56 protein-coding genes (2 of these 56 cut by a window edge) are annotated in these 55,221 nt (G+C 65.1%); 28 read left to right on the top strand and 28 right to left on the bottom strand.

Going from position 1 to position 55,221, the window contains the following annotated elements; all coding sequences use genetic code 11:
* The 6 genes in view from KVF90_RS02120 to KVF90_RS02095 are tightly spaced (at most 33 nt apart) and all read right to left on the bottom strand, a layout consistent with a single transcriptional unit that may run on beyond the window.
* Positions 1 to 1,122 carry the 5' portion of a CaiB/BaiF CoA transferase family protein gene (locus KVF90_RS02120; protein ID WP_264394619.1) on the bottom strand. 51 nt of this gene lie to the left of the window's left edge, so 1,122 of the gene's 1,173 nt are visible here — the first part of the coding sequence; its start codon is at positions 1,120 to 1,122; its stop codon lies off the left edge, out of view.
* A 2-nt stretch (positions 1,123 to 1,124) separates the two neighbouring features.
* Positions 1,125 to 2,009, bottom strand: coding sequence for an alpha/beta hydrolase (locus KVF90_RS02115; RefSeq protein ID WP_264393204.1), 885 nt, complete (start codon positions 2,007 to 2,009; stop codon positions 1,125 to 1,127).
* Entirely contained in the window at positions 2,009 to 2,665 is a 657-nt protein-coding gene (locus KVF90_RS02110) for a CoA transferase subunit B (RefSeq protein WP_264393203.1), read from the bottom strand. The genes KVF90_RS02115 and KVF90_RS02110 overlap by 1 nt, the downstream gene beginning before the upstream one ends.
* A 33-nt stretch (positions 2,666 to 2,698) precedes the next feature.
* The gene (locus KVF90_RS02105) at positions 2,699 to 3,328 is read right to left on the bottom strand and encodes a hypothetical protein (protein WP_264393202.1); all 630 of its coding nucleotides are present in this window, start codon (positions 3,326 to 3,328) and stop codon (positions 2,699 to 2,701) included.
* 4 nt (positions 3,329 to 3,332) lie between these two features.
* On the bottom strand, positions 3,333 to 4,361 hold the full coding sequence (locus KVF90_RS02100; protein WP_264393201.1) for a hypothetical protein: 1,029 nt from the start codon (positions 4,359 to 4,361) through the stop codon (positions 3,333 to 3,335).
* Positions 4,361 to 5,083, bottom strand: a complete 723-nt coding sequence (locus tag KVF90_RS02095) for a CoA transferase subunit A (protein WP_264393200.1) — start codon at positions 5,081 to 5,083, stop codon at positions 4,361 to 4,363. Before KVF90_RS02095 ends, KVF90_RS02100 begins: the two co-directional genes overlap by 1 nt.
* A gap of 518 nt (positions 5,084 to 5,601) precedes the next feature.
* On the opposite strand from KVF90_RS02095, the gene KVF90_RS02090 reads away from it, so the two are divergent.
* The gene (locus tag KVF90_RS02090; RefSeq protein WP_264393199.1) at positions 5,602 to 7,908 is read left to right on the top strand and encodes a CDC48 family AAA ATPase; all 2,307 of its coding nucleotides are present in this window, start codon (positions 5,602 to 5,604) and stop codon (positions 7,906 to 7,908) included.
* Between the two features lie 189 nt (positions 7,909 to 8,097).
* Here KVF90_RS02090 and polA read toward each other — a convergent pair whose 3' ends face one another.
* The gene (gene polA / locus KVF90_RS02085) at positions 8,098 to 10,959 is read right to left on the bottom strand and encodes a DNA polymerase I (RefSeq protein WP_264393198.1); all 2,862 of its coding nucleotides are present in this window, start codon (positions 10,957 to 10,959) and stop codon (positions 8,098 to 8,100) included.
* A 225-nt stretch (positions 10,960 to 11,184) separates the two neighbouring features.
* Between polA and KVF90_RS02080 the strand changes: the two genes are divergently transcribed.
* Positions 11,185 to 11,472 (top strand): hypothetical protein, encoded by a 288-nt coding sequence (locus tag KVF90_RS02080; RefSeq protein WP_264393197.1) that lies wholly within the window; start codon positions 11,185 to 11,187, stop codon positions 11,470 to 11,472.
* Positions 11,473 to 11,575: 103 nt separating this feature from the next.
* On the opposite strand, the gene KVF90_RS02075 is transcribed toward KVF90_RS02080, so the two are convergent.
* Positions 11,576 to 12,607 (bottom strand): serine hydrolase, encoded by a 1,032-nt coding sequence (locus KVF90_RS02075; RefSeq protein WP_264393196.1) that lies wholly within the window; start codon positions 12,605 to 12,607, stop codon positions 11,576 to 11,578.
* A gap of 280 nt (positions 12,608 to 12,887) precedes the next feature.
* Here KVF90_RS02075 and KVF90_RS02070 point away from each other — a divergent pair, with 280 nt between their 5' ends.
* The 8 genes from KVF90_RS02070 to KVF90_RS02035 all read left to right on the top strand — a co-directional run bounded on the left by KVF90_RS02070 (position 12,888) and on the right by KVF90_RS02035 (position 20,197).
* Positions 12,888 to 15,206, top strand: a complete 2,319-nt coding sequence (locus tag KVF90_RS02070) for a DUF305 domain-containing protein (RefSeq protein WP_264393195.1) — start codon at positions 12,888 to 12,890, stop codon at positions 15,204 to 15,206.
* A gap of 133 nt (positions 15,207 to 15,339) precedes the next feature.
* Entirely contained in the window at positions 15,340 to 15,765 is a 426-nt protein-coding gene (locus tag KVF90_RS02065) for a hypothetical protein (protein WP_264393194.1), read from the top strand.
* Between the two features lie 164 nt (positions 15,766 to 15,929).
* A complete protein-coding gene (locus KVF90_RS02060; protein ID WP_264393193.1) occupies positions 15,930 to 16,319 on the top strand; it encodes a hypothetical protein in 390 nt (129 codons plus the stop codon).
* 390 nt (positions 16,320 to 16,709) lie between these two features.
* Positions 16,710 to 17,108, top strand: coding sequence for a hypothetical protein (locus KVF90_RS02055; RefSeq protein WP_264393192.1), 399 nt, complete (start codon positions 16,710 to 16,712; stop codon positions 17,106 to 17,108).
* 181 nt (positions 17,109 to 17,289) lie between these two features.
* Positions 17,290 to 18,225: a ribose-phosphate pyrophosphokinase gene (locus tag KVF90_RS02050; protein WP_264393191.1), complete on the top strand. Its 936-nt coding sequence runs from the start codon at positions 17,290 to 17,292 to the stop codon at positions 18,223 to 18,225.
* 118 nt (positions 18,226 to 18,343) lie between these two features.
* Positions 18,344 to 18,691 carry a ribose-phosphate pyrophosphokinase gene (locus KVF90_RS02045; protein WP_264393190.1) on the top strand — a complete coding sequence of 116 codons (348 nt, stop codon included), beginning with the start codon at positions 18,344 to 18,346 and terminating at the stop codon, positions 18,689 to 18,691.
* Positions 18,688 to 19,458, top strand: a complete 771-nt coding sequence (gene hisN / locus KVF90_RS02040; protein ID WP_264393189.1) for a histidinol-phosphatase — start codon at positions 18,688 to 18,690, stop codon at positions 19,456 to 19,458. Before KVF90_RS02045 ends, hisN begins: the two co-directional genes overlap by 4 nt.
* A gap of 148 nt (positions 19,459 to 19,606) precedes the next feature.
* Positions 19,607 to 20,197: a porin family protein gene (locus tag KVF90_RS02035; protein WP_264393188.1), complete on the top strand. Its 591-nt coding sequence runs from the start codon at positions 19,607 to 19,609 to the stop codon at positions 20,195 to 20,197.
* Positions 20,198 to 20,255: 58 nt separating this feature from the next.
* Here KVF90_RS02035 and KVF90_RS02030 read toward each other — a convergent pair whose 3' ends face one another.
* Positions 20,256 to 20,909 carry a class I SAM-dependent methyltransferase gene (locus tag KVF90_RS02030; protein WP_264393187.1) on the bottom strand — a complete coding sequence of 218 codons (654 nt, stop codon included), beginning with the start codon at positions 20,907 to 20,909 and terminating at the stop codon, positions 20,256 to 20,258.
* Positions 20,910 to 21,131: 222 nt separating this feature from the next.
* Here KVF90_RS02030 and rpmI point away from each other — a divergent pair, with 222 nt between their 5' ends.
* The 11 genes from rpmI (at position 21,132) to KVF90_RS01975 (ending at position 32,105) form a co-directional block, all read left to right on the top strand.
* Positions 21,132 to 21,335 carry a 50S ribosomal protein L35 gene (gene rpmI / locus KVF90_RS02025; protein ID WP_026092007.1) on the top strand — a complete coding sequence of 68 codons (204 nt, stop codon included), beginning with the start codon at positions 21,132 to 21,134 and terminating at the stop codon, positions 21,333 to 21,335.
* 47 nt (positions 21,336 to 21,382) lie between these two features.
* Entirely contained in the window at positions 21,383 to 21,742 is a 360-nt protein-coding gene (gene rplT / locus KVF90_RS02020; RefSeq protein ID WP_264393186.1) for a 50S ribosomal protein L20, read from the top strand.
* Positions 21,743 to 21,873: 131 nt separating this feature from the next.
* On the top strand, positions 21,874 to 22,800 hold the full coding sequence (locus KVF90_RS02015) for a helix-turn-helix domain-containing protein (RefSeq protein WP_264393185.1): 927 nt from the start codon (positions 21,874 to 21,876) through the stop codon (positions 22,798 to 22,800).
* A 90-nt stretch (positions 22,801 to 22,890) separates the two neighbouring features.
* A complete protein-coding gene (pheS, locus tag KVF90_RS02010) occupies positions 22,891 to 23,991 on the top strand; it encodes a phenylalanine--tRNA ligase subunit alpha (protein WP_264393184.1) in 1,101 nt (366 codons plus the stop codon).
* Positions 23,988 to 26,378, top strand: coding sequence for a phenylalanine--tRNA ligase subunit beta (gene pheT, locus KVF90_RS02005; protein WP_264393183.1), 2,391 nt, complete (start codon positions 23,988 to 23,990; stop codon positions 26,376 to 26,378). Before pheS ends, pheT begins: the two co-directional genes overlap by 4 nt.
* A complete protein-coding gene (locus KVF90_RS02000; RefSeq protein ID WP_264393182.1) occupies positions 26,375 to 27,124 on the top strand; it encodes an SDR family NAD(P)-dependent oxidoreductase in 750 nt (249 codons plus the stop codon). Before pheT ends, KVF90_RS02000 begins: the two co-directional genes overlap by 4 nt.
* Positions 27,121 to 28,641 (top strand): peptide chain release factor 3, encoded by a 1,521-nt coding sequence (locus KVF90_RS01995; protein WP_264393181.1) that lies wholly within the window; start codon positions 27,121 to 27,123, stop codon positions 28,639 to 28,641. The genes KVF90_RS02000 and KVF90_RS01995 overlap by 4 nt, the downstream gene beginning before the upstream one ends.
* A gap of 38 nt (positions 28,642 to 28,679) precedes the next feature.
* Positions 28,680 to 29,549, top strand: a complete 870-nt coding sequence (locus tag KVF90_RS01990; protein WP_264393180.1) for an alpha/beta fold hydrolase — start codon at positions 28,680 to 28,682, stop codon at positions 29,547 to 29,549.
* Positions 29,550 to 29,571: 22 nt separating this feature from the next.
* Entirely contained in the window at positions 29,572 to 30,141 is a 570-nt protein-coding gene (locus KVF90_RS01985; RefSeq protein ID WP_264393179.1) for a pyridoxamine 5'-phosphate oxidase family protein, read from the top strand.
* A 178-nt stretch (positions 30,142 to 30,319) separates the two neighbouring features.
* Positions 30,320 to 30,658: a P-II family nitrogen regulator gene (locus tag KVF90_RS01980; RefSeq protein WP_264393178.1), complete on the top strand. Its 339-nt coding sequence runs from the start codon at positions 30,320 to 30,322 to the stop codon at positions 30,656 to 30,658.
* A 13-nt stretch (positions 30,659 to 30,671) separates the two neighbouring features.
* Positions 30,672 to 32,105 carry an ammonium transporter gene (locus tag KVF90_RS01975; RefSeq protein ID WP_264393177.1) on the top strand — a complete coding sequence of 478 codons (1,434 nt, stop codon included), beginning with the start codon at positions 30,672 to 30,674 and terminating at the stop codon, positions 32,103 to 32,105.
* 332 nt (positions 32,106 to 32,437) lie between these two features.
* Here the strand turns inward: KVF90_RS01975 and KVF90_RS01970 are convergent, their stop codons facing one another.
* From KVF90_RS01970 to KVF90_RS01955, 4 genes are read right to left on the bottom strand one after another with little or no spacing between them, the layout of a single operon-like run.
* The gene (locus KVF90_RS01970) at positions 32,438 to 34,027 is read right to left on the bottom strand and encodes a GMC family oxidoreductase (RefSeq protein WP_264393176.1); all 1,590 of its coding nucleotides are present in this window, start codon (positions 34,025 to 34,027) and stop codon (positions 32,438 to 32,440) included.
* Positions 34,028 to 34,051: 24 nt separating this feature from the next.
* Positions 34,052 to 35,014, bottom strand: coding sequence for a sterol desaturase family protein (locus tag KVF90_RS01965; RefSeq protein ID WP_264393175.1), 963 nt, complete (start codon positions 35,012 to 35,014; stop codon positions 34,052 to 34,054).
* Positions 35,007 to 35,435 carry a hypothetical protein gene (locus KVF90_RS01960; RefSeq protein WP_264393174.1) on the bottom strand — a complete coding sequence of 143 codons (429 nt, stop codon included), beginning with the start codon at positions 35,433 to 35,435 and terminating at the stop codon, positions 35,007 to 35,009. The genes KVF90_RS01965 and KVF90_RS01960 overlap by 8 nt, the downstream gene beginning before the upstream one ends.
* A gap of 13 nt (positions 35,436 to 35,448) precedes the next feature.
* Positions 35,449 to 35,880 (bottom strand): TIGR01244 family sulfur transferase, encoded by a 432-nt coding sequence (locus KVF90_RS01955; RefSeq protein ID WP_264393173.1) that lies wholly within the window; start codon positions 35,878 to 35,880, stop codon positions 35,449 to 35,451.
* Positions 35,881 to 36,139: 259 nt separating this feature from the next.
* On the opposite strand from KVF90_RS01955, the gene KVF90_RS17365 reads away from it, so the two are divergent.
* The 7 genes from KVF90_RS17365 (at position 36,140) to KVF90_RS01915 (ending at position 43,019) form a co-directional block, all read left to right on the top strand.
* On the top strand, positions 36,140 to 36,916 hold the full coding sequence (locus KVF90_RS17365) for a cold-shock protein (protein WP_319641045.1): 777 nt from the start codon (positions 36,140 to 36,142) through the stop codon (positions 36,914 to 36,916).
* A gap of 132 nt (positions 36,917 to 37,048) precedes the next feature.
* On the top strand, positions 37,049 to 38,248 hold the full coding sequence (locus tag KVF90_RS01940) for an aspartate aminotransferase family protein (RefSeq protein ID WP_264393172.1): 1,200 nt from the start codon (positions 37,049 to 37,051) through the stop codon (positions 38,246 to 38,248).
* On the top strand, positions 38,245 to 39,207 hold the full coding sequence (argF, locus tag KVF90_RS01935; protein ID WP_264393171.1) for an ornithine carbamoyltransferase: 963 nt from the start codon (positions 38,245 to 38,247) through the stop codon (positions 39,205 to 39,207). Before KVF90_RS01940 ends, argF begins: the two co-directional genes overlap by 4 nt.
* Before the next feature lie 54 nt (positions 39,208 to 39,261).
* Entirely contained in the window at positions 39,262 to 40,161 is a 900-nt protein-coding gene (locus KVF90_RS01930; protein ID WP_264393170.1) for an Hsp33 family molecular chaperone HslO, read from the top strand.
* Positions 40,162 to 40,246: 85 nt separating this feature from the next.
* A complete protein-coding gene (locus KVF90_RS01925) occupies positions 40,247 to 40,666 on the top strand; it encodes a DUF3617 domain-containing protein (protein WP_264393169.1) in 420 nt (139 codons plus the stop codon).
* Positions 40,667 to 40,713: 47 nt separating this feature from the next.
* Positions 40,714 to 41,412: a 7-cyano-7-deazaguanine synthase QueC gene (queC, locus tag KVF90_RS01920; protein ID WP_264393168.1), complete on the top strand. Its 699-nt coding sequence runs from the start codon at positions 40,714 to 40,716 to the stop codon at positions 41,410 to 41,412.
* Between the two features lie 50 nt (positions 41,413 to 41,462).
* Positions 41,463 to 43,019: a spinster family MFS transporter gene (locus KVF90_RS01915; RefSeq protein WP_264393167.1), complete on the top strand. Its 1,557-nt coding sequence runs from the start codon at positions 41,463 to 41,465 to the stop codon at positions 43,017 to 43,019.
* Between the two features lie 316 nt (positions 43,020 to 43,335).
* Here KVF90_RS01915 and KVF90_RS01910 read toward each other — a convergent pair whose 3' ends face one another.
* From KVF90_RS01910 to KVF90_RS01840, 15 genes are all read right to left on the bottom strand, one after another.
* Complete coding sequence (locus tag KVF90_RS01910; RefSeq protein WP_264393166.1) at positions 43,336 to 44,481, bottom strand: OmpA family protein; 1,146 nt, start codon at positions 44,479 to 44,481, stop codon at positions 43,336 to 43,338.
* Between the two features lie 169 nt (positions 44,482 to 44,650).
* On the bottom strand, positions 44,651 to 45,115 hold the full coding sequence (locus KVF90_RS01905) for a DUF2793 domain-containing protein (protein ID WP_264393165.1): 465 nt from the start codon (positions 45,113 to 45,115) through the stop codon (positions 44,651 to 44,653).
* A 16-nt stretch (positions 45,116 to 45,131) separates the two neighbouring features.
* Positions 45,132 to 47,315: a phage tail protein gene (locus tag KVF90_RS01900; RefSeq protein WP_264393164.1), complete on the bottom strand. Its 2,184-nt coding sequence runs from the start codon at positions 47,313 to 47,315 to the stop codon at positions 45,132 to 45,134.
* Positions 47,316 to 47,319: 4 nt separating this feature from the next.
* Positions 47,320 to 47,739 (bottom strand): C40 family peptidase, encoded by a 420-nt coding sequence (locus tag KVF90_RS01895; protein ID WP_264393163.1) that lies wholly within the window; start codon positions 47,737 to 47,739, stop codon positions 47,320 to 47,322.
* Positions 47,736 to 48,545, bottom strand: coding sequence for a DUF2163 domain-containing protein (locus KVF90_RS01890; RefSeq protein WP_264393162.1), 810 nt, complete (start codon positions 48,543 to 48,545; stop codon positions 47,736 to 47,738). Before KVF90_RS01890 ends, KVF90_RS01895 begins: the two co-directional genes overlap by 4 nt.
* Entirely contained in the window at positions 48,545 to 50,869 is a 2,325-nt protein-coding gene (locus KVF90_RS01885; protein ID WP_264393161.1) for a DUF2460 domain-containing protein, read from the bottom strand. Before KVF90_RS01885 ends, KVF90_RS01890 begins: the two co-directional genes overlap by 1 nt.
* Positions 50,870 to 50,884: 15 nt before the next feature.
* Positions 50,885 to 51,475: a tail tape measure protein gene (locus KVF90_RS01880; protein ID WP_264393160.1), complete on the bottom strand. Its 591-nt coding sequence runs from the start codon at positions 51,473 to 51,475 to the stop codon at positions 50,885 to 50,887.
* On the bottom strand, positions 51,468 to 51,668 hold the full coding sequence (locus KVF90_RS01875; RefSeq protein WP_264393159.1) for a phage tail assembly chaperone: 201 nt from the start codon (positions 51,666 to 51,668) through the stop codon (positions 51,468 to 51,470). The genes KVF90_RS01880 and KVF90_RS01875 overlap by 8 nt, the downstream gene beginning before the upstream one ends.
* Positions 51,665 to 51,979 carry a gene transfer agent family protein gene (locus tag KVF90_RS01870; RefSeq protein WP_264393158.1) on the bottom strand — a complete coding sequence of 105 codons (315 nt, stop codon included), beginning with the start codon at positions 51,977 to 51,979 and terminating at the stop codon, positions 51,665 to 51,667. The genes KVF90_RS01875 and KVF90_RS01870 overlap by 4 nt, the downstream gene beginning before the upstream one ends.
* A complete protein-coding gene (locus KVF90_RS01865) occupies positions 51,976 to 52,383 on the bottom strand; it encodes a phage tail protein (protein WP_264393157.1) in 408 nt (135 codons plus the stop codon). The genes KVF90_RS01870 and KVF90_RS01865 overlap by 4 nt, the downstream gene beginning before the upstream one ends.
* Positions 52,384 to 52,395: 12 nt before the next feature.
* Positions 52,396 to 52,785, bottom strand: a complete 390-nt coding sequence (locus tag KVF90_RS01860; protein WP_264393156.1) for a DUF3168 domain-containing protein — start codon at positions 52,783 to 52,785, stop codon at positions 52,396 to 52,398.
* Positions 52,775 to 52,954: a hypothetical protein gene (locus tag KVF90_RS01855; protein ID WP_264393155.1), complete on the bottom strand. Its 180-nt coding sequence runs from the start codon at positions 52,952 to 52,954 to the stop codon at positions 52,775 to 52,777. The genes KVF90_RS01860 and KVF90_RS01855 overlap by 11 nt, the downstream gene beginning before the upstream one ends.
* Entirely contained in the window at positions 52,951 to 53,496 is a 546-nt protein-coding gene (locus KVF90_RS01850) for a head-tail connector protein (protein WP_264393154.1), read from the bottom strand. Before KVF90_RS01850 ends, KVF90_RS01855 begins: the two co-directional genes overlap by 4 nt.
* 134 nt (positions 53,497 to 53,630) lie before the next feature.
* On the bottom strand, positions 53,631 to 54,791 hold the full coding sequence (locus tag KVF90_RS01845; protein ID WP_264393153.1) for a phage major capsid protein: 1,161 nt from the start codon (positions 54,789 to 54,791) through the stop codon (positions 53,631 to 53,633).
* A gap of 79 nt (positions 54,792 to 54,870) precedes the next feature.
* On the bottom strand, positions 54,871 to 55,221 hold the 3' portion of the coding sequence (locus KVF90_RS01840) for an HK97 family phage prohead protease (protein ID WP_264393152.1). It continues 60 nt past the right edge of the window; only the last 351 of its 411 coding nucleotides appear in the window; its start codon lies off the right edge, out of view — the gene reads right to left on this strand; its stop codon occupies positions 54,871 to 54,873.

Below are 55,221 nucleotides of genomic sequence, written 5' to 3'. Positions count from 1 at the left end.
GAGTTCGGCGTCGGAGAAAGTGAAGGGGCTGCGCACCCCGGCCATCCCGCCGAGCTCGACCCGCATCCCGCGCGCGATCACCTGCGGGTCGGCAAAGACTTCGTCCAACCGGTTGATCGGTCCGGCGGGGACACCTGCCGCATGGCAGGCATCGAGCAGGCCCTGCTTGGTCCAGCCCGCTGTCGCCGCCGCAATCTCGGCATCAAGCGCCCGGGCATTCGCTGTCCGATCACCATTGGCGAGAAAGCGTGGATCGTCACACAGTTCGCTCCGCCCGAGCACCGCCATCAGCTTGTGGAACAACCCGTCATTGGCCGGCGCGAGGATCACGTGACCATCGGTCACCGCAAACACACCGTAGGGCGCGACCTGTGCGTGGGCATTGCCCATGCGCGGCGGGTTCTCGCCTGTGGTGAAGAGATAGGTCGCCTGATTGGCGAGCAGCCCGACCGAGCAATCGAGCAGGCTCATATCGACCTGCTGGCCGAGTCCCTGCCTTGGGCCGGTCCGCGCCCGCATCAACAGCGCAGCCTGAACGCCGTTCGCCGCCCAGACGCCGGTGGCAAGGTCGCTGATCGAGATGCCCATCTTGACCGGATGCCCCTCCGGTTCGCCGGTCAGCGACATCAGACCGCTCATCCCCTGCGCCACGAAGTCATACCCTGCCTCGTGGGCGCGCGGTCCGGTCTGGCCGAAACCGGTGATCGAGCAATAGACAAGGGCGGGGTTCGCGGCCGAGAGGCTGGCGTAATCGAGCCCGAATTTGGCGAGGCTGCCAGTCTTGAAGTTCTCGATCACGACATCGGCGTCACCGCACAGCGCGCGCACCCGCGCGAGATCATCCGCATCACCAAAGTCGGCAATGATCGAGCGCTTGCCGCGGTTGCAGGCGTGATAATAGGCGGCTTCGCGGTGGACGGTGCCGTTGGCATCGGTGCGCTCGACCCAGGGCGGCCCCCACAGCCGGGTGCCGTCGCCTTCCGGGCTCTCGACCTTGATCACATCCGCGCCGAGGTCCGCGAGAATCTGCCCGCAGAACGGCCCCGCCAGAACGCGGGCGAGTTCGACGACCTTGAGGCCCGCCAACGGGGCATTGGGGTTGCGGGGTTCGGGGAGCCACATGGTCATTCGCCCAGATGCTTTCTGAGGAAGGACACGCTGTCGGCAAGCACCGGCCCCTTGCCGCGGAACGGCACCGAGATCGCCATGACCACCTCCTCGTGATCAAGCGGGCCGTAGTTCCTGACCTCGACCGGCGCACCCAGTTCCCGCAGCTTCGCGCCGAGGTTGTTGGCGTTCCTCGGGCGCACCGTCTCGTCGCCGTCCGATGTGACGAGCAGCAGTGGCGGCGCATCCTTGCGCGCAAACGCAATCGGCTGCGTCTCTTCCGGGCGCGGCCATTGGCTGAAGGCTGCAACCGAACGCGGGCTGTCGAAAGGATAGAAGTCATAGGGGCCGGACAGGCCAACCGCCGCCTTGACGTTGGCTGGATCGGCACCCGCTGCCGTCAGCCGCTTCGCGTCCAGCGCCAGCATCACCGCCTGATAGGCTCCTGCCGAGTGACCCATGAAGGCAACCCGCGCCGGATCGCCGCCGTGCTTGGCGATGTTGTCCTGCACCCATGCGACAGCCTCGGTCCCGTCATCGAGGAAGGCGGGGAAGTGAACCTCGGGCACCTTGCGGTAGTCCGGGATGACCACAAGGAATCCCTCGCGTGCCAGCGCTCTCCCGGCAAAGGCGTAGGCGGCACGGTCGCCCTTGGCCCAGCCACCGCCGTACCAGAAGATCACCACCGGCAGCTGACCCTTGGCCTTGGCATCAGGGGCCCAGATGTCCAGCGTTTGGCCGTGGCTCCCGAAAGCCACACCCTCCGCCACCAGCCGCGCGCCCGCACTACCGCCTGCCATCCGGTCGTAATAGGAGAGCAGTCGCGGCGGCGAGGTGAAGGCGAGGATGCTGCCGATCATGACAAGCAGCAGGGCAAGGCCGAGCGCAATTCCACGCCTCATCAGACGACGTAATGCGCGGTGGTGGTCGCTGCGATATCGGCCTCCGTCACGCCCGGTGCCATCTCGATCAACCGGAACGGCGAGGCGTGATCGGTCCGCGCAAACACCGCAAGGTTGGTTATGACCATGTCGACCACCCCTGCTCCGGTCAGCGGCAGGGTGCAGGCCGGGATGAACTTGGGCGCGCCGTCCTTGGACGTGTGATCCATCACCACGATGATTTTCTTCACTCCGGCGACAAGATCCATCGCGCCGCCCATGCCCTTGATCATCTTGCCCGGGATCATCCAGTTGGCGATGTCGCCGTTCTCGGCCACTTCCATGGCGCCCAGGACGGTGAGGTCGATATGCCCGCCGCGGATCATCGCGAAACTGGTCGCACTGTCGAAATAGGCGCTGTGGGGAAGTTCGCTGATCGTCTGCTTGCCGGCGTTGATGAGATCGGGATCGACCTCGTCGTCATAGGGGAAGGGCCCGATGCCGAGCATCCCGTTCTCGCTCTGCAGCGTTACAAGCATGCCTTCGGGAATGTGGTTCGCCACCAGCGTCGGGATGCCGATGCCGAGGTTGACGTAATAGCCGTCCTTCAGCTCGCGCGCGGCGCGGGCGGCCATCTGGTCGCGTGTCCAACCGGTCAAAACAGCGGCCTCGGCCATCAAAGAAACTCCCTGAGAAATTGCGGCTGCAGCCTAACGGAAATGCAGCACGAGAAATTCGAACTCGCCATGACGCATGATGTCGTCACCATCCTCGTCGAACCAGGCGACGAGGTAGAGCGGTCCCTTGGTGGCGCTGACCGGGTCTTCGCGCCATTCCCCACGCGCATCATCGCCGCCGATGGCAGAGACATTGAAGACGTGGCGGTAATAGTCGGGACCGAGCCTCAGCCCGTAGAGGTGGTTGTGTCCCTCGGCGCCCAGTATCAGGGTGCCCGATCCGGCCGCCGTGTCGGCAAAGCCAGTGCCGGGCAGGAAATAGGGTGGCAACGCAACGGGGGGTTCGGGGTTTGCGCGTGCTTCGGGCTCGGCAGCGGCAAAGATGCTGTCGTCGCGCCACGCGGCGATCCAGTAGGTGTCGTCAGTCCCGCGCACCGGCAGCACGATCGAAAAAGGTGCGCGCTTCAGCGTAACCTCGGATCGCAACATGTCCTTTGCAGTGAGCGGGACTTCGGCACCGCCCTGTTCGAACCGCAGCGCCAACCACGGTGAATGGCTGAGGCGCGTGGCATCCGTCGGCGCGCCACTGCCCGCCGCCGCAGCTTGCGGCAACGCAGCGGCCAGCGCGGCCAGCAGCGCAAGAAGACGGACGGAGGCAATCACCGGGTCAGTTGCCCAGCAAGGGCGCAATCAGGAACCAGCCGTCGCCGATCAGCGGCTCGATACCCGCGCCCGCTTCGGCGTTGAGGAGATACTTGAAGCGCTCGTCAAAGTCCGGACGCTCGTCTCCGGCAATGGCGACGATGCAGGCGATCCCGGCAAGGTTTTCCTTGCGCTGCTGTTTGCCATCCTCGCCATCGCGGCGCAGCGAGATGATATCCTCACCGCGCGGATCAAGCCCGGATTGCTCCAGCGCCGCCCGCAGCGAGCCCGATTGGTTGACCGGCATGTCGGAGAGCCAGGCGATCTCCACGCCCGCTTCGCGCAGCACAGCAAGACCAAGCGCCAGACTGGGCAGCTTGGCAGGGTTGGCCGGGGGGGCAAACACGCCGCCCGCCGGGTCGAGATCGATCACCGCCACCAGCTGCTCGCCCACCGCACAGCGGCGGCGCTTGCCATCGAGCGCGACCGGGTCGGTGAGGACCGCCGAGGGCAGATCGGCCCCGCCCGCCGCGCCGCGCGCGGAGGCGTGGCCATAGCGCACGAAGCGGGCGAAACCGGCCTGTTCGGGCGGGAGCGGACGGTCAGGATCGGGATAGGACGCAACCGCTGGCAGCGCCGGGCGCGCCGCAGGGGTGGCTGCCGGTACAACCGCTGCGGCAACGGGTGCGGGTGCCGGAGCGATTACCGGAGCAGAAGCAATTACCGGAGCGGGAGCCGGAGCGGGAATGGCAACCGGACGCGGTGTGGGTGCCGGAACAGGCGCGGGCGCAGGCGCAGGCGGCACCGGGACCAGCGTCACCGTTGGCACAGGGGCCGGCTTGGGCTGGACCGGCGCAGGGGCTGGGGCCGGTTTCGGTGCTGGTACCGCCGCCACAGGGGCGGGCTTGGCCGCAGCCTCCTTGCCATCTCCGTCGACCACCCGTGATCCGACCATCGCCGATCCGGCGATCGCCGGAATGGCCGCCGCGATGCAGCCCGAAAGCGACGTCCCCGCCAGCAGCACCAGTGGCATCAAGGCAAGCTTCTTGTTCATCACGCCGTCTCCCTCTCCCGAACGGTGCGGAATTCTATCTTCTTGTCGTAGGGCGCGCCCAGCACGATCCGGTTAACGAACACGCCTGCCAGATGGATCTGGTCAGGATCAAGTGCGCCTGCCGGTACCACCTCCTCGACTTCGGCAACGCAGATCCTGCCGCAGGTTGCTGCGGGCAGGTTGAAGTTGCGCGCGGTCTTGCGGAACACCAGATTGCCTGTCTCGTCCGCCTTCCACGCCTTGATGATGGCAAGGTCGGCAAAGATACCGTGTTCGAGGATATAGGTCTGCATCACCCCGTCGCGATCGGGGAAGTCCTTGTGTTCCTTCCCCTTGGCAACTTCGGTGCCGACGCCGGTGCGGGTGTAGAAGCCGGGAATACCCGCGCCGCCCGCCCGCATCCGCTCGGCCAGCGTGCCTTGCGGACAGAATTCGACTTCGAGCTCGCCCGCCAGATATTGCCGCTCGAACTCCTTGTTCTCGCCGACATAGGAGCTGATCATCTTTCTGACCTGACGGGTGCGCAGCAACTTGCCGATGCCTTCGTTGTCGATCCCGGCATTGTTGCTGGCGAAGGTCAGGCCGCCGACGCCCGAATCGCGAATCGCATCAAGCAGCCGTTCGGGAAGGCCGCACAGGCCAAAGCCCCCGGCAGCGATCAGCATGTCGTCGCGCAGCACACCAGCAAGTGCGCTGTTGGCGTCGGGGTAAAGCTTGGTCATCGGGCCTGACTGCCTCTTATTGTGTCGAGCAAGGACAATCCCTCCTGCGGGATCGATCCTCTGATTAGTGCGTTCGGGGGGCGCTGTCACGCCCGCGCGAGTCGCCAAGTCGAATCGCGGTTCATGTTGCGTCGCAAAACGGTAACACGGCAAAAATCTGCTCAATCTTTAAGCGAATGCCGCGCGATTGGGCAGAAATATGCAAGTTTGCGCATGAAACGGCACATAATCGCGAGTCTGTTGCGGTCTTTGCAACCAATTGGGCTGCTTTCGCACTTGCACAATCGCCTGAGTTGCGGCATTTGAAAGGTGCCTTTCAGGCATCCTCTCCCAAACTTTCAAAGCCCGGCCCAGTGCCGGGCTTTTTTTCGCCCGACGCAAACCTCTGGCAGCGGAGTGTGACGGTATGGCTGCAGTGAGCACGCCCCCTTGCGCCGCCCGCAGATTGCATTCGATTGGCGCTGTTCCTAGCTATCGGTTTCGCAGACCCGATAGTCGCTTGCACAGGAACGCCCACGATGGCCGACGCCGAAACCGCCACTCCGACCCGCACCGTGCGGCTACAGGTCGCGCCTGCCCGTCAGGAGGAATCCGGCGCGGGGATCGCCCGAATCCCCCGTTCGGCGTTCCAGAAGCTCGGAATTACCGAAGGTGATGTGGTCGAAATCCGCGGCAAGCGCGTGACGGCCGCGATCGCCATGGCCGCCTATCCTGAAGACGACGCGCTCGACGTGGTGCGGCTCGACGGGCTGCAGCGCGGCAATGCGCAGGGCGGATCGGGTGAGCATGTCGAGATCGCGCGCGGCGAATCGCGCCCAGCCACACGCGTGGTCTTCGCTCCCGCCCAGCGCGAGATGCGTCTTCAGGGGCCGACCCAGGCGTTGAAGCGCAACTTCTTCCGCCGGCCGCTGGTGGCGGGCGATCTGGTGGCGACGACCGGACAGCAGCCGGTGCAGAACATGCCTGCCGATGTGCGCCAGCTCTTGCGCGCGCCAGCCTATGCCTTGACCCAAATCCGCCTGACCGTTGCCTCGACCAGCCCGAAGGGCATCGTCCATATCGACGAGAACACCGAGGTCGAATTGCGCGCCGAGTTCGAGGAACCGCGCGATGGCCGGGCGGTCGTCAACTACGACGACGTCGGCGGAATGGAGGACACCATCCGCGCGCTGCGCGAGATGGTCGAGCTGCCGCTCCGCTACCCCGAACTGTTCATCCGCCTCGGCGTAGAGCCGCCCAAGGGCGTGTTGCTCCACGGCCCGCCGGGCACCGGCAAGACCCGCCTCGCGCAGGCGGTCGCCAATGAGAGCGACGCCGAATTCTTCACCATCAACGGCCCGGAAATCATGGGATCGGGCTATGGCGAGAGCGAAAAGCGCCTGCGCGAAGTGTTCGAGGAGGCGAGCCGCGCTGCGCCTGCGATCATCTTCATCGACGAGATCGACTCGATCGCGCCCAAGCGCACGCAGGTGCCGGGCGAGGCGGAAAAACGTCTTGTCGCCCAGCTGCTCACCCTGATGGACGGGTTGGAGAAGCGCGCCAACCTCGTGGTGATCGCCGCCACCAATCGCCCCGACGCGATTGACGAGGCGCTGCGCCGTCCGGGCCGGTTCGACCGAGAGATCGTGATCGGCGTCCCCGACCAGCGCGGGCGGCGCGAGATTCTCGCCATTCACACCCGCGGGATGCCGCTCGAAAGTGCGGTCGATCTCGATGAACTCGCCCGCGTCACCCACGGCTTTGTCGGTGCGGATATTGCCGCTCTGGCACGGGAAGCCGCCATCGAAGCGGTGCGCCGGATCATGCCGCGTCTCGATCTCGATGAACGCACGATTCCGCCCGAAGTGCTCGAAGACCTGTGCGTTTCGCGCGACGATTTCCTCGCGGCGCTCAAGCGCGTCCAACCCTCGGCGATGCGCGAAGTGATGGTGCAGGTGCCGAATGTCGCCTGGAGCGATATTGGCGGCGCGGGCGAGGCGATCGACAAGCTCAAGGAGGGGATCGAGCTGCCCCTCAAGAACCCCGATGCCTTCCGCCGCCTCGGCATTCGCCCGGCGAAGGGCTTCCTGCTCTACGGCCCGCCCGGCACCGGCAAGACCCTGCTGGCCAAGGCTGTCGCCAAGGAGGCAGAAGCGAACTTCATCTCGATGAAATCGAGCGACTTGCTGTCGAAATGGTACGGCGAGAGCGAGCAGCAGATCGCCCGCCTTTTCGCCCGCGCCCGCGCGGTCGCGCCCTGTGTCGTGTTCATCGACGAGATCGATTCGCTGGTTCCCGCGCGCGGGTCAGGGCAGGGCGAGCCGCAAGTCACGGGCCGCGTGGTCAACACCATCCTCGCCGAAATGGACGGGCTGGAGGAGCTGCAATCGGTGGTGGTGATCGGCGCGACCAACCGTCCGACGCTGGTCGATCCGGCGCTGCTACGACCGGGTCGGTTTGACGAGCTGGTTTATGTCGGCACCCCGGACAAGGCGGGGCGCGAGCATATTCTGGGCATTCACACCGACAAGATGCCGCTGGGCGATGACGTCGATCTGGCGGCGATGGCGGCGCAGACCGAGCGTTTCACCGGCGCCGACCTAGAAGACCTCGTGCGCCGCGCCGGGCTTGCCGCGCTGCGCCGTGTGGGCAGCGAAGTCAGCACCGTCGAGGGCCGCGATTTTGACGCAGCGCTGAAGGATTCGCGCGCGACCGTGACGGCCGAGATGGAGGACGAGTACAAGAAAATGCGCGGCGAGTTGAAGAAGCGCGCCGCTGCGGTGCAGCCGATCGGGTTCTTCTCGCCTGACATGCTCAAGCCGACGCGGGAGCGGAAGCACGATTGATGTTCGCGAAATGTTTCACGTGAAACATTGCTCATCCCGTTCATCCTGAGCTTGTCGAAGGACCGTTCTTTCTTCCCGCCGCGGTGCGAGGAGCAAGAAAATGCGGCCCTTCGACAAGCTCAGGGCGAACGGAGGCGGGGTGTAGAGGGGGTCTAGCCTGGGTCTAACCCGCAGCAAACCTGCTCTGTGCTAATGCGCCGCGTCCCAGCTCAATCCGGTGCCGATATCGACGCCGAGCGGCACGGTCAGCTCCACCGATGGCAGCGCCGCTTCGGCCATCACCTGACGGATAATCGGGGTCGCGGCCTCCACCCGGCCTTCGGGCAGTTCGAACACCAATTCGTCGTGCACCTGCAACAGCATCCGCACATCGTGCAGGCCTGCGTCCGCCAGCGCCGGGAGCATCCGCGCCATGGCACGCTTGATAATGTCGGCGCTGGTCCCCTGGATCGGCGCGTTGATCGCGGCGCGCTCTGACCCCTGCCGTTCGGCCTGGTTCTTGGAATTGATCCGCGGGAACCAAGTCTTGCGGCCGAACAATGTCTCCGAATAGCCCTTGGCCCGCACGCTTTCGAGCGTCTCGTGGATGTAACGCTGGATGCCGGGGAAGCGCTGGAAATAGGTGTCGATCATGGCCTGCGCCTCTTCCGGCGGCACTTCCAGCCGCGCGGCGAGGCCCCAGCGGCTGATGCCGTAGAGGATCGCGAAGTTGATCGTCTTGGCGCGGGCGCGGGTGTCACGGGTGACTTCGCCGAACATTTCGCGGGCGGTGCGGGCGTGGATGTCCTCGCCGTGGGCGAAGGCTTCCTTCAGGCTGTCGACATCGGCCATATGCGCGGCGAGCCGCAGTTCTATCTGCGAATAGTCCGCCGCCAGCAGCACATTGCCGGGTTCCGGCACAAAGGCCTCGCGGATCTGGCGGCCGATGGCGGTGCGGATCGGGATGTTCTGCAGGTTCGGATCGGTCGAGGACAACCGCCCGGTCTGCGCGCCGACAAGGCTGTAGCTGGTATGGACCCGCCCCGTATCGGGGTTGATCGCCTGCTGAAGCGCATCGGTATAGGTCGATTTGAGCTTGGAGAGCTGCCGCCATTCCAGCACCAGCCGCGCTATCGGCGCGCCTTCGCCTGCGAGCTTTTCCAGCACCGAAACGTCGGTGGAATACTGCCCGCTCTTGCCCTTCTTGCCGCCCTTGTAGCCAAGCTTGTCGAACAGGATGTCGCCCAGCTGCTTGGGGCTGCCGACGGTGAATTCCTGCCCGGCGACAACGTGGATTTCGCCTTCCAGCCGACCGATCTCGCGGGCGAATTCCTCGGACAGTTTGGCGAGCCGCGCGCGGTCGACCCGGATGCCTTCACGCTCCATTGCGGCAACCACGGGGATCAGCGGACGGTCGACGCGTTCATAGACCCGACTGCCCCCCTCCACCGCCAGCCGCGGCTTGAGGTGCGCATGGAGCCGCCAGGTCACGTCCGCATCCTCGGCGGCGTAGGCGGTGGCGCGGTCGAGCGGGACTTCGGCAAAGCTGATCGTCTTCTTGCCGGTGCCGCACAGGTCCTTGAACGGGATCGGGGTGTGACCAAGGTGGCGCTGGCTCAGCTCGTCCATCCCGTGGCCGCCCCCCATGCCCTCCTCGCCGCGCCCGGCGTCGAGCGCGAAGCTGATCACCATCGTATCGTCGATCGGGCTGACCGCGATCCCCTGCCGCGCCAGCACGTTGAGATCATACTTGCCGTTCTGGAAGATCTTGAGGAGGGCCTCGTCCTCCAGCAGCGGCTTCAGCGCGGCGATGGCCTCGGCCTTGGGCACCTGCTCGGGCTTTTCGGCAAACATATCGCTGCCGCCATGGCCCAGGGGAATGTAGCACGCGTCATTCGGGCCGAGCGCAAGGCTGACCCCGACCAGATCGGCGCGCATCGCATCGAGCGAGGTGGTTTCGGTATCGACCGCCACCCGCCGCGCGGCGGCAGCGCGGGCAATCCACGCGGCCAGCCGTTCCATCGTCTGCACCGTCTCATAGGCAGAGTGCTCGACCGGCGGCATCTCGGGCAGAGGCTGGCGGTTGCCCTCGCCGCTCCCGTTGGCGGAAGCCCCATTGGCGCCGGGTGTGGTCGGCTTGGGCGGGTTGAGATCGGTCGTGCGCGAGGGGCTGCCCGATCCGGCATCAAGCCGCCGCAGTAGCGAAGTGAAGCCATGGTGCTGGAGGAATGCAGCGAGCGGCTCGGGCGGCACCGGGCCGAGCACCATTTCATCGAGCGGCTGGGGGAGGTCGCAATCCTCCTTCAGCGTGACCAGCACCTTGCTGAGTTCCGCATCCGCGCGCCCTTCGATCAGGCGGTCCTTCAGTTTGGAAGGCTTCATCGCAGGCGCCGAATCCAGCGCCGCGGTGAGCGAGCCATGTTCGGCAATCAGCTTCGACGCGGTCTTGGGGCCGATGCCGAAGATGCCCGGCACATTGTCCACCGCATCGCCCATCAGCGCCAGCACATCGCCCACCAACTCGGGTGCGACGCCGAACTTTTCCTCGACCTCGGGCAGCCAGATGCGCTGGTTCTTCATCGTGTCGAGCATGTCGATGCGCGCCGGACCGTGGGGGGTCTCGATCTCGCCGATGAGCTGCATCAGGTCCTTGTCGCTGGAAACGATGGTCACGTCCCAACCCCGCTCCTGCGCGCGGCGGGCATAGGTGGCGATCAGATCGTCCGCTTCCAGCCCCGGCACTTCGATGCAAGGCAGGCTGAAGGCGCGGGTGGCATCGCGGATCAGCGGGAATTGCGGGACGAGATCCTCTGGCGGGTCGGGCCGGTGTGCCTTGTAATGCTCGTAGATGTCGTTGCGGAAGCTGATTGATCCGGCATCAAGGATCACTGCAAGGTGGGTCGGCCCCTCAGCCTCGTCGAGATCGGCGGCGAGCTTCCACAGCATTGTGGTGTAGCCATATACAGCGCCGACCGGCGTCCCTTCCGGGTTCGTCAGCGGGGGCAGGCGGTGGTAAGCCCGGAAAATATAGGACGAGCCATCGACGAGATAGAGGTGCTGCTTATCGGACATGGCGTCTGCTAGCATCCGCCGCCGCGCGCGGGTAGGGGTTTGGCGCGGGATCTCGGCTTTCCGAAAATGTGGCAAAAATACGGCAAAATTTGGGCGCGACGCCCTAATCTGCTTGTATCCCGAGATATGAGGCCCTAGATTCCCCAGTGAACCGGACGAGAGAGAACGCCGGTCGACGCGCCCTTTCAGGTCGCGTGTCATCTGCAGGAAGAAGGAATTCATATCATGCGCAAGATCATCCTCGCCGCCGCCATCGCCACCTCGGCCCTCGGCCTCGCCGCTTGCAGCGAAAAGACCGAATCCGAAACCGGTGAAGCTGTCGACGCCATGGCCGAAGACGCCGAAGCCAATGCCGACGCCGCCGGCGACGCCATCGAAGGCGCTGCTGACCAGACCGCTGCCGGCGTTGAAGCCGCTGCCGACGGTGCAGCCGAAACCGCCGAGAAGACCGCTGACGAAGTCGGCGATGCGGCTGCCAACGTGGCTGCCGAAGCCGAAGAAGCTGCCGAATAATCGGTTGCTGCCTGCCCCGCTCCAGTGGCGGGGACAGTCACAAACAGGAAGGGCGGCACCGCAAGGCGCCGCCCTTTTTGCTGCCTGTCGTCAGGCGAGGCGGTCAGCCGCCGGTTGCGTAGGGGGCGCTGGCCCAGTTGCGGGTCGGGTTCTGCTGGGCCCTGACCGCAAAACCATCATACAGCGCGCGGGCAATGGCTGCGATCCGCTCTTCGCGGGCCTGCTTGCCGCCCTGACCGGTGACGTAGATCGCCACCGCGATCACCCGGCCATCGGGGCATTCGATCAAGCCCACGTCGCTCGAGGTGTTGTTGAGCGATCCGGTCTTGTGGCTCACCCGCGCTTCCAGCGGGATGTGCGCGGGGATGCGGCGCTTGCCGGTCACGGTGCGGCTCATCGCGGAGAGCAGCACCTGACGGCTCTGGTCGGACAGGAAATCGCCGCGATGCAGCCCGGCGAGCAGGCGCACCATGGCGCGCGGGGTCGCCGCGTCGCGCGTGTCGATGTGGACGGCGGGGTTATACTCCCCGTCATCGCGCACCAGCGTCGCAATGTCGCGGTTGATCGAGAAGCTGGAAATCCCCTGCCGCTTCATCCAGTCATTGACCACAGCCGGCCCGCCCACTGCGGCGAGCAGCGCATCGGTTGCCGGGTTGGAGGAACGGGTGATCATGATCTCGATCAGGTCGATCGCGGGCATATACTGCCCCGGGCGCACCGGCGCCTTGGCCGATGAATACTTGGCCGAAACCACCGGCATCATCAGCGGGAATTCCGATGTGAGGGTGTAACGCCCTTGTTCCACCATCTCGAGGAAGGTGGCGGCCACCGCGACCTTGCTGGTCGAGGCCATCGGGAACAGCTGATCGCCCAGCACCATCACTTCCTCGCCCGTGGCAAGGTCTACCGCAGCAACACCGATCCGCCCCATCGCGGGGTTGGCGAGTTCGGCAATGCGCTGTTCGAAGGTCGAGGCATAGACCGCATCAAAGCTTTGCGGGTTGCGTTCCTGCGTGCCGAAGGTGCTGTCGAAGGTCGCCTGCAGCTCGTCCTGGTTCGCCGCCGCCGGGCTCGCCAGAGCCGCGAAGGAAGCGGCAAGGCCGGTCAGAACAGCGAAAAAGCGGGGGCGTGCCATATCTACAGGCTACTCCAACAGGGTTGCGGCGGGCTTAACGATGCACTTATCCACGCACGATTCGTCGCGACAAGCGCGCATTTCGCCGCGTGCGGTGAACGGTGCGTGGGGCGCGACAGGGACGGCGCGGCGGCTCCATCAGGCGTCTAGAGCGGGGCTCGCCCTTGCTCGACCGTGATCGGAGGTTCGTCGATTGCCGTCTTGCAGACCAACAAGCGGGCTTGACTGCGTGCGGGGCTGCGGCAGTCTGTCCACCGACTTTCGATCTTAGGGGACTTCCATGACCGTAACCGCCACGCGCGGCGCCTCGCGCGCTGCCTTTGCCGCCTTGCTGCTTTCCGCTTCGGGCATCGCCTATGCCCAAAGCGTGCAGATCGTCCAGCCGGGCGCGCCGGGGCAGGCCAGCAAGACCCTGACCGCCGAACAGGCGACCAAGCTGGCGCAGGCGAGCTATCTCCCCTCCGATGTCGCCTTCATGCAGCATATGATCGTGCACCATCAGCAGGCGCTCGACATGGCCAAGCTGGTCAAGGACCGCACCAATACCGAGGATCTGGTGACGATCGCGGGCCGGATCGAATCCAGCCAGGCCGATGAAATCGCCTTCATGCAGACCTGGCTGAAGGAGCGCGGCGAGCCTGTCGAAGACCCGATGATGAAGGGCCACGGCGAACACATGCACCACATGATGAAGGGCATGGCCTCGCCTGAGGACATGAAGGCGCTGGCCGCGGCCAAGGGCGTCGCCTTCGACCGCCAGTTCCTGACCCTGATGATCGCCCACCACGAAGGCGCGGTCGACATGGTCGAAAAGCTGCTCGAAGAGGAAGGCACCGCTGCCGATCCGGTGCTCTACCAGTTCGTCGGCGATATCGACAGCGAGCAGACCAGCGAGATCAAGCGGATGGACAAGGTGCTGGCGCGCCTGTCGGAAGATCCGCGCTCGGGCCTTGCAGCCGGGTTCGACAATGCGGGCGAGGCGATCATGGGCCTCACCAAGGTCGCGACGCTGCCCAAGCCTGCCGGCTTCTTCAACCCCGCCAACCCTGCCGACCTGCGCCCGCCCGTCCCGCCCAAAAAGGACAAGGACGAGGGCGCAGCCGAAGCGGCAGCTGTTGAAGCCGCCGCTGCTGTCGAAGCCGCTGCCGCCGCGACCGAGGCTCCCGCCCCTGCCGAAGGCGCAGCGGTTGCCGCCGCCTCGCCCGCGCGCGAGGAGGAAGACCTCACCGAATACGCCGAACGCTCCCCGCTGCTCGATTTCGCCAACACCGACATGGCGTTCTTCGGCGATGTCATGGTGGCGGGCTCGTATCACGGGTTCAACATCTACAAGCTCGGCGTTGACGGGGTGCCGACCCTCAAGAGCAGCGTCGTGTGCCCCGGCGGTCAGGGCGACGTCTCGGTGGTCGGCAACATCCTCGTGATGAGCGTCGAGCAGACCCGCGGCCGTGTCGATTGCGGGCTGGAAGGCGCGCCGGGCAAGGTCAATGCGGAGCGTTTCCGGGGTCTGCGCATCTTCGACATCTCCGACCTTGCCCGCCCCGTGCAGGTCGGCGGCGTCCAGACCTGCCGCGGCAGCCACACCCACTCCATCGTCAGCGCCGATGACACGCGCCTGATCGTTTACAACTCGGGCACCGCCGGCATCCGCGACGGGGAAGAGCTGGCCGGCTGCGTCGGCGAAATCGCGGGCGACACCCGCACCGCGCTGTTCTCGATCGACGTGATCGAAATCCCGCTGGCCGATCCCTCCAAGTCGCGCATCGTCAAGAGCCCGCGGGTGTTTGCCGACGAGAAGACCGGCTCGATTGCGGGCCTGTGGACCGGCGGCGATCATGGCGACGACACCCAGAACACCGCGCCGACCGATCAGTGCCACGACATCACCGTCTTCCCCGCATTGAAGCTGGCGGCAGGCGCGTGTTCGGGCAACGGCATCCTGTTCGACATTGCCGATCCGCTGAACCCCAAGCGCATCGATGTCGTGACCGACACCGGCTTTGCCTATTGGCACTCGGCGACCTTCAACAATGATGGCACCAAGGTGATCTTCACCGACGAATGGGGCGGCGGCGGGCGTCCGCGCTGCAAGGCGTCCGATCCGGCCACGTGGGGCGCCAACGCGGTCTATGACATCGTCGACGGCAAGCTGGTGTTCCGCGCCCACTACAAAATGCCCGCGCCGCAGACCGACAAGGAGAACTGCGTCGCGCACAACGGATCGATTGTCCCCGTCCCGGGCCGCGATCTGTTTGCGCAGGCGTGGTATCAGGGCGGCCTCAGCGTGATGGACTTCACCGACAGCGCCAATCCCAAGGAAATCGCCTATTTCGACCGCGGCCCGATTGACGCCAAGCAGATGGTGCTGGGCGGATACTGGTCGGTCTATTGGTACAAGGGCCACATCTACGGCACCGAGATCACCCGCGGGATCGACGTCTTCACGCTGAAGCCGACCGAACACCTGACCAAGGCCGAAATCGCCGCCGCGCTGGGCGCCAAGTACGAGGACGACCGCTTCAACCCGCAGACCCAGACCCGCGTGACGTGGGACAAGCGCGTAATCGATGCCGCCAAGGCCAGCCGCAAGGGCGGCTGAGGCGCGCGGGGCTACTTACGAACGGCAGCTTTTTGAAATTTCGGTCAAAAAGCTGCCGTTCCGGTAACGACCCCATAGCGGCCCTCGAATACGATCGATATGTAACGATCTTTGGCGAGCCTAAGGAAAACGTATGCGGGTTCAATTTCATGGGCTGCGCTTCGATTTGCCGCCCGATTGGACGGACATCACGGATGATTTGATTGAAGGCGCTCCGCCGACGCTGGCTCGGCCTTTTGGTCGGGGTGTAATTCAGTTTTCGACCGCGACCTACCGCGGCGGCGCAAATCCAGAAGTCACGGTTGACAGCTTGCGAATGCTGCTTGGAGACTTTTTTGCCCGCAAATCTTTGAATTGTCGGCATTTTGAGGAAACTAACACGCGAGTTATGTCTGTTGGTTGTGTAGGCAGTGCAGCAGGCGAGGTTTTAGCCGCGTGGTATCTGTCGAACGGTCAAGACGTTGCGCTCGTTACCTACACGTCCATGGAGCCAACTGAGCCCGATGTGGCAACAGAGTTGGAGCAGACGCGTGGGCTCATTGCCTCAATCGAATTCTGATTCCCACTGCTGGTATGGCAGCTTTCCACCCACGAGCGGCCATGAGCGAGGCGGATGCGCGATCCCGATACCTGCCGGGCAGCTTCAGCGGGTTTCTCGCCGAAAGACGAAATTCTGAAAGCCACCCCATTGCTGCCGTTTCAAGAGAGGGCTAATTTGCGCCAGTGATCCGCGCTTTGCTCCTTTTGGTTCTGTCCCTTGCCGTGGGCGCCTGTGATGATGCTTGCACCAACGAAGTCATAACCCGACTGGTTTCGCCAGATGGCAAGCACGAAGCGGTGATGTTTCAACGCGACTGCGGCGCGACTAGCGGATATTCGACGCAAATCTCGATTGTGGGAGCCGGAGAAGCCCCAGAAGGAGGAGGTAATACGTTCCGCGCGGATGATGATCATGGGGCCGCAAAAGTCGGAGATTGGGGCGGCTCATGGGCTGAAATCAAATGGCTTGCTTCAGACCGCCTACTCATCCGGCATGCCGATAAGTCTCGGATCTTTGAACAGGATAATTCGGTTGCTGGCGTTTCGGTCAGCTACGAAACCGTCGCGATGTAAGCGGCAACTTCCCACCCACGAGCGGCCATGAGCGAGGCGGATGCGCGATCCCGATACCTGCCGGGCAGCTTCAGCGGGTTTCTCGCCGAAAGACGAAATTCTGAAAGCGACCCCGTTGCGGTCGTTTAGCCCGAATCATAAGCTTCGGAAATGATTACCCCGCCACCGACTCCGAGCCACGCAAGATTGGCGGCCTCAATCGAAGACCTGTATCGAGTGTTCTCTTCAAAGGCTCCGCCCCTCATCGAGGGGTGCCCCTGTTGTATCGACACGCGGAAGGTCGATGTTTTGCTCTCTAGCCCCCTCCGGGAACTGAATGGGGATCAGCTGTGGCGCTACATCACTGGCGCATACCTGACGGTAGGAGGGGACCGAGATTTTCGGTATCTGATGCCCCGGATTTTTGAGTTGGCCGCAGTTGGCCCTTTCGGCGTGCCGAACACGGAAATCGTGCTTGGCAAACTCGCTCTTGCCCGATGGGAAACATGGAAAGCGGCGGAGAGAGAGGCTGTTCTTGAGTTCATCGACGCATGGTTTTCCGTGGCGCTTGAGCGAGGCTCACTTCACGCGAACGACGGTTGGATCGACCAAACCGAGGCCATCTTGTGCGGCATGGCTCGCGCGGGCCTGCCAATCGTCGAATGGCTCATTCGATTGACCGAACCTGCCTACGAGCCGATCTTGGCAGACCTGCGGCAACGTAACCCGCGAGACCTTTCCCCTTTTTGGGATGACGCCCCGGACAGCTTCGCGCAATTATCGACGTTTCTTGCCGAAGGGGCGGCCTGACGGCAGTTAACCACCCACTTCTGGTCATCGGCACTCTCTCGCACATGACCTGAAAGCGGACCCGATCATTCCGATGCGCGCGCCCTCGACCCTAACCTGACGAGAACACGCCCGCGCTCCTTTGCAATTCCATGACGCGGCGCTAGGCGGTTTGCGTCGCGCCAACGGGGATTCGCATCCGATGAAGATCATGTCCGGCAATTCGAACTTGCCGCTCGCCCGGGCCATTGCGGCCTATCTCGAAATCCCGCTGACCGATGCCAGCGTGCGGCGCTTCTCGGACGAGGAAGTCTTCGTCGAGATTCACGAAAACGTGCGCGGGGAAGACGTGTTCGTCGTCCAGCCGACCAACTTCCCGGCCAACGACAACCTGATGGAACTGCTGATCTGCATCGATGCGCTGCGCCGTGCCTCGGCCAAGCGGATCACTGCGGTGGTGCCGTACTTCGGCTATGCCCGGCAGGACCGGAAGCCCGGCCCGCGCACCCCGATCTCGGCCAAGCTGGTGGCGAACCTGATTACCGAAGCGGGCGCTGACCGGATGCTGGCGGTGGACCTCCACGCCGGGCAGATCCAGGGCTTCTTCGATATCCCGACCGATAACCTCTATGCCGCGCCCGTCATGGCGGCTGATATTCAGGCGCGGTATGGCGATCAGGCGCTGATGGTGGTCTCGCCCGACGTCGGCGGCGTGGTGCGCGCGCGTGCGCTCGCCAAGCGGCTCGACAATGCGCCGCTCGCCATCGTCGACAAGCGCCGCGACCGTCCGGGCGAGAGCGAGGTGATGAACATCATCGGCGACGTTTCCGGCCGGCACTGCATCCTGATCGACGACATCGTCGATTCGGGTGGCACGCTGTGCAACGCGGCAGAGGCTTTGCTGGAAGGCGGGGCCAAGTCGGTCGCGGCCTACATCACCCACGGCGTGCTTTCGGGCGGGGCAGTGGCGCGGATCAACGGGTCGAGCCTCAAGGAGCTGGTGATCACGGATTCGATCCGGCCCACCGAAGCCGCCGAAGCCTCCGACCGCATCCGCATCCTGCCGATTGCGCCGCTGGTAGGCGAGGCGATCCGGCGGATTGCCGATGAAAGCTCGGTTTCCAGCCTGTTCGACTGACTTCGTCATTGCGAGCCGCAGGCGAAGCAATCCATGGCCCAACCTCTCGGCAAGCGGCGACGGCAGACCATGGATTGCCGCGTCGCTTCGCTCCTCGCAATGACGAAGGGGTGAAGCGATGTTCGACCCCTCCGAAATCCGCGCCCTCCTGATCGAAGCGGCCCGTGCGCGGCAGGCGTTCACCTATGGCGCATTGCTCAACATTCTCGGCCACGCCTTCACCCGCCCGCTGATGCGCCAGCTTTGCAAGGTGCTCGACCGGATCGACGAGGACGGGCGGGCGGCAGGCGAACCCGGTCTCGCGGTTCTGGTGGTGCGCCAGTCGGACGGGTTGCCGGGGCAGGGCTGGTTTGTCAGCCGCATCGGCGTGTACGACGACCTGCCGCGCGAATGGGAGGGGCCGGAAGCGCGCCGCTATACCGAGGCTCGACAGGCCGAGGCGTTCGATTATTGGGAAGCCCCATGACCGATAAAGATCTCGCCCTAGCCCTGCGCCTTGCCGATCTGGCAGGCGCTGCCATCCGCCCGCTGTTCCGCGGCCAATGGTCCGAGGAGAAGAAGGCCGACCGCAGCTTCGTCACCGAAGCGGACCGCGCCGCCGAAGCCGCGATGCGCCGGTTGATCGAAGCGGAGTTCTCCGCCGACGGGATCATCGGCGAGGAATATGGCACCCGCAACGAAGGCGCGGGCCGCCAGTGGGTTCTCGATCCGATCGACGGCACCACCAGCTTCATCGCCGGACGCCCGATCTTCGGCACGCTGATCGCCTTGCTGCAGGATGGCTGGCCGGTGCTGGGCATCATCGACCAGCCGATCAGCGGCGAACGCTGGGTGGGCCGCATCGGCCAGCCGACTTTGTTCAACGGCAAACCCGCCACGACCAAGCCGCTCAAGGAACTCGGTGACGCGGTGCTCGCCACCACCAGCCCGCATCTCTTCACCAATGAAGAGGCCGACGCCTTCATGTCGGTCGCCAAACAGGTCGCCGAAAAGAAGATCGTGTTCGGCGGGGACTGCTACAATTACGGCCTTGTGGCGAGCGGCCATGTCGACGTGGTGATCGAGGCCGGGCTGAAGCTCTATGACTATGCGGCGCTCGTCCCGGTGGTCGAAGGGGCGGGGGGCATGATGGCCGACTGGCAGGGCAACCCGCTCGACGCAGGGTCCGACGGCACGGTGATCGCGCTGGGCGATCCGGCGCGGCTTGAAGATGTGCTGGAGGCGATGGGCTGAAGCCCGTTCCCGGTCAGGCCAGCGTTGCGCCGCTGCAACAACATCCTGCATAATCAGCGCGGTACGCTTCGCAAATATTGTCACATCGGGATCAGCCGGTATTTGGGCCGCCGTCCTATTCCGGACAGTTTTGCAATTAGGGGCACTCATGAAAAAGTTGATCCTTGCCACCGCGCTTGGCGCGGCCATGGCAAGCCCTGCCTTCGCGCAGGAAGAAACCGGCAACACCTCGATGGCCCGCGACGGCTTCCGCATCGAAGCCCGCGCCACCTATGAAACGCCGACCGTCAGCAGCATCGAAGAGGAAGGCGACGTCTTCAAGATCGGCAGCGCCTTCGCATTCGGCGGCGAAGCCGGGTATGACTTCGCTGTCAGCGACACGGTCGTTGTCGGGCCCTACGCCCAGTACGAATTCTCGACCGTCGAATCCTGTGAAGAGGGCCTGTGCCTCAGCGCCGATGGCTACCTTGAAGCCGGTTTGCACGTCGGGCTCGCCACCAGCATTGACGGCCAGTTCTACGGCAAGGTCGGCTATGCCGAACAGGACTACACCTTCGAAGGCGCAGGCCTTGATGTCTCCGACAAGGGTTCGGGCTTTGCCTTCGCATTGGGCTACGAGCACAGCTTCGGCGCAAACTTCTACGGACGCGTCGAAGGCGGTTATGCCGATCTGGGCGAGGTCTTCACCATCAACACGCAGCGCCGCCACTTCGGCGTCGCGCTCGGCGCGCGCTTCTAAGCGACGCTGATGCATTCAAGGGGCGGTTCCGGTTGTCCGGAGCCGCCCTTTTTTGTGCCTATTCCGCCGCTTCGCGCGCCGACAGCGGCTCGCGCTTCCAGCCCCAGGCCAGCACGCAAGGGGGCACGTTGAACAGCGCCAGACCCGTATCGACCTGCTGGAAATGCGCCTGCGTCAGATCGCGGGCGGTGGGGCGGAACTGGTAGGTCATGAAGGCGCCGCCATCGCGTAGCACCGCGTAGGTCGCGGCGACGATCTCATCGGCCACTTGCGGGGGCAGGGACGAAAAGGGCAGGCCCGAGATAACGTAGTCTGCGTGGGCATGTCCGCTTGCCCGAACGAAGCTTTCGACATCGGCGGCGGAGCCGAGCACGGCTTCAAAGCGCGGATCGTCGATGGTCTTTCTGAGGAAGTCGACGAAGCGCGGGTTGGTATCGATCGCAAGCAAGCGTCCGTCAGGCGGCAGGCAATCGAGGATCCGCGTGGTGAAGGTGCCGACTCCTGGCCCGTATTCGACAAACAGCTTGCAGTGGTCCCAGTCGACCTTCGCCAGCATCGCGTCGATGGTGGCCTGCGACGAGGGGACGACCGAGGCGACCATGGCGGGGTGTTCGATAAACCCGCGCAGGAAGATCGCCGCCGAGCGCGCGAATCGCAGCAGCCCGTTGCTGCGGGGACGGGCGGGCGATGCGTTGAGTTTCTTCGTGTTCATGCGCATTCCCTACTAGGGGATTTGCAGCGCTGGGCAATGCAGGCAATGCAACTGGTGGCTCGTCCTGCCGACCGGAGTGCACCGCCTAACCCCGGCCAACCCTCTTGCCTTTCGCGCCCTCCCCGCCTAAGCGCGCGCACTTCACTGACACGAATCAATCAGCCAGCCTGGCGACAAGGGCTGCCATGGCCGGTTCCGACGTGTCTCAATCAGGAGATGAAAATGCCCAAGCTGAAGACCAAGAGCGGTGTGAAGAAACGCTTCAAGATCACCGCCACCGGCAAGGTCAAGCACGGCGTCGCTGGCAAGCGCCACCGGCTGATCAGCCACAACGCGAAGTATATCCGCACCAACCGTGGCACCTCGGTCCTGTCGGCCAATGATACGCCGACGATCAAGAAGTGGGCGCCCTACGGCCTCGATTGATGCGAGCGGCCATCGGCCCCGCTATCTCAAGATAAGGATATACTGATATGCCACGCATCAAACGCGGTGTTACCACCCGCGCAAAGCACAAGCGGATTCTGGACCAGGCCAAGGGCTATCGCGGTCGCCGCAAGAACACCATCCGCATCGCCCGTCAGGCGGTCGAAAAGGCTGGCCAATACGCCTACCGCGACCGCAAGGTTAAGAAGCGCACGTTCCGCGCCCTGTGGATCCAGCGCATCAACGCTGCCGTTCGCATGGAAGGCCTGACCTATTCGCAGTTCATGCACGGCATCAAGCTGGCCGGCATCGAACTCGATCGCAAGGCGATGGCCGATCTGGCCATGAACGAAGGCGGCGCCTTCAAGGCCGTGATCGCTCAGGCGAAGGCGGCACTGCCGGCCTAAGCGTTCCGGCTTCCCCCCGTACGACATTCAGGGGCGGGTTCCTTCGCGGGAGCCCGCCCCTTTTGCGTCCCGTTTTGTAGAAACCCGCCATCGGCCTTGTAGAACCGCGCCATCTGCGGCACTCTGCATCTATGGGGGATGGAGAACATCAGCGCGCCGCGCGCGGACCTTTGCTGCCGTCAGGGCAGCGGCTGACGGCTGAGTTCCGCGAGCCGCCGGAGGCTTTCGCGGGCTGCTTCACCACCTTCTACCACCTGACGCTCGATCTGCCCGAGGGCGGGGAAGCGCGGGTAACGGATTACCTCCAGCCCGAATGGGCCAATATCCGCTTCTTCTGCGGCACCGGCCCCGAGGCTGAAATTGCCGCCACGCGCGTCAGCGGGGCGCGGTTCGTCGGCACGGGGCCGAGCTCTCTGCCGTGCCGATTTTCGATGGGGCCGGTGCGGATGTGGGGGGTCGGCTTCCTGCCGCTGGGCTGGGCGCGATTTTTCAATGCCGATGCGAGTGCCTGCGCCAACGTCATCTGCGACGGCGCGGCGCACCCGGCTTTTGCCCATTTCGCCGGACTGACCGACGCGCTGTGCGATCCCGAGGCCACGCTTGACGAGCAATATGCCGCACTGGTCGCAGGCATGGCCGCCGCGATGCGCCCCAACCGTGACGAGCCGCGCATCGCCCGCGTCCATGGCGCGCTGGTGAGCGGGGACCACGCCTCCGTGCACGACCTGGCAGAAGCTTGCGGGATGAGCATGCGCACGCTGGAGCGCACCTGCATGCGCTATTTCGGCTTTTCGCCCAAGCTGCTGATGCGGCGCCAGCGCTTCATGCGCAGCCTCACCACCTTCATGCTCCATCGCGGCACCCGCTGGACCGAGGCGATGGACGCGGATTATCACGATCAGGCGCAATTCAGCCGCGAGTTTCGCGAGTTCATGACCATGAACCCGAGCGAATATGCCGCGCTCGACCATCCGATCCTGACCTCCTTCATGGAAGCCCGTGCGCGGGTATGGGGCAGCGCCGCACAGACCCTCGACCCGCCGCCGCCGCTGCGCTGACTGCGCTCGCGCGGCACTGGCGCTTTGCAATGCACGCGATTTGCCGCTAGCGGGCGGCGGCGAAATCCCGCGGGCAGAACATTCAGAACCATGACCGATATCACATCCCAGACCGAGGCCGCGCTGGCCGCGATTGCCGCAGCGAAGAGCCTCGATGCGCTCGAGACCGAGCGGCTCGAAACGCTCGGCAAGAAGGGCTGGGTGAGCCTTGCCCTGAAGACGCTGGGCGGCATGAGCCCTGATGAGCGTACTGTCGCAGCCCCCGCAATCCAGTCGGCCCGCGCCGCGATTGCCGAGGCGCTCGACGCGAAGAAAGCCGCGCTGGAAGCCGCCGCGCTTGAAGAGCAGCTGGCGCGCGAGACGATCGACCTCACTTTGCCTGCGCCCGCTGCCCCGAAGGGTTCGGTGCACCCCGTCAGCCAGGTGATGGACGAACTGGCCGAAATCTTCGCCGACCTCGGCTTCGCAGTCGCCACCGGCCCGGAGATCGAGGACGACTGGCACAATTTCACCGCGCTCAACATGGATGAAACCCACCCGGCGCGGGCGATGCACGACACGTTCTACTTCCCGGACAAGACCGCTGAAGGCCGCGAGATCCTGCTGCGCACCCACACCTCGCCGGTGCAGATCCGCTCGATGCTGGATCAGGGCGCGCCGATCCGCATCATCGCCCCGGGCCGCGTCTACCGCAGCGATAGCGACGCCACCCACACGCCGATGTTCCATCAGGTCGAAGGGCTGGTGATCGACCGCGATATCCACCTCGGTCACCTCAAGTGGACGCTGGAGACTTTCTTCAAGGCCTTCTTCGAGCGTGAGGACATCGTGCTGCGCCTGCGCCCGAGTTACTTCCCCTTCACCGAACCCAGCGTCGAGGTCGATGTCGGCTACTCGACCGAAGGTGGCCGCCGCGTGGTTGGCGGGCACGGCGACACGCCCGGCCATGCGTGGATGGAAATCGGCGGCAGCGGGATGGTCAATGCGCGCGTGCTTGCGTTCGCAGGCGTTGATCCTGCCGAATATCAGGGCTTCGCCTTTGGCCTCGGGATCGACCGGATCGCCATGCTCAAATACGGGATGAACGACCTGCGCGCCTTCTTTGATGGCGACCCGCGCTGGCTGGCGCATTACGGCTTCTCGCCCTTCGACCAGCCGACCCTGTCTGCCGGCGTGGGAGCACGCGCATGAAGTTCTCGCTGACCTGGCTCAAGGATTACCTCGAGACCACCGCCACTGTCGCCGAAATCTGCGATGCGCTGAATGCCATCGGGCTTGAGGTAGAGGGCGTGGAAGACCCGGCCGAGAAGCTCGCCGGTTTCCGCATCGCCCACGTGCTGACCGCCGCGCGCCACCCCGATGCGGACAAGCTGCAAGTGCTGACTGTCGACACCGGAGACGGCAACCCGCTGCAAGTCGTGTGCGGCGCGCCCAATGCGCGCGCGGGGATGAAGGGCGTGCTGGGCCTGCCCGGCGCGGTCGTTCCCGCCAATGGCATGGTGCTGCGCAAGAGCGCGATCCGCGGCGTCGAATCGAACGGCATGATGTGCTCGACGCGCGAGCTGGAACTGGGCGACGATCACGACGGGATCATCGAACTGCCCGGCGATGCGCCGGTCGGAACCAGCTTTGCCGATTACCACGGCGCCGATCCGGTGATCGAGGTCACGGTGACCCCCAACCGCCCCGACTGCATGGGCGTCTACGGCATCGCCCGCGATCTGGCGGCCAAGGGGCTGGGGACGCTGAAGCCGATTGCCATGCCCGCGTTCAGCGCGGCAGGCGCGTGCCCCGTCGAAATCCGCACCGACGATCCGGAAGGCTGCCCCGCCTTCTATGGCCGCGTGGTGAAGGGCGTGACCAACGGCACCTCGCCCGACTGGCTTCAGGCGCGGCTCAAAAGCGCGGGCCAGCGTCCGATCTCGCTGTTGGTGGACCTCACCAACTACCTGATGCTCGGCTTCGGGCGCCCAGCGCACGCCTATGACCTTGCCAAGCTGCAAGGCGCAGTGGTCGCGCGGCGCGCGCAGGACGGTGAAGAGGTGCTGGCGCTTAACGAGAAGACCTACACGCTCGACAGCGAGATGACCGTCATCGCCGACGACAACGGCGTGCACGACATCGCCGGGATCATGGGGGGCGAGCATTCGGGCGTCAGCGAGACGACCACCGATGTGCTGCTCGAAATCGCCTATTTCGATCCGGCGCGCATCGGTGCGACCGGGCGCAAGCTGGGGCTATCGTCCGACGCGCGCACGCGATTCGAGCGCGGGGTTGATCCCGAGTTCCTCGATCAGGGGCTCGATCTGCTCACCGGCCTGATCGTCGAGCTCGCAGGCGGCGCGCCCAGCGACATCATGCGCGCCGGTTCGCCGCCGACCACCGCCAAGGTGATCGCCTTCGACCCGGGCCTGACTGCGCGTCTTGGCGGGGTCGATGTGCCCGAGGGCGAGCAGCAGCGTATCCTCGAAAGCCTTGGCTTCTCGGTCAGCGCCGACTGGCAGGTGACCTGCCCGCTGCGCCGCAACGACATCGAAGGTCCGGCCGATCTGGTCGAGGAAGTCGTGCGCATCCACGGGCTCGACAAGGTGGCAAGTGTCGCGCTCCCCCGTGCCGAGGGCGTCGCCCGCCCCACCGCCACGCCGCAGCAGAAGCTGGAGCGGGGACTTCGCCGTGCTGCCGCCGCCAGCGGGCTGAACGAGGCGGTGACCTGGTCCTTCCTCCCCGAATGGGCGGCAGAGCATTTCGCGTCCGGTAACGAGCCGCCATGGGTGCTCGCGAACCCGATCAGCGAAGACCTCAAGGCCATGCGCCCCGCACTGCTGCCGGGTCTGCTGATGGCGGCCAAGCGCAATGCCGATCGCGGCGCGGCCTCCTCGCGCCTGTTCGAGATCGGACGGCGGTATTTCCGCGCGGCTGACGGTCTCAGCGAGGAGAAGCCGACGCTGGGCATCGTGCTGGCAGGCGAGAAGACCCCGCGCGGGTGGCAATCGGGCAAGGCCAAGGCCTTTGACGCCTATGACGCCAAGGCGCTGGCGTTCCAATTGCTGGAAGCGGCAGGGGCACCGGTTGGCAATCTGATGGTGATGGGTGAGGCGGGGGCGCAGTTCCACCCCGGCCAGTCGGCCACCCTGAGGCTTGGCCCCAAGGTGGTGCTGGCGCGCTTCGGGATGGTGCATCCGGCGACCTTGAAGGCCTTCGATGTCGACGGGCCGATTGCTGCGGTGGAGTTGTTCCTCGATGCGATCCCGGCCAAGAAGGGCGCAGCCTTTGCGCGTCCTGGCTTCACGCCGCCCGCATTGCAGGCCGTGACCCGCGACTTCGCCTTCCTCGTTCCGGCAACGCTGGCAGCGGGCGACCTCGTCCGCGCCGTGCAGGGGGCGGACAAGGCCTTCATCACCGGCGTGCGCGTGTTCGACGTTTTCGCAGGGCAGGGTGTGCCCGAGGGCCACAAGTCGATCGCCGTCGAAGTCACGCTCCAGCCGGGTGAGGCCAGTTTCAAGGACGCCGACCTGAAGGCCATCGCAGAGAAGGTCGTCGCGGCGGCCACCAAGCTGGGCGGGGAGCTGCGCGGATGAAAACGGCATTCGTCACCGGCGCCACCGCCGGAATCGGCCTTGCCACCGTGCGTCGTCTGGTCGCTGATGGTTGGCGCTGCGTTGCCACCGGGCGGCGGCAGGAGCGGCTGGACGCGCTGGTTGCCGAACTCGGCGCGGACAAGGTCCACGCAGTGTGCTTCGACGTGCGCGATACCGACGCGCTCGATGCCGCGCTCGCGGGCCTGCCCGAGGCTTTTCGCGACATCGACCTGCTGGTGAACAACGCCGGCCTCGCGCAGGGGCTTTCGGCGGCGCAGAACGCCAATCTCGACGACTGGCAGACGATGATCGATACCAACATCACCGCTATGGTGGTGCTGACCCGCAAGCTGCTGCCGAAGCTGATCGAACGGCGCGGGGCGATCATCGCCATCGGCTCGGTCGCGGGCAGCTATGTCTATCCGGGCGGCAATGTCTACGCTGGGTCCAAGGCCTTCGCGAACCACTTCACGCTCGCGCTGCGCGCCGATCTGCACGGCACCGGTGTGCGCGTCACCAGCATCGAGCCGGGCATGGTCGAGACCGAATTCACCGTGGTGCGCACAGGCAGCCAGCAGGCCTCCGACGATCTCTATCGCGGCGTCAACCCGATGACGGGCGAGGACATCGCCGACACCATCGGCTGGATCGCCAGCCTGCCGCCGCATCTCAACATCAACCGGATCGAGCTGATGCCGGTCAACCAGGACTTCGCGGGCTTCCGCGTCGCGCGCGACCCGCAATGACCTCCAACCGCCGCACCTTCGCGATCATTTCGCACCCTGACGCGGGCAAGACCACGCTCACCGAAAAGCTGCTGCTGCAAGGCGGCGCGATCCACCTTGCGGGCGAGGTCAAGGCGCGCGGGCAGGCGCGGCGGGCGCGGTCGGACTGGATGAAGATCGAGCAGCAGCGCGGGATCTCGGTGACGTCCTCGGTGATGACCTTCCAGAAGGACGGGATCGTCTTCAACCTGCTCGACACCCCGGGGCACGAGGATTTCAGCGAGGACACCTATCGCACGCTGACCGCGGTGGACTCAGCGGTGATGGTGATCGACGCGGCGAAGGGCATCGAGCCGCAGACCCGCAAGCTGTTCGAGGTCTGCCGCTTGCGGAGCGTGCCGATCATCACCTTCGTCAACAAGGTCGACCGCGAGGGGCGCGATCCCTTCGAGACGCTGGACGAGGTTGCCGACATGCTGGCGCTCGACGTCAGCCCGCAGATGTGGCCGATCGGGATGGGCGGCGAGTTCGAGGGCTTGCTCGATTTCGCCACAGAAACCGTCAGCCGCCCGGAAGGCCCGTCGCGCGAGTTCCTCGGCACCCGTGACACCGCTGCGATCCCCGAACGCTTCGCTGACGAGATTGAATTGGCGCGCGGCGGCTATCTGGAATTCGACATCGAGGCGTTCCGTCACGGCGATCTGACGCCCGTCTATTTCGGATCGGCGCTCAAGAACTTCGGCGTCAACGAGTTGATCGAGGCCATTGCGCGCTTTGCCCCGCCGCCGCGGCCCCAGCCCGCAGGCGCTGAGCAGATCAGCCCTGATCGCGACGAGGTCACCGGCTTCATCTTCAAGGTGCAGGCCAACATGGACCCCAACCACCGCGATCGTATCGCGTTCATGCGGCAGGTTTCGGGCACCTTCAAACGCGGCATGAAGCTGACGCCGTCAGGGCTGGGCAAGCCGATTGCGGTGCACTCGCCTATCCTGTTCTTCGCGCAGGACCGCGAGCTGGCGGATACGGCCGAGGCGGGCGATATCATCGGCATCCCCAACCACGGCACCTTGCGCGTGGGCGATACCTTGTCGGAGCGCAATCAGGTGCGCTTCACCGGCCTGCCCAACTTCGCGCCGGAAATTCTGCGCCGGGTGCAGCTGCGCGATCCGACCAAGACCAAGCAGTTGCGCAAGGCGCTGGATGACCTTTCGGAAGAGGGCGTGATCCAGGTGTTCTACCCCGAGATCGGCTCGGCCCACATCGTCGGGGTGGTCGGCCAGCTTCAGCTCGAAGTGCTGATCTCGCGGCTGGAGGCGGAATACAAGGTCGAAGCCGTGCTCGAGCCTTCGCCCTTCGCCACGGCGCGTTGGATCAAGGGCGACGACAAAACTCTCGACGAATTCGCCAGCTTCAACCGCGCCAATGTGGCCCGCGACCGCGACGGGGACATGGTGTTCATGGCCAAGAGCCCTTGGGACGTCAGCTATCAGGTCGAGAAGAACCCGCAGCTGACCTTCTCGGCCACGAAGGAACGGTAATCTTGCAGGACGGGCAGGTTCGCGGCATGGCATTTCCCATGCACGACACCGGCCCAACCTCGCAGACCTTCATCTCGCAGCGCCTCCGCCTGAACTACCTCGATTGGGGTGGTAGGGGCAAACCGCCACTGGTGCTGGTGCATGGCGGGCGCGATCATGCGCGCAGCTGGGATTGGACCGCCGAGGCGCTGCGCGAGGATTATCACGTCATCGCCATGGATCACCGCGGGCATGGCGACAGCGACTGGGTGTCGGACGGGGTCTATTCCGCCGCGGACATGGTCTATGACCTCGCGCAGCTGATCCATCAGTTGGGCGTCGGCCCGGTGCGGATGGTGGCCCATTCGATGGGCGGCAATGTCGCGCTGCGCTATGCGGGCGCTTTCCCCGACATGGTGAGCAAGCTGGTGGCGATCGAAGGGCTCGGCCCATCGCCCGAATGGCGCGAAAAGCAGCGCGCCGTGCCTTACCCTGAACGCCTCGCTGAATTTATCGAGAAGAAGCGCAAGGCAGCAGGCCGCTCCCCGCGCAAATATGAGAGCATCGAAGCCGCCTTTGCGCGGATGATCGAGGAAAACGCCTACCTCACCCCGGACCAGGCGCGGCATCTCACCGTCCACGGCGTCAACCGCAACGAGGACGGGACCTATAGCTGGAAGTTCGATCCCCACCTCAATGTCTGGCCGGTGGAGGACATCGGTGACGAGTTCATCGAGGCGCTGTGGGGCGCAATCACTTGCCCGACGCTGCTGCTCTACGGAGCAGATAGCTGGGCCTCGAACCCCGAGAAGGACGGGCGGATCGCCCACTTCAAGACCGCAAGCGTGATCGAGTTCGAGAAAGCGGGCCACTGGCTCCACCACGACCAGTTCGACCGCTTCATCGCAACACTGCGGGATTTCCTCTGAACCAAACCAAGGGCGGGTAGTGATGGCGGATTTTTTCGAGGCATTGAACGAAAAGCACATCGCCATGATCGCCGCCCAGCCGGTGTTCTTCGTGGCAACTGCGGCGGCAGAGGGGCGGATCAACCTCAGCCCCAAAGGGTATGACGCCTTTCGGGTGCTGTCGCCGACGCGGGTCGCCTACCTTGATCTCGGCGGGTCAGGGAATGAGACCCACGCGCATCTCGCCGCTGAACAGGCCGATGCGGGCCGGATTACGCTGATGTTCTGCAACTTCCAGCAGCCCGCGCTGATCCTCAGGATGTACGGGCGGGGGCGGGCGGTTTTGCCGCAGGACGCTGAATGGGAGGGCCTCGCAAGCCACTTCACGCTGCTGCCGGGAACGCGCCAGATCTTCGACATTGCGGTGGAGAGCGTGCAGTCCTCCTGCGGCTGGGGCGTGCCCTTCATGACGCTGGAGGGCGAGCGCGAGACGCTGAAGAAGGCGCATGGCCAGTCCGATCCTGACGCCTGGATCACCAAGATGGCCAAGCGCACCCGCAGCATTGATGGCCTGCCGACCCGCACGACGGATCGCTACATTGCGGGCGAATGAGCTGCCCTGCGCCAAAAATTGCCTAACCGTTAATCACGTGATTAAATTATAGGCAGGCATTCTTCCGCAGGTGCGAAGAAACGCGCTGATTCCGCTGCGTCAGTACCATTACACAAATATGGCACGCTTGTTGCTGTGACTGAGTTGGCCGGAATGTCCGGTGCAACAGGGGCCACAGATGAAGTTCATCATCGCCATCATCAAGCCGTTCAAGCTCGACACCGTTCGTGAGGCGTTGAGCGGTATCGGCATCGCCGGTCTGACCGTGACCGAGGTCAAGGGCTTTGGTCGCCAGAAGGGCCAGACCGAAATCTACCGCGGTGCGGAATACTCCACCAACATGCTTCCCAAGGTGAAGCTCGAGATCGCTGCCAGCGACGATATCGCCGCGCAGGTGGTCGAAACCATCCAGCAGACCGCCAACACCGGGGCGATCGGCGACGGCAAGATCTTCGTACTCGATCTCGCGTCTGCCACCCGCATCCGTACCGGCGAGTCCGGCGAAACCGCGCTGTAAGGGGACCCATTCAATGAAGCGCATTCTCTCCAAAACCGCGATGCTGGCGACCGGGGCGGTCATGCTGGCGGCGCCGGCTTTCGCTGCGCCTGTGGCAGACGCAGCCGCCGCGGCACCCGCCGCGTTCACGCCCACCGCCGAAATGGTCAACAAGGGCGACGTCGCCTGGATGATGGTCTCGACCGCGCTGGTCCTGATGATGAGCGTCCCCGCACTCGCATTGTTCTACGGCGGCCTGGTGCGCGCCAAGAACATGCTGAGCGTGCTGATGCAGGTGCTCACCATCGTCTGCGTTGCTGCACTGGTATGGTTCGGCTGGGGCTACTCGATGGCCTTCACCTCCACCGGAACGCCGTTCCCGGCGCTGTTCGGCGGGCTCGACAAGGCGTTCCTCAAGGGCGTTTCGGTCTCCTCGCTGGCCGCCACCTTCTCGAACGGGGTTTACCTGCCCGAGCTGGTCTTCGTGATGTTCCAGATGACCTTCGCCTGCATCACGCCGGCGCTGATCGTCGGAGCCTTTGCCGAGCGTGTGAAGTTCACCTCGCTGATCCTCTTCGTGGTCGCGTGGATGACGCTCGCCTATTTCCCGATCGCGCACATGGTGTGGTACTGGGCTGGCCCGGACTTCCTGCACACCGCGCCGACCGACATGGGTCTGCTGTGGGGCTGGGGCGCGCTCGACTTCGCCGGCGGCACCGTGGTGCACATCAACGCCGGGATTGCTGGACTGATCGGCTGCCTCATCATCGGCCCGCGCATCGGCTACAAGAAAGAGCCCATGCCCCCGCACAACCTGGTGATGACCATGATCGGCGCCAGCCTGCTGTGGATCGGCTGGTTCGGGTTCAACGCCGGCTCGGCGCTCGAATCCAATGCCTTCGCCGCTCTCGCCTTCATCAACACCTTCGTTGCCACCGCGGCAGCAGGTGCGGCTTGGGCGATCATCGAACAGATCACCCACAAGAAGCCCTCGCTGCTTGGCGCGGTCTCGGGTGTGGTGGCTGGCCTTGTGGCGATCACCCCGGCGGCGGGCTTTGCCCACCCCGGCACCGCGATCATCCTCGGCGCTGTGGCTTCGGTGGTCTGCTACTTCTTCGTCACCACGGTGAAGAACAAGCTGAACTACGACGACAGCCTCGACGTGTTCGGCATCCATGCCGTGGGCGGGATTGTCGGCGCGATCGGCACCGGCATCGTCGCTGACCCCGCGCTCGGCGGTCAGGGCTGGATCGACTACACCGCTCCGGTGGCTGTGGCTGGCGAGTTCGACATGGTCGGGCAGGTCATCACCCAGTGCTGGGCCGTGGGGACCACCATCGTGTGGACCGGCGTTGTCTCGGCCGCGCTGTTCCTGATCCTCAAGTACACTCTGGGCCTGCGCCCGGACGCCGAAGCCGAAACCAACGGCCTCGACATCTCCGAACACGGGGAGCGCGCCTACAACTAAGCCGGGAGCATCGCGCAAAAAGTGGGCACCGGTTTTTGCCCTTCGCGATGCGACCAACAAAGAATCACCAGCTTGGCGGGGGGAGGCCTCTCTCTCCCTCTCCCCTCCCCCCGCCTCACCTTGTTCCTCCTGCGAACGAACAAACTGAACATGGCCGGAGTCGCGAAAGCGCTCCGGCCTTTTTTTGTTTGCTGTTTGTGTGCGACCCCGCCTCCGCGGGGTCGTCCTCGGCGCTGTTTCGCGCGTGCCGCGCGAGCGCCTGCGGGCGGGCGGTCGCCCTTGCGGCCCGTCCTTCGGCGGGCCGGATCAGCGCTTTGCATTCAGGGGTGTGTTTAGCCTCTTTCCGCCGCCATGACGAAGTCGGCGCACCTTTCGCCGATCATGATGCTCGGCGCGTTGGTGTTGCCGCTGACCAGCTTCGGCATGATGCTGGCATCTGCCACCCACAGGCCTTCAAGCCCGTTCAGCTTCAGCGTCGGATCGACCACCGCGTCCGCGTCCGATCCCATGCGGCAGGTGCCGACGGGGTGATAGACCGAGTCCGAACGGTTGCGGATCAGTGCGTCGAGCGCCGCGTCGTCATTCAGGTCGACCGGGTGGCGATCCTTCGGACCGAAGGCCTGCATCGGCGGGGCTTCGGCAATACGGTGCGACAGGCGCACGCCCGCGCGCAAGATCGCCATATCGCGATCGTCATCAAGGAAGTTGGGATCAATCACCGGTGCCGCCGCCGGATCGGCGCTGCCCAGGCGCACCGTGCCCCGGCTCTCTGGCCGCAGCACACAGGCGTGGAGCGAGAAGCCGTGCGCCTTCACCTTCTCTCGCCCGTGATCTTCGAGCACGGCGGGCACAAAGTGCCACTGAACATCGGGGGCGGGAGCATCGGGCATCACCGTCCAGAAGCCGCCCGCTTCGGCATAGCACGTGGTCATCACCCCCGTCCGCTTGCGGCGGTGTTCGACTATCGCGGCGGCCATGCGCAGGGTGCCTTTGAGCGTACTGCCGATCGGCACATCGCTTTCCGTCTCCCAACCGGAGACATAGTCGATGTGATCCTGAAGATTGCCGCCGACGTCTGCGCGATCGAGCAGCACGTCGATGCCTTGCGCCTTCAGGTGCTCCGCCGGACCGATGCCCGAAAGCATCAGGATTTGCGGGGAGTTGAACGCGCCTGCGCTCAGCACCACACCGCGGCGGGCCAGCAGCGTCTCGGACTTGCCGCCGCGCCGGATCTGGACACCGGTAACGCGCCCGGCTTCGATCACGAGCTTCTCGACCAGCGTATCGGTGCGCACGGTGAAGTTGCCGGCGTCGCGGATCGGTTCGACATAGGCGCGGGCCGCAGACCAGCGTTCGCCCTTGCGCTGGGTCACCTGATAGAGGCCGAAGCCATCTTGCCGCTCGCCGTTGAAATCGCTGTTGGTGCGCAGTTGGAGCGCGGCTGCCGCCTCGACAAAAGCGTGGCTCGCCGGGTTGGCGTGCTTCTGGTCCTCCACAAACAGCGGGCCGCCGTGTCCGTGATAATCGTCACCGCCGCGCTCGTTCGCTTCGGCGCGCTTGAAGTAGGGGAGCACGTCGTCATAGGCCCAACCGTCGCAGCCTTGCGCGGCCCAGTTGTCGTAATCCCAGCGGTTGCCGCGGATATAGACCATCGCGTTGATCGCCGATGAGCCGCCGAGCCCGCGACCGCGCGGCTGATACCCGGTGCGGCCGTTCAAGCCCTTCTGCGGGACCGTATCGTAGCGGTAGTTCGACTTTTGCGGGATGAAGGGCATGAAGCCCGGTGTCTTGATCCAGACGTTGTTGTTGTGGCCGCCGGCTTCGAGCAGGCAGACCCGCCGCGTGCCATCCACTGCGAGCCGCCCGGCAACCGCGCTACCGGCACTGCCACCGCCAATGACGATGTAGTCGAAACTTTCCATGATCTCTCCCTTTGGCGGAGGAGACTAGAAAGCTTCGCGGCCCTCTGCAATCCGGTTTCGATCCGCCACTGAAGTTGCAGAAGGTGCAACGCCGTTGCCGACGCGCGATTGCCACCGGCTGCGGATCATGTCGCTGGTATCGCGGCTGCCGTCATGGCTCCAGCCGGGTTCGCGCAGCAGGTAAGACAGCTTGTGCTTCCAAGGCGCGCGCCAGATGTCCGAGATCATCCCGATCCATTCGTGGAACACCGACCATAACAGGTTGAAGCTGCCGAGCTGCTTGACGATCCCGTAACGGATCAGCTCGTCATCGACCTCGGGCTCGAAGGTGCCGAACATCCGGTCCCAGACGATGAACACACCCGCGTAGTTTGTGTCGAGATAGCGTGGGTTGGTGGCGTGGTGGACGCGGTGATGGCTGGGGGTGTTCATCACCGACTCGAACCAGGCGGGCATCCGCTTGATCGCCTCGGTGTGAATCCAGAACTGGTAGATGAGATTGAACCCGCCGCAGATCGCGATCATCGCCGGGTGGAAACCGAGCAGCACCAGCGGCACCGCGAACAGGAAGCCGAAGGTGAACATCCCGGTCCACGTCTGCCGCAAGGCGGTGGAGAGGTTGTAATGCTGGCTGGAGTGGTGGTTCACGTGGCTCGCCCACATCCAGCGGATGCGGTGCCCGGCGCGATGGACCCAGTAATATTTGAGATCGTCGAGAATGAAGCACACGGGCCAGGCCCACCACACCGCCCACCATTCGGGGCCGAAATCGAAGATCCGGTAGTCATAGGTCTTGATAAACAGCGTCAGCGCAAATCCGCCGAGCAGCGCGCCCGCTACGGTCGAACCCAGCCCGAAGGCCAGGCTGACCAGAGTGTCCTTCGGCTCGTAGGCTTCGGGGGCGCGCAGCTTCGCCCAGATCATCTCGGCCAGCACAGCGACCACGAACAGCGGCACAGCATAGTCGATGGGTTTGAAGTCAGGCATGGTGCGTTCCGCTTACCCGATTGATCGCGTCAGCCCAAGCTTCGGGTTCGGTGATGTCGAGAAACACCTTGCCAAATCGAGCCTCGCCGCAATCGACCTCGAGCGCCGCCTTGCCGAGGTCCTTCCACAGGCGCGCCCGGGCGCCGGGGCCGAGTATTCGCCCGACAAAGCGGTTGCCGTGGCGCTTGATGAGCATGATGCGCCCCGTGGCGTCGCGTGCCAGCGCCGCCAACCCGTCTGCAGCGCGAGCAGCTTTGATGGGATCGAAGCCGTCTTCTACCTCGCCCGCGGCGCGGCGCACGGCTTCATCGCTGTCGAGGGGCTGTGTACCGCCCAGCTTCATCCACCGCGCAAGCCCCGCCAGCGCGATGATCGCGACCAGCGAACCGGCGGTCTGGAGAACGAGCGGCGGCAGTTCCACGCGGCAGAGCGCCTCAGCGCGCTGCCAGCATGTCGATCATCGGACGAATCGGGCTGACGTCGTATCCCGCCTGCGCCGCTGTTCGGGCAATCGTGTCCGGGTTCTCGCCCTGCTTGGCAGCAGCCAGCGCCCACAGCAGGGTCGACCGCGTGCCCGAGCGGCAATAGGCGAGAATCGGCCCTTCGGCTTGCTCCAGCGCGGCAATCATCGCGTCCACCTGCGGCTCGCTGAAGCCGGAATGGCCGATCGGAATGGCCACGTAATTCATGCCCGCTGCGGCAGCGGCAGCGGCGATTTCGTCGCCTTGCGGCGCGGAAGGCTCTTCGCCATCGGGGCGATTATTGACGATCAGGTTGACGCCAAGTCCGGCCGCCGCCGCTACATCTTCGGCAGTAATCTGCTGACTTACAAGAATATTTTCGGTAAGACGGCGAAATTCGCTCATGATCAATCCTGCTTTGCCCGGTGTTGTCGGGCCTTGTCATGCCGAAACCCGCAACCGCGCACAAGCATTCCCCCGAGGTGCCGCCAATGCGCCCGAGGCGGGCCGGTAAAATCGTTCGCAAAGCAACCTTTTGTGCGCTATACATTCGCCCACGTGCGCTCCGGATGACAAGCTCGGCGCGTCTGTGTCCGGTGCGGCTCACTGTCCACGTCACCGGCGCAACGGAGGACGGGCAGTGTGACAAGGTACGTAAGAATCTATGGGTTACGATAGGGGACGCCGGCGCGGCCGCGACAAGCGCGACGGTTTCGGCGAAGATGGCTTCGATCCGTTTGGCGGCGGGAATGACGGTTTCTCGCCTCCGCGCGATTTTGGTGGCGGCGGCGACCGCTTCGGCGGCGGCGGTGATCGCTTCGGCGGAGGCGGTGGCGGTGGCGACCGCTTCGGCGGCGGTGCTCCGCGCGGCGGCGGCGGTGGCGGCCCGCGTGGTCCCGGTGGCCCGGGCGGCGGCGGCGGCGCAGGCGGTGGCGGTTTCAGCCGTATGCCCGCGCAGATCGTCGGTACCGGCAAGGGCACGGTGAAGTTCTTCAACACCCAGAAGGGCTTTGGCTTCATCCAGCAGGATGGCGGCGGCGAAGATGTCTTCGTCCACATCAGTGCGGTGGAGCGTGCGGGTCTTGAAGGCCTCGCCGAAGGTCAGGAGCTCCAGTACAACCTCGTGGATCGCGGCGGCAAAGTGTCGGCGCAGGATCTTCAGGTCGTCGGCGATGTGATTGCAGTGGCAGCCAAGCCTGCCGCTCCCAGTCGCGAACTGACCGGTGAGCGCGCCAAGGGCACGGTCAAGTTCTTCAACGCGATGAAGGGCTTCGGCTTCCTCGTCCGCGATGATGGGCAGCCGGATGCCTTTGTGCACATCAGCGCGGTCGAGCGTTCGGGGCTTTCCGCCCTTAACGAAGGCGAGCGCTATGAATTCGATCTCGAAGTCGATCGACGCGGAAAGCATTCCGCCGTCAATCTGGCACCGATCGAAGGCTGACCCGGCCGAAACCGCCCCCCGCGGTTTGACGCGGGACCAGCGGAAGATTAACGGAATGCGGATGGCGGCTCTGGTTCGGGGCCGCCATTTGCGTTTCGCCCCCTTACGTTTCTTCAATTCAGGATGTTGCCGATGTCGATCACCCCGCTCATGCCCGTCTATCCGCGTAGCGGTGTCCGGCCGGTGCGCGGCGAGCACTGCCATCTGATCGACGAGGACGGCACCCGCTATCTCGATTTCGCGAGCGGCATTGCGGTCAATCTGCTCGGCCATTCGCATGAAGGGCTGATCGGCGCGATCCAGCAGCAGGCAGCGACCTTGATGCACGTGTCGAACCTCTACGGCAGCCCGCAGGGCGAGCGGTTGGCGCAGATGCTGGTCGATACGACCTTTGGCGATACGGTGTTCTTCACCAATTCCGGTGCGGAAGCCTGCGAATGCGCGATCAAGACCGCGCGCGCCTATCACCAGAATGCCGGTGACGATGGTGATGCCAGCCGGTTCGAGATCATCACCTTCCACAACGCCTTCCACGGCCGCACCATGGCGACCATCAGCGCGTCCAACCAGACCAAGATGCATCACGGCTTCGCGCCGCTGCTCGAAGGCTTCAAGTATGCGCCCTTCGATGATCTGGAAGCGGTCAAGGCGCTGATCGGGCCCAAGACCGCGGGCATTCTGGTCGAGCCGATCCAGGGCGAGGGCGGCATTCGTCCCGCATCGCAGGAGTTCATGACCGGTCTGCGCGCGCTGTGTGACGAGCACGGGTTGATGCTGATCCTCGACGAGGTGCAGTGCGGTGTCGCGCGCACCGGCAAGCTTTACGCCTACGAGCATTACGGGATCGAGCCGGACATCATGGCAACCGCCAAGGGCATTGGCGGCGGCTTCCCGCTCGGCGCCTGCATTGCCACTGAAAAGGCGGCGCGCGGGATGACCTTCGGCACGCATGGCTCCACCTATGGCGGCAACCCGCTGGCCATGGCTGCGGGCACGGCAGTGATGGAAGCTGTCGCCAATGACGAATTTCTCGCATCGGTCGCCGAAAAGGGTGAGCGCCTGCGCTCGCGGCTCGAACAATTCATCGGCAATTATCCCGAACTGTTCGAACTGGTGCGCGGCAAGGGCCTGATGCTCGGCCTCAAGATGAAGATGGAGAGCCGCCCCTTCTACGTCCACCTGCGCGATCATCACCAGTTGCTGACGGTCGCGGCGGGTGACAACACCATCCGCGTCATTCCGCCGCTGGTGATCGGTGACGCCGAGATCGAAGAGTTCTTCGACAAGCTTTCGGCGGGTGCGGCGAGCTTCAAGGTGCCCGAGGCGGCATGACCGCGGCAACGGGGGGAAGCCAGGCAACCTGGCGCCACTTCCTCGATCTCGGCGATGCCGGGGGCGATGATGTTGCAGCGATGATCAACGACGCGATCGACCGCAAGGCGGCGCGCGCAGGCAAGCCCAAAGGCGCGCCCGATGCCGATGCGCCGCTCGCCGGCCGCGTGCTGGCGCTGGTGTTCGAGAAGAACTCGACCCGCACCCGCGTGAGCTTCGACATCGCGATGCGCCAGCTCGGCGGCACGGTTCTGTTGCTCGATTCGGCTTCAAGCCAGCTCGGGCGGGGGGAGAGTATTGCCGATACCGCGCGCGTGCTCAGCCGGATGGTCGATGCCATCATGCTGCGCACCGACGATCATGCCAAGATCGAGGAAATGGCGCGCCATGCCACCGTGCCGGTCATCAACGGTCTGACCGACAAGACGCACCCGTGCCAGATCGTCGCCGACCTGCTCACGGCAATCGAGCACGGCAAGGCGTTGCCCGGGCTCGAAGTCGCGTGGTTTGGGGACGGGAACAACGTCCTGCACTCCATCCTGGAGGCGGCGGGGCTGTTCAAGTTCAACGTCCGCGTGGCAACGCCCGCAGGATACGAACCCGAGGCTGCCTTCGTGGAACTGGCCCGTGCGGGTGGCGCGACCGTTACGCTGACGCAGGATGCCCAAGCGGCAGCGCGCGGCGCGGATGTGATCGTGACCGATACCTGGGTGTCGATGGGTCAGGCCCATGCCGAGGAAAAGCTTGCGGCAATGGCGCCCTATCAGGTCAATGCCGCGTTGATGTCGCTCGCCAAGCCTGACGCCATCTTCCTCCACTGCCTCCCCGCGCATGTCGGCGAGGAGGTAAGTGAAGATGTGTTCGAAGGCCCGCAGTCCGTGGTCTTCGACGAGGCCGAAAACCGCATCCATGCGCAAAAATCGGTGCTGTTGTGGAGCTTTGGCCTGCTTGGCAACTGAGCGGCGCCGATCAGGGTCTTCCGCCTGACGCGATCGATCCCCATATGGCGCCACATGGCTGAAACGACCGACATCACCGAGACCTTTTCCGATGCCCTGATGGGCTTCACCCTGCCGGGGCGCAATGCGCGCGGGCGCATTCTGCGGCTCGACAGCGTGCTTGAAGAGGTGCTCGCCGCGCATGATTATCCCGCTCCGATCACCCATTTGCTGGGCGAGGTGCTGGTGCTTGGCGCGCTGATGGGCGGATTGCTCAAGGGTGAAAACGCACAGCTGACCATGCAGGCGCAGACCAATGGCGGGGTCGTCAATCTGCTGGTGTGCGATTATCGTGGCGGCGCGGTGCGTGGCTATGCCGATTTCGATGCCGAGCGGCTTGCCAACCTGGGCGCCAATCCCGGTCTCGCGGCGCTATTCGGCGACGGCTATCTCGCGATCACTTTCGAAACCGAACAGCGCCAACGCTATCAGGGGATCGTGCCGCTGGAAGGGGACAGCCTTGCCGAAGCGTGCGAGGCCTATTTCAGCCAGTCGGAACAGATCCCGACGCTGATCCGGGTTGCCAGCCGCGCGGGTGCAAGCGGACGGATGGCGGCGGGCCTGCTGATCCAGCATCTGCCCGATGGCGAGGAAGGTCGGGAGCGCCTGAATGTCCGCCTTGACCATCCCGACTGGGAGCACGTCGCGGTGCTCGCGGCAACGATCAGCCATGAGGAATTGCTCGATACCCGGCTGTCCTTGGAGGGGATTGCGTGGCGCCTGTTCCACGAGGAAGAGGAAGTGCGCGTGCATGCAGGGGCTTCGCTATCGCGCGGGTGCCGGTGCAGTGCTGCGCACTACGAAACGATCATCGCTCGCTTCCCGCCGGACGAGCAGGAGGCGATGCGCGGCGCTGACGGGGTGATTGCGGTTGATTGCGCGTTCTGTTCGCGGACGTTCGCGCTTGCCATCTGACGTTTCGTCGAAAAAATCCGAGAATCCCGCCCAATTGGCCATTATGTGCAAGTCGCCGGGGCCATCAAATGGCATGAGGACACGAATGACCAATCGAACCGACAACCGAATGCATGTGCTGGCGCTGGGGACGCTCGCCGTCGGGGCCGCGCTGTGGTTCGCCGCACCGGGACTTGCGCAGGGCAATGGTCTCGCGATGCTTGGCACGCTGGCCAAGGGCGAGTGGACGATCAAGCAACGCGGCGTGGCGAAGGATCGGAAGATCTGCGTAAAGTCTGGGGCTGAACTGATCCAGCTGATGCACCGCGAAGGCGGGTGCAGCCAATTCGTGGTGGAGGATGGCGCGGCGCGCGTCACGGTGCAGTACACCTGCCCGGGCAACGGCTATGGCCGGACCAGCATTCGCCGCGAGACGAGCGCACTGGTGCAGCTGGAGAGCCAGGGCATTCACGATGGAATGCCGTTCCAAATGACTGCCGAGGCACGACGTACCGGGCCGTGCTGAACGACCCGCCGGATTGCCTTTGCCTGCAAGGGTGTTAGGGCCGGGGTATGAGCGGTTCTGAAGATACCCCCGCCCAGCCGCTGGCAGTGGTGCTGCTTTCGGGCGGGCTGGACTCGATGGTGACGGCGGCGCTGGCGCAGGAAGCCGGCTTCGCGGTCCACGCACTGACGGTCGATTACGGCCAGCGCCACAAGCTTGAGCTTGAATCAGCCGCGCGCATTGCAAGCCGGTTGGGCCTTGCGCGGCACACGCAGATTGCGCTCGATCTGCGCGCCTTTGGCGGTTCAGCTCTGACCGACATGATCGATGTGCCCAAGGGCGGGGTGGGGGATGATATCCCTGTGACCTATGTACCGGCGCGCAATCTCGTTTTTCTGGCGCTGACGACCGCCTGTGCCGAAGCGGCGGGGGCGCGTGACGTTTTCATCGGGGTCAATGCGCTCGACTATTCGGGCTATCCCGATTGCCGCCCCGAATTCATCGCCAGCTTCGCAGAGACCGCAAGGCTGGGCACCAAGGCCGGCGTCGAGGGCGCGCCGTTTTCGATCCACGCCCCGCTTCAGCACATGACCAAGGCAGACATCGCCCGCGAATGCGATCGTCTAGGGCTTGATCCGGCGTGGAGCTGGTCATGCTACGATCCCACGCCCGAGGGGCTTGCCTGCGGGCTGTGCGATTCGTGTCGCTTACGGAAAAAGGGTTTTGCCGAGGCTGGGATTACCGATAGCACGCGCTACCACGCCTGATCGGCCGCGCACCGGTCGACAATCAGAACGAACGGGATAGGGGATCGGCTTTGAGCGATGACACCAAGGCGGTCGAAAGCCGCGGGGAAGAGGCCGCGTCGACCTATAGCTGGTATGTGCTCGGCGTACTGGTTGTGGTCTACATCCTGAATTTCATCGACCGGCAGATCCTTTCGATCCTCGCCGTCGACATCAAGCGCGATCTCTCGCTCACTGACGGACAGCTCGGTTTTCTCGGGGGAGCCGCCTTCGCGGTGTTCTATGCGCTGTTCGGCGTGCCGCTTGGCCGGTTGGCGGACCGCTGGCACCGCGTGCGTCTTCTGACCATCGGTTTGGTGCTTTGGTCGACGATGACCGCACTGTCGGGATTTGCGCGCAATTACCTCACCCTTTCGCTCGCGCGTATGGGTGTGGGTGTGGGCGAGGCGACCGCCAGTCCGACGGCCTATTCTCTGATCTCGGACTACTTCCCCTCGCGCCAGCGCGCGACGGCGCTCGCGATCTATTCGTCGGGACTGTATCTCGGGGGAGGCATTTCGCTGTTTATCGGTGCGAAGATCTCGCAGGTGTGGGACGCGGCCTATCCGGGTGGCGGCATGGGCGGGTTGGTCGGTTGGCAAGCGGCTTTCCTTGCGGTCGGCCTGCCAGGCCTGATTGTCGCGCTGTGGGTGGCGTCGCTGCGCGAACCAGAGCGCCAGCCGGACGAGAAAGCCAGTGCGCGCCATCCGCTGCACGATTTCTTCGTCGACCTGTCGATGCTGTTGCCGCCCTTCACGTTCTATCACGCGATGCGGCGTGGGCCGATGGCGGCTTTCATCAATCTGGCGATGGCAGCGATGATGATCGGGCTGGCGTTGGTCATGATCCGCCTGACCGGCAATTTGCCGCAATGGTCAGCGATGGCTTTCGGCTACTACGCCGTGTTCTCGTGGGCCGCGACGTTGCGGAGGCACGATCCCGCCACCTTCAGCCTGATCTGGGGTACGCCCGCCTTCATCTGCACCGCGCTGGGCTATGGGCTGGTGTCGCTGGGCGCCTACGCGCTGGCGTTCTGGTCGGCGCCCTACGCAGAAACCGTGCTGAAGTTGCCGAAAAGCGAGCTGGCTTTTGTCCTCGGCGGAAGCGGTGCGCTGTCGGGCTTCCTCGGTGTAATCCTCGGCGGGCGGATGTCAGACTGGCTGCGTGGTCGCAATCCGTCAGGGCGCATCCTTGTGGTGATGTTCGGGATTATTGCGCCGGTGATCCCCATCTGGGTCGGTTTCACGACCGAGAATCCCACAGTGTTCTATGTCATGAACTTCCTTGCGGGTCTGTTTGCCGCAACCGCCTTGGGGGCTGCAGCGGCGACCACGCAGGATCTTGTGCTGCCCCGAATGCGCGGGACTGCGACCGCCTCGTTCTTCCTTGCGACGACGCTCGTCGGTTTGGCGATCGGGCCATACATGGTGGGCCAGATTTCGGAACTGAGCGGAAGCATGCGAATCGGGGTGCTGTCGCTGATCGGCGTTGCGCCCATCTCGTTGGCGCTGCTGATCTATGCCTATCGCACCTTGCCCGAGGCGGAGGCGACAATCGCCCAGCGCGCGCAGGCGGCGGAAAGCAGATGACGCTGACTGCTTAGGGTGAGCGTTGCTCGCCCGCAGGACAGTGCACGCTTGAACATTCGGGGAAACCGCCTGCCGCGCCCATGCAGGAGCATTGCACTCGGCCAGAAGGCATCCTGAGGCTTGCGGAGGTCGACGCTAAAACGTCGTCACACGGGGGCAGCAGTCCAGCCCGCATCATTGAACGCAGCCCGGCAGAGCTGAAGGCTGACGAACTCCCGTGTCAGCGGCTTTTCTCGGCAAACTGGTGAATGCGTGGGGCAACAAAAAAGGGGCCGGATTGCTCCGGCCCCTCTTTCTGTTCCGTTGGAACTCGAGCTTACATGCCCGAGCCCGGACCGTAGGTCACTTCCACGCGACGGTTCTGCGCTTCGCGCACGCCATCGGCGGTGGGGACCCGCGGCTTGGCTTCGCCGAAGGCTTCGCCGGTGATGCGAGCCGCGGGGATGCCACGACCGCTGAGGTAGGTGCGGACCGCCGCATTGCGACGCTCGGCCAGACCGACGTTGTACTTCACGCTACCCGCACGGTCGGTGTGACCGGCCAGCATGACGCTCGCAGTGCCGCAGTTCGCGTAAGCGGTGACGGCGCTGTTGAGGATGCCAGCGGCTTCCGAAGTGATGTCCGACTTATCGAAGTCGAAGAACACGATGTACGGACCGGTGTTGCACGCTGCCTTCGGCGGCGGCGGCGGAGCCGGACGCGGCGGGGGCGGCGGAGCCGGCGGCGGCGGCGGCGGTGCTACGACCGGAGCCGGCGGCGGCTGAGCTTCTTCGCCACCGAAGTTGTAGGTGATCGAACCGAGGATCGAGTGGCTGCTGAGCTTGGTTTCAAGCGAGCGGCCCAGCGGATCGATCAGGCCGATATCGGGCACGTTGAAGTAGCGATACTTCAGACCGACATCCCACGAATCGCTCAGCGGCGCACGAACGCCAGCAAGCAGCTGCCATGCGAGGCCAGTGTCCGAATCGTCCCACACGCCCGGACCGTTGGTGTTGACGCGGCCGTCCATGTCGACACGGGCAACACCGATACCACCACCAGCGAAGGCCTGCAGGCCATCATCCGGACCGAAGTCGAACAGGCCATTGAGCATGAAGCTCAGCGCGTTCACTTCGCCCAGCGCTTCACGGGTGCCGGTGAAGGTGTTGAAGGTACCGCCAGTGACCGGATTGAGCGCGAGGCCCTGGTTTCCGGCCGACACGTCCTGCAGATCGGCAGCACGGTAGCTGGCTTCAGCTTCGAGCCGGAAGGCACCGAAGTCATAGCCGACAATCCCGCCGAAATCGTAGTCGGTGTCGTAGTTAGCCGTGGCGTTGTTCGCCGCAGCGTTGACATCGAGAGACTGGTCTTCGACGATCATGACGCCGCCATCACCCTGGATATACCACTGGCCTTCACGGGCCATGGCGGGCGTGGTCAGCGCGGTCGAGGCCATCGCCATTCCAATGACGAGTTTGCGCATTTCCAAAATTCCCCTTTGCATTAGTCTTGAGGCACCGGCCGTCTCTATCTTTTCCCCTTGCCAGAGGCAAGCAATCAATGCCCGTTGGGTGTTGCAAGAATGTCGCTCTGACCGCCCTGTGGATAAAAATCTGATCGGAAAAGCCGCGTAAATCCGCCATTCTACCGGCTTAGGGCGTGGGTGAGCCAAGCACGCCGATAGCAAGCAACGCCTGCACAAGCGCTGCCAGGCTTGCCCTGGCTTCAGTGTCTATCACCGTTCCTCCGGTCGGAAGTGCAGGCGCGATCGCAGGCATCCATTGTGACCGGAACACCAATATCCGCTCCTTGTCCCGATCAAACAACTGCATCCCTTCAGTGGGCTCGACAAAGTGCCAGTCGCCCGCGATGCGGACAGCGATCTGGTCTTCGCGGGCTGTCCAGACCCCTGCTGCGGGCGCGGATATAAGGAAACACTCGCCTTCATCGGCGCTCGGCGGGGGCGTCGGACGGGATGAAGTGACCGATCTGGCGTACATGGCATCAATCAGGCTGAGGGCCTGGTTGACGAAGAATTCCTTCTGCGCCTGACCTGCGATGAGCAGCGGCAGACTCAGGGACGGTGTTGAACTGGCGAATGCGATCGGATCAGACATGAAAAACTCCCGAAGATCAGAAAAGTGAAGCGAGCAGCAATGGCGATGATCGATCGAACGTCCCCACTTGCCTGACCCAGAGGGCACCGGGGCCATAGGCGGCGATAAGGGAGGCGTGCTCCGAGGATGTCAGGCGAAGCAGGGGCTCATCAGACTGCCAAGCCACGTGCGGCGCATCGGCCGGACCGAAACCTACGAGATAGGCCTCGCGCTCCTCGATCAATGGCACTTCGACAGCATCGTCCCAGCGCCAATGTCCGCGCGCTCGCCGCGTCCAACGGTATGTGCTGACGCCGTCGGCAGCGCGGGTGATTCGCGGATGAACCGGACAAGGCGGTCGGCGCGATAGGCCCGCATTCGCCAGCGGTGCGATAACCGTTTCAACGTCGCCTGTGCCAAGCGCCGCAACCCTCGAGCTGGCCAGTGGCGGAACGAGGAGAGGATCGAGTGGCACAAGACTATCATCAAGCAGAAGGGCTTGGGCCCCAGCAGCATGGCCGAGAGCCGCAGCCGGTTCGGTCCCACCGCGCCCGCGCAGCAAGCCGCGGAGACGCCAGCGCCCCGATCCCTCTGGCTCGGCGTGGAGGAATTGCACCAGCTCCCCGCCAATCATCAGCTTGTTGGCACCAGCAGCAAGGCCGGCGATGTCTGTCTCTGGCAGATCGAGATCGGCGGCAACCAGCTCGACAACTGCCTCTGCCTTCGGCTCGAACAGCAGCGCTTTTGATCCCTCAAGCGGGGCAACCAGCACGCCCATAACCGCACGGCGGGTGCCGGTGGTGCCAAGATCGATGAGCGCACTTCCTTGCACCGCAAACAGAGCCGCGCCGCGCCACGCAGTGTTTGCGGCCGATGCTGCGGCGAAGATCAGAGGCTGGGCGGGATTGGCATTGGCCTCGGGCGGCACCTCGATCGCAGCGAGCCGGGTTGGGGGGACCAGCAGATCGGTCGGGGGCAGGTTTTCGCCCGGATCGCTGACGCGCGGCGCGCCGCCTGCGGGAGCAAGCCGTTCAAGCTCGAGCGCGATGCCGCGGTCGAGCCACTCCCAGCTGCGCAGCAGCCAGTGCCCCGGCGTATCCGGTAACCGGACAATCGTGCCGGGCGTAATGCGTGGATCAAGTTCGCCGATGCGCCATGTCACGGCTTCGTGCTGCCACCGTGCGCGGTTGGCGCCATCGTTTGCCAGCTGGCGTGCACCGCTCGCGGTCAGGGTGGCAGGCAGGTCGATCATCAGCTCGCGCCCAGCACGCCGCGCCCCGGTCGCGCGCTGCACCCCGGTCTGATAGTCGCGCTCCTCATCATAGTAGCGCAGCGCTGCGGGCGAGCGGACAGGGATGCCGGAACGTTGCTTGTGGCGCGCTGCGTCCGGCTCGTCGGCAATCACGGCAAGCTTGTCCGGCAGCGTCATGATCTCGCTATCTGGTACGCCGCGTACGGCGACAGTCAGCCCGTCGTTGCCGGACATGCAGACCAGCGGAATCACCTGATCGATGGCCGCGAGTGTCGAGGCAAGTGGTCCGCCCTCGTCTGCAAAGCCGCGGGTTTGCGCCAGCGGCGGCGCAGCGGGAATCGCGGTGCCATCCGGCACGAGCTGTGCGAGCGACACGGTGTCGTCGCCGCCATCAGCAAAAATCTCGAAGCTCAGCGCCGGGATACGATTGCCATAGTCACCCAATTCGAGGTTTTCGAACACCACATAGGCGCAGTCGCGGAAGGCCGGCGCAGATTCGCCTTTGGCAGCGGCGATCAGGGGATCGACCGGATCGTCGCCGAACCCGCGATAGATGCGCAATGTCCCGCCCACCTTGAGATCGTCCTGAGCGCCGCGCAACAGATTGCCGTCTGCCCAGATCCGCCCCACGCGGTTGATCGGCGTGCTCGACAAGGCGACAGCAAACGAGGCGGAATAGGCATAGACCGTCGTCGATGGCTGGCCCTTGCGCCCCTTTTCCTTGCGCTTGCTTTCGATCAGGTCGGTCGACCAGATCACCGTCCCCGCCACCCGCATGCGCCCGAACTGGCGCGGTATCGGCTGGCCATAGCTGGAAGTGCTGATCGTCAGCTCCTTCAGCCGAGGCCCCTCGCGTCCGCTAGGACCAAAAATCCGAGAATCGATCTGCTGGCCGATCAAGGCGCCGATCGTACCGCCGATTGGACCGCCGAACGCACTGCCCACCGCTGTGAGGATCAATGTCGCCATGAGACTAGCTTTCCGGATTTGCGGCGATGCGCCACATCGCGCAGATGTGCCACGCGGGATCGCGCGGTTGACGGACAACCCGTCGTAGCCCGGCATGTGCGTGGATCACGCTCGACGCATCGGCGGCGATCACGAGATGGTGTTGGGCAAAACCGAGCGCGAACAACAGCACGTCGCCCGCACACACCGGGGCCGAGGCAGGCTCAAGCCCCGATGGCGACGCCAAGGGCAACCATTGATCGACCCCGATATTGCGCAGCCCGTAGCCGGTCAGGGCGGCAGGTCGCCGACCGGTCGCAGCAAGGGCGGCAGCAACCAGCCCGACGCAATCGAGCCCCGTCACCGGATCGCGTCCATGCAGCCGGAACGGGCATCCGACCAGAGCAAGCGCGGCCTTGGCCAGCGCGTCGCCGGGGTCGCTCATGGCTGACCGTAACGGGCCAGCAGATCATTGCCCGGAAGGAAAGGCTCGCCCCGAAAATTGGCGGCGTTGCCGAATCGATCCGCGCATGTCGTGATGGTGTGATCACATCCCTCGCGCAGCTCCGCGCGTGCGCCGACGGGGGTGCCGTCCACCAGGGGTCGGTTAAGCACCAGCCAATCATCTGCCGCGTCGATGATCCCGAAGGCGACGCCCGTCTGCGGCCCCTCCATGAACCGAAGCCGGCCATCGACATGCGCTTCTCCGTCTAGACCGGCAAAGCGCACGCGGTTCGCTTCGAGATCGATTCCGGCGAGCACTTGAAGGGAGGTGAAGCGCACCGCCGAAAGGCCGCACCCGCGCCCGCAAAACTCGGCGCGGCAGGTCGGGCTGGTGCGCGGGACGAGGTCCTGTTCGAGCAGGCTCTTGGTGGACTGCAACTCGGCAGCGAATTGCGTGCTGTCGTCCTCGATCCGCCCGATCTGGCCGGTGTAGAGCGTGTGGTGATCAAGGCTCGTCCAGTCGACCGCGCCGATCTCGATGGCGGCTTCGTCGAAGAGACCGGCGGCCAGTTCAGCCTCGCGGATCGATTCGTGGTTGAGCGCGCCCTGCACTTCGGCACTGTCATTGGCGAGTTCTGCGGTGAGGCGGATTGCTGCCGGGATCATTCCGGGCGCGGCGAGATGCCGCAGGCCGCCGAAACTGAGATCGCGGTCATGGCTGGTGAAGGCGAGGGCTGCGCCGTCGCGGCGGTAGATTCGCCAGAATGTTGCAACGGTGTCGAGCTCGCGGTCGAAGAACACGCGCATCAGGCCGTCTCCCTGATTTCGATCAGCGGCACCGAAGGCGCTTCCCCGGCTGCGAAGTTGACCGCCGAGATGTCGAGACGGTCTTCGGCAAAGCGCACCGGCACGTCGAAGCGGTAGCCGACCCGGACTTCGGCACCCGGGGGAGGAGCGGAAAGCAGGCGCAACATGCCCTTCTCGCCCAGTGTCCAGGCCGTCGTTGCCGCTCCGCCCACGCTGACCACCAGCGTTTCCGGGCGCGGCCGGGTGATCGCCCGGACCTGTGGCTCCGCGCCGCCGCCATAGGATTTGACGAGCTGGAAGTCGGCCCGCTCTCCATTGCCGATGCCGATCAGTTGATCGAGCATGGTCGGGTTGCCGTTCATCGCGTTCGAGCTGTTGTCGAAGGGGTCCGTCAGCCGGAACCCCCGCGCCGGACCGCGCCGGGCGCGGAAGAATGTGATGAGTTCAGACAACTCGGCCTCTGACCGGATGCCGGGGCCGACATCGAAATGCAGGCGCGCGTCCGACCACAGCGAGTTGCGCCGCTCATGTCCCGATGCCGTTACCGCGATCGATGTCGAGAATTCAGGCGCGACCGAGGCACTCCGGCCGAGCGCGAAGGGATAAGGCACGTCGTCGAAGGGATCCATGGCTTGCTCCGGCGGAGGGGCGAGGCGGGTGTAGCCATCGCGGTTGACCTGCGGCAGCGCCCAGACATAGCGGCGATCGACACCGCGCATGGCGGCTTCGTCGATGCCCTTGTCGATGCGTGTCCAGAAGAGCTCGGCGTCGGCAGGATCGAGCACGAAGCCGGCAAGATAGTCCTGATCGGCCAAGGGATAGCCGAGCCATGTGTCCACGAAGGCGTAGGCCGCGCGCCGCGCCGCATCTGCGCCGCCGGTGAGCCAGTCGTAATCCTCCAGCTGCAAGCGGTCGAAGGCGGGCCATGCCCATCCTGCCGGCAGATTGGCGCGGTAGAGTTCGGGTGTTTTCGAACCGAGGATTGTCGGCGTGAAGGCAAGCAGCAGGATCTCAGCTGGCCCCTGTGCCGCGTCGCGTACGGAGGCGGTCAGGGCCGCAGTCGACTGTGCGAGCAGCGCCCCTGCCGCATCAAGCAACGCCTTTGCAGCGGCATCCATTTGAGCGGCGACGCTGGCGATGATCGGCGGGTTGCCTCCGAAGGCCGCTTTGGCAGCATCGTCATAGAGGCAGATCTGTCGGGTGGGCGTCACCCACCACCACGGCTCGCCAATCTGGAACCGTACCGGCAAGTCTGCAGCTTCCAGCAGCGCGACAAAGACGCGGGCCACATCGGCCAGCCACTCCATCGCCGCCGGATTTGCAGGCGAGAGCAACGTCGAGGGCGGCACCCAACCGGTTAGCGCCGGTGCACCGCTGGCGGTGCGCTGCTTCCAGCTTTCGGGGCAATAGGCATCGAACAGCTCGTATGAGAGCGAGGCAATCACCTCAAGCTCGGCCACCTTTGCCAGTTCGAACAGGTTGCGGTGCCATACGACTGCCGGCTCACATAGCTGGCCGCCTGCCTCGACGTGCAGCTCTCCGCCCGCCTGCCGCGCGAGCCGCATGAAATGGCTCATCCCGACGTAATGGACGATGTCCTCGCGGTACCCGAGGCCGATCACCGCGCGCAGCAATCGCGCGGGGGTCTGGTTGTAGGCATCGTCATAGGCGGTGGCCATGCGCTCGCCATGCGGAGGGACGAGCACATCGCCCAGCTCGATCATCGCCCGCGCACCATCCGCGACGATATCGGTCATTTCCACCGAGCCACCGAACATCGCGGGCAAGGGCGCGGTGCTGCCCGGCACGTGCCCGGGGGCGACCAGCGAGATGAACATGCGGTCGATATCCCCGGGATGGATCGGCTCGCCCGGCAGGCCGTAGCCGCTCTCGAGACGCGAGAAGGGCAAGGTGATGCGCGCGTCAGTCGGCGTGCCTTGCGCATAGTTCCACAGCCGGACGTACCATGTGCGCGGCAGGCCTGCCGCATCTCGCCCTTCGATGGTCAGCGTCGGGCCGTTGGGCTGGTCGAGCGCGATCACCCCCTCCGATCGCCAGCGGAAGCTGAGCGTCGTGTGCGCGTAATCGCGGTCGGCCTGGTAGGCGAGCAGCGGGTGGTCGAGCGTATCGACGCTGTCCCAGATCAGCCCGACCAGTTCGCCCGCATTGTGCAGTTCGACATCGACCCGCAGGCTGTCAGGCCCGGTCGTCACCACCGAGGCCATGGCGGGGCGGGGAAAATTGACGGTCCAGAAGCGCGGATCGAAGCGCTGCATGAAGGTGCTTTCCTGCGCGCGGCGTTCGCGTGCCAGCCAGAATGCCATCGGGAGCTCCCTTGCTCAGGCCTGTTGCAAAGCGCGGCGTACGGCGCTGGCGATCTGGCGGGACGAGCGCTGCATCGCGGTGGGCGCGGCCTGCTCGCGCGGCACCGCGACCTGGATCGCAACGCGCACATCGCGGCCCGTTGCGGCTTGGCCGGTTTCGACCCGCCCGGCGGCGGTCGGCACGAAAACCTCTGGCCCGCGCTCTCCAACGAGGTAGGCACGCCCCGGCGCAACCGGACCGCCCGTGGCGCGTCCCGGCAGTCCGAACAACGCGCCGAGCGACTGGCTGATCAGACCGCCGAGCCCGCCGCCGCCTCCCCCACCGCCGCCCATTCCGCCGCCGCCGAACAGGCTGCCGATCCCCGATTGCAGCGCATAGCCTGCGATCTCGGAGAGCGCGCTGAAGGCGACCCGTTTCAGGTCGTCAAAGCCGAGACTTCCGCGCCGCAGCGCTCCGAGCAGGCCGTTTTCGAGCACATTGCCCGCCCGCCCGAACCCGTCGATCAACGACGTGTCGAGCGAGCGACGCATCGCTTCGACATCGCTGGCAAAGCCATCGGTTCGGGCGCGCACATCGATCACCAGTTCCTCGAAATTGTCATTCATCGGCGTCACGCTCCATCATGCGGGCGATTGTCTCGCGGGTCGGCGGGGGAAGGGCGGCAAGATCGTCTGCGGCCGATAGCGCCATCGCCAGTTCGGCAGGCGTGGCGCTCCAGAACTCGGCAGGGCGCCAGCCGAGCAGACGCGCGGCCAGGCCGCACCAGCGGCTTGCAGCGTCCGCGAAAGTGGCGGTCATGCCTCGCCCTGAAGCACCTGCGCGAGCACGGCACGCACCGGCCCGGTGGCACCGACCAACCCCATCGCCAGCACCGCCTGGCCTACCGCGACACGTTCGGGGCGGCTTTCACCGGGGAGGCAGTGCCACAGCAGGGCGGTCATCTCCGTCAGCGTCAGCGCGCCGCCAGCGGCACGCTCCACCAGCGCGAACAGCGAGCCAAGCTCGGCCTCGGCCAGTACAAGGCTCTCGAAGCTCGGGCGCAGCACATAGCTGACACCATTGACGGTCAAGGCGCTCTCGCCGCGCAGGGGATTGGCGGCGGCGGTCATGCCGCCACCACCGCTCCGGAGCTTTCCAGCTGGAGGGTGTAGCTGCGCTCTCCGTTGAAATCGCCGGCGTAGTCGAGCCGCTGAACAAGGAACCTGCCGCGCAGCTTTGCGCCGTCTTCGAAGGACAGTTCGTAATCGTCGAGCGTACCGGCCAGCGCATGGCCGCGCACGGCATTCTCGGCCGCGCTGCCGAGGAAGATCCCCGCCGCGCTGACCGAAACCGAACGGGTGCCTGCACCCGAAAGCAGGTCGCGCCATCCCCCCGATTGCTTGTGCGTGACGACCACCGTGTCGCCGTTGATCGACATCTGTGTCGTCCTGAGACCAGCGATGGTGCGGTATACCGGCGGCGTTGCGCCGTCGGTGATCTTGAGCAGGAAGGCGGCGCCGGATTGTGCGGGCATGGGGGCTTACTCCTAATTCGGTTCGAGAATGCGGAAGCGGTATTCGAGCAGCGCGCCCCGCAGGTTGTCGGCGCGGGCTTCGCTGCGGGAGCGCAGGAATCGGATCGATGCGATTTCGAAGCCCGGCTGGAACGGTGGCAGATCGAGCACGCGGCGCTCGATTGCAGTCAGCAGTGAGGCATCGGCGGCGGTCTGGTCGGTGCGGCTTTCCAGCTCGAGCGCGATGCGCATTTCGCGGCCTGGCCGGTCCTTGGTGCCCCAGTCGATCGAGGCGCTGGCCGCAATGCCGAGCCACGGAGGTGTGGCGCTGAGCGGGGCCTCTTCCTCGATCGCATTGATCGCCCCAAGCGCCGGATCGGCCAGCAGCCAAGCGATCAGCGCGGCGCGCAGGTCATTTTCCATCGCGGCGGTCTCCAAACAGATCGGGCCAGAGGGCGCTGGCCGAATGCCAGTCCGCGCGGCGGCTGACGGCGCGCTTGCGCTGCCCGGCTGCGTGTCCGGCAGCAATTCGCGCGGCACGTTTGCGCAGGCGCTGCACCAGTTCGCTCGCGCGCGCGGTGACCCGGATCATCCGAGCCGCACATCGCGCCACGGCCGCCACAAGGCAGTGACACTGGCGGGCGGCACAGCGCTGGCCTTGCCGTCGCGGTCGCGGAAGTGGTGTGCGGCGAGGCGGATGATCCCGTGGCGCAGCGGAGCCGGCAGGCTCGCCCAGTCCGGTGCGATCCCGACCGTCAGTTGCAGGGCCAGGCCCTGCCCTTCGACCGGGCGCAGCAGTCGCACGCAGGCGCTACCGGAAATGCGCCATTCGATTGCGTCCGGCAACGCGGTGATGGCGGTGCGCGTGCCATCATTGGCGATCACCGCCGCAGCGACAATCTCCCGAACGGGGCGCGACACCAGCTCCTGCCAGCCGCTGGCAAGCGGCATGATCTCCTCGACCGTCTGGCGCAGGGGCGTCTTGCCGGTGAAGGCTTCGCAGATGGTCAGGCTGGCATCGAGGAGCTGGCCAAGCGCTTCGTCCTCGTTGGGACGACTGATCCCGAGCCAGTGCTTGAGCTCCGCCAGCGGAGCGTCGCCCGGCACCGGGGGCTGCACGATTATCCGCTGCATCGCGGTTTCTCCAAGAATATGATCAGAACAAGTGCGCCCGCATCGCGCTGAGGCGATGCGGGCGCGAGAACCCGGCGGGTGGGGGCGAAGGGGGACACGCGCACCAGCCGGGGGTCAAGACCTGGCGGGGCGGCCTAGGCCTCGATCTTCAGCAGCTTGATCGCGTTCGAATCCAGCACCTTCCCGCCAATCCGCTTGGTCGCGTAGAAGTGGACGAAGGGCTTGTTGGTGAAGGGATCGCGCAGCACCCGGGTCGCGCTGCGTTCGGCGATAAGATAGCCGTGGCGGAAGTTGCCGAAAGCGATCGGGAAGGTGCCGCCTGCGACATCGGGCATGTCCTCGGCCTCGATCACCGGGTAGCCGAGCAGGCGGTCGGGCTGGCCTTCAACCAGGCCCGGCTGCCACACGAAGGCACCATCGGCAGTCTTGAGCTTGCGCACGCTTGCCAGCGTCGTCGCATTCATCACGAACACCGCGCCCTGGCGGTGGCCAGAACGCAGCGAATGGATGAGGTCGATCAGCCTGGTGTCGAGCGCCGAGCCCAGGCCGGTGGCGTTGCCTGATCCGATATATTGCAATGTCCCGAAGGCCCGGACACCATCCTCGGCAGTCGCTTTGGCCCCGGTCAGGAAGCCTTCGGGCTGGTTGACCCCGGTACCGCGCACGAAGGCCATGCCCTCGGCCCGGGCGAATTCCAGCGCAATCTCGCTGGCGAGCCAGGATTCGATGTCGAAGGCGGCATCGTCCAGCATCGTCTGGCTTGCTGCGGGATTGGCGAAGAGATCGCCCGAGGGCGGGGCGATTTCGGCGAACTGCGGCGTCGCGGTTTCGGGGCGCGATGCGGTCTCGCTGACCCAGCCGGAGGCAATGCCGCCCGTGGCCACCAGCTTGCGATAGCCGGCGGTGCCGGTCTGCACGACCTGGGCAATCGCGCGGATCGGGCTGATGTCGACGAGCTGCGCGTTGATCGCGGCGTCGATCTGGCGCGGCACGGCAAAGCCGCCGTCGCCGGGCGTGGTGCCGGTGATCGACTTGAGCTCGGTCTCCCGGCCGCGGCGCAGGTAGCCGTCGATGAAGCTCTTGATCTCGGGCGCATCGCCGGTTGCTGCCGCTCCGCCCATAGCCGGGCGGCTGGCGGCACGGGCGACCTTGTCGAGCCGCGACTTCACTTCGTCCACATCGCCGCGCAGCGCGGCAATGTCGGCATCGGCCTGATCCTGGCGGGCGATTATGTCGAAGCTGGCATCCAGCGGGTCGACGGCGGGGGCGGCGGGGGCAGTGGCAATATTGTCCATGGGGCAGAGGCCTTTCGGTTGGGCAGAAAAAAGGCCGCCCTTGAGGCAGCCGGTGGGAGAGCGGGTGGGGCGGGTCAGGTCAGGTGACCAGATGGACCCGGGCAAGCGGATGCAGCGGATGCGTGACGAGGCTCACTTCGAAGAGTTCGACGTCAAGCAGCTCGCGGCCCGCATCGGACTGGCGGGCGGCGCGGGTGCGGAAGCCGAAGCTGAGACCGTTGACCTTGCCTTCAGCGAGCAGGTGCGCCGCGCGGCTGTCGGGACGGTCGATCCGGGCGATGACGCGCAGCCCGCGTGCATCTTCGGACACCTGCTCGATCACGCCGATCGGCTGGTCGGGGCGGTGCTGCCAGTAGAGCGGCAGCGGCGCACTGCGCGCCGCCAGCGTTCGGGCAAATGCCCCGCGCCGGATCGTGTCGCGCGCCGCATC

It is taken from the genome of Porphyrobacter sp. ULC335 (genome assembly GCF_025917005.1).
In the GTDB taxonomy this organism is placed as follows: Bacteria; Pseudomonadota; Alphaproteobacteria; order Sphingomonadales; family Sphingomonadaceae; genus Erythrobacter.
The sequence above is the reverse complement of the archived record's forward strand: the minus strand, read 5'-3'. Positions and strand labels throughout refer to the sequence as shown.

What these genes read in the sequence shown, in the direction of transcription:
- KVF90_RS02115 (WP_264393204.1), bottom strand. Translation starts at nt 2,009, where the DNA reads ATGAGGCGTGGAATTGCGCTCGGCCTTGCCCTGCTGCTTGTCATGATC.
- KVF90_RS02110 (WP_264393203.1), bottom strand. Translation starts at nt 2,665, where the DNA reads ATGGCCGAGGCCGCTGTTTTGACCGGTTGGACACGCGACCAGATGGCC.
- KVF90_RS02100 (WP_264393201.1), bottom strand. Translation starts at nt 4,361, where the DNA reads ATGAACAAGAAGCTTGCCTTGATGCCACTGGTGCTGCTGGCGGGGACG.
- KVF90_RS02095 (WP_264393200.1), bottom strand. Translation starts at nt 5,083, where the DNA reads ATGACCAAGCTTTACCCCGACGCCAACAGCGCACTTGCTGGTGTGCTG.
- KVF90_RS02090 (WP_264393199.1), top strand. Translation starts at nt 5,602, where the DNA reads ATGGCCGACGCCGAAACCGCCACTCCGACCCGCACCGTGCGGCTACAG.
- polA (WP_264393198.1), bottom strand. Translation starts at nt 10,959, where the DNA reads ATGTCCGATAAGCAGCACCTCTATCTCGTCGATGGCTCGTCCTATATT.
- KVF90_RS02080 (WP_264393197.1), top strand. Translation starts at nt 11,185, where the DNA reads ATGCGCAAGATCATCCTCGCCGCCGCCATCGCCACCTCGGCCCTCGGC.
- KVF90_RS02075 (WP_264393196.1), bottom strand. Translation starts at nt 12,607, where the DNA reads ATGGCACGCCCCCGCTTTTTCGCTGTTCTGACCGGCCTTGCCGCTTCC.
- KVF90_RS02070 (WP_264393195.1), top strand. Translation starts at nt 12,888, where the DNA reads ATGACCGTAACCGCCACGCGCGGCGCCTCGCGCGCTGCCTTTGCCGCC.
- KVF90_RS02065 (WP_264393194.1), top strand. Translation starts at nt 15,340, where the DNA reads ATGCGGGTTCAATTTCATGGGCTGCGCTTCGATTTGCCGCCCGATTGG.
- KVF90_RS02055 (WP_264393192.1), top strand. Translation starts at nt 16,710, where the DNA reads ATGCCCCGGATTTTTGAGTTGGCCGCAGTTGGCCCTTTCGGCGTGCCG.
- KVF90_RS02050 (WP_264393191.1), top strand. Translation starts at nt 17,290, where the DNA reads ATGAAGATCATGTCCGGCAATTCGAACTTGCCGCTCGCCCGGGCCATT.
- KVF90_RS02045 (WP_264393190.1), top strand. Translation starts at nt 18,344, where the DNA reads ATGTTCGACCCCTCCGAAATCCGCGCCCTCCTGATCGAAGCGGCCCGT.
- hisN (WP_264393189.1), top strand. Translation starts at nt 18,688, where the DNA reads ATGACCGATAAAGATCTCGCCCTAGCCCTGCGCCTTGCCGATCTGGCA.
- KVF90_RS02035 (WP_264393188.1), top strand. Translation starts at nt 19,607, where the DNA reads ATGAAAAAGTTGATCCTTGCCACCGCGCTTGGCGCGGCCATGGCAAGC.
- KVF90_RS02030 (WP_264393187.1), bottom strand. Translation starts at nt 20,909, where the DNA reads ATGAACACGAAGAAACTCAACGCATCGCCCGCCCGTCCCCGCAGCAAC.
- rpmI (WP_026092007.1), top strand. Translation starts at nt 21,132, where the DNA reads ATGCCCAAGCTGAAGACCAAGAGCGGTGTGAAGAAACGCTTCAAGATC.
- rplT (WP_264393186.1), top strand. Translation starts at nt 21,383, where the DNA reads ATGCCACGCATCAAACGCGGTGTTACCACCCGCGCAAAGCACAAGCGG.
- KVF90_RS02015 (WP_264393185.1), top strand. Translation starts at nt 21,874, where the DNA reads ATGGGGGATGGAGAACATCAGCGCGCCGCGCGCGGACCTTTGCTGCCG.
- pheS (WP_264393184.1), top strand. Translation starts at nt 22,891, where the DNA reads ATGACCGATATCACATCCCAGACCGAGGCCGCGCTGGCCGCGATTGCC.
- pheT (WP_264393183.1), top strand. Translation starts at nt 23,988, where the DNA reads ATGAAGTTCTCGCTGACCTGGCTCAAGGATTACCTCGAGACCACCGCC.
- KVF90_RS02000 (WP_264393182.1), top strand. Translation starts at nt 26,375, where the DNA reads ATGAAAACGGCATTCGTCACCGGCGCCACCGCCGGAATCGGCCTTGCC.
- KVF90_RS01995 (WP_264393181.1), top strand. Translation starts at nt 27,121, where the DNA reads ATGACCTCCAACCGCCGCACCTTCGCGATCATTTCGCACCCTGACGCG.
- KVF90_RS01990 (WP_264393180.1), top strand. Translation starts at nt 28,680, where the DNA reads ATGCACGACACCGGCCCAACCTCGCAGACCTTCATCTCGCAGCGCCTC.
- KVF90_RS01985 (WP_264393179.1), top strand. Translation starts at nt 29,572, where the DNA reads ATGGCGGATTTTTTCGAGGCATTGAACGAAAAGCACATCGCCATGATC.
- KVF90_RS01980 (WP_264393178.1), top strand. Translation starts at nt 30,320, where the DNA reads ATGAAGTTCATCATCGCCATCATCAAGCCGTTCAAGCTCGACACCGTT.
- KVF90_RS01975 (WP_264393177.1), top strand. Translation starts at nt 30,672, where the DNA reads ATGAAGCGCATTCTCTCCAAAACCGCGATGCTGGCGACCGGGGCGGTC.
- KVF90_RS01970 (WP_264393176.1), bottom strand. Translation starts at nt 34,027, where the DNA reads ATGGAAAGTTTCGACTACATCGTCATTGGCGGTGGCAGTGCCGGTAGC.
- KVF90_RS01965 (WP_264393175.1), bottom strand. Translation starts at nt 35,014, where the DNA reads ATGCCTGACTTCAAACCCATCGACTATGCTGTGCCGCTGTTCGTGGTC.
- KVF90_RS01955 (WP_264393173.1), bottom strand. Translation starts at nt 35,880, where the DNA reads ATGAGCGAATTTCGCCGTCTTACCGAAAATATTCTTGTAAGTCAGCAG.
- KVF90_RS17365 (WP_319641045.1), top strand. Translation starts at nt 36,140, where the DNA reads ATGGGTTACGATAGGGGACGCCGGCGCGGCCGCGACAAGCGCGACGGT.
- KVF90_RS01940 (WP_264393172.1), top strand. Translation starts at nt 37,049, where the DNA reads ATGTCGATCACCCCGCTCATGCCCGTCTATCCGCGTAGCGGTGTCCGG.
- argF (WP_264393171.1), top strand. Translation starts at nt 38,245, where the DNA reads ATGACCGCGGCAACGGGGGGAAGCCAGGCAACCTGGCGCCACTTCCTC.
- KVF90_RS01930 (WP_264393170.1), top strand. Translation starts at nt 39,262, where the DNA reads ATGGCTGAAACGACCGACATCACCGAGACCTTTTCCGATGCCCTGATG.
- KVF90_RS01925 (WP_264393169.1), top strand. Translation starts at nt 40,247, where the DNA reads ATGACCAATCGAACCGACAACCGAATGCATGTGCTGGCGCTGGGGACG.
- queC (WP_264393168.1), top strand. Translation starts at nt 40,714, where the DNA reads ATGAGCGGTTCTGAAGATACCCCCGCCCAGCCGCTGGCAGTGGTGCTG.
- KVF90_RS01910 (WP_264393166.1), bottom strand. Translation starts at nt 44,481, where the DNA reads ATGCGCAAACTCGTCATTGGAATGGCGATGGCCTCGACCGCGCTGACC.
- KVF90_RS01905 (WP_264393165.1), bottom strand. Translation starts at nt 45,115, where the DNA reads ATGTCTGATCCGATCGCATTCGCCAGTTCAACACCGTCCCTGAGTCTG.
- KVF90_RS01900 (WP_264393164.1), bottom strand. Translation starts at nt 47,315, where the DNA reads ATGGCGACATTGATCCTCACAGCGGTGGGCAGTGCGTTCGGCGGTCCA.
- KVF90_RS01895 (WP_264393163.1), bottom strand. Translation starts at nt 47,739, where the DNA reads ATGAGCGACCCCGGCGACGCGCTGGCCAAGGCCGCGCTTGCTCTGGTC.
- KVF90_RS01890 (WP_264393162.1), bottom strand. Translation starts at nt 48,545, where the DNA reads ATGCGCGTGTTCTTCGACCGCGAGCTCGACACCGTTGCAACATTCTGG.
- KVF90_RS01885 (WP_264393161.1), bottom strand. Translation starts at nt 50,869, where the DNA reads ATGGCATTCTGGCTGGCACGCGAACGCCGCGCGCAGGAAAGCACCTTC.
- KVF90_RS01880 (WP_264393160.1), bottom strand. Translation starts at nt 51,475, where the DNA reads ATGAATGACAATTTCGAGGAACTGGTGATCGATGTGCGCGCCCGAACC.
- KVF90_RS01875 (WP_264393159.1), bottom strand. Translation starts at nt 51,668, where the DNA reads ATGACCGCCACTTTCGCGGACGCTGCAAGCCGCTGGTGCGGCCTGGCC.
- KVF90_RS01870 (WP_264393158.1), bottom strand. Translation starts at nt 51,979, where the DNA reads ATGACCGCCGCCGCCAATCCCCTGCGCGGCGAGAGCGCCTTGACCGTC.
- KVF90_RS01865 (WP_264393157.1), bottom strand. Translation starts at nt 52,383, where the DNA reads ATGCCCGCACAATCCGGCGCCGCCTTCCTGCTCAAGATCACCGACGGC.
- KVF90_RS01860 (WP_264393156.1), bottom strand. Translation starts at nt 52,785, where the DNA reads ATGGAAAATGACCTGCGCGCCGCGCTGATCGCTTGGCTGCTGGCCGAT.
- KVF90_RS01855 (WP_264393155.1), bottom strand. Translation starts at nt 52,954, where the DNA reads ATGATCCGGGTCACCGCGCGCGCGAGCGAACTGGTGCAGCGCCTGCGC.
- KVF90_RS01850 (WP_264393154.1), bottom strand. Translation starts at nt 53,496, where the DNA reads ATGCAGCGGATAATCGTGCAGCCCCCGGTGCCGGGCGACGCTCCGCTG.
- KVF90_RS01845 (WP_264393153.1), bottom strand. Translation starts at nt 54,791, where the DNA reads ATGGACAATATTGCCACTGCCCCCGCCGCCCCCGCCGTCGACCCGCTG.